41 protein-coding genes (2 of these 41 cut by a window edge) are annotated in these 57,671 nt (G+C 73.0%); 20 read left to right on the top strand and 21 right to left on the bottom strand.

All coding sequences use genetic code 11. The features are described from left to right. Both WMF22_RS38935 and WMF22_RS38930 read right to left on the bottom strand, forming a co-directional pair. Positions 1-677 carry the 5' end (the start) of a permease gene (locus tag WMF22_RS38935; RefSeq protein ID WP_438033036.1) on the bottom strand. The gene continues 1,171 nt to the left of window position 1, outside the view, so the window shows 677 of its 1,848 coding nt (coding positions 1-677); it begins with the start codon at positions 675-677; its stop codon lies beyond the left edge, outside the window. Between the two features lie 175 nt (positions 678-852). Next, positions 853-1,305 (bottom strand): Fur family transcriptional regulator, encoded by a 453-nt coding sequence (locus tag WMF22_RS38930; RefSeq protein WP_437295011.1) that lies wholly within the window; start codon positions 1,303-1,305, stop codon positions 853-855. A 767-nt stretch (positions 1,306-2,072) separates the two neighbouring features. On the opposite strand from WMF22_RS38930, the gene WMF22_RS38925 reads away from it, so the two are divergent. Further along, on the top strand, positions 2,073-2,981 hold the full coding sequence (locus WMF22_RS38925) for a zinc metalloprotease (protein WP_437295010.1): 909 nt from the start codon (positions 2,073-2,075) through the stop codon (positions 2,979-2,981). A 71-nt stretch (positions 2,982-3,052) separates the two neighbouring features. Here WMF22_RS38925 and WMF22_RS38920 read toward each other — a convergent pair whose 3' ends face one another. The 6 genes from WMF22_RS38920 to WMF22_RS38895 form a co-directional block, all read right to left on the bottom strand. Continuing rightward, positions 3,053-3,853: a hypothetical protein gene (locus tag WMF22_RS38920; protein WP_438033035.1), complete on the bottom strand. Its 801-nt coding sequence runs from the start codon at positions 3,851-3,853 to the stop codon at positions 3,053-3,055. A gap of 376 nt (positions 3,854-4,229) precedes the next feature. Further along, positions 4,230-5,051 (bottom strand): CPBP family glutamic-type intramembrane protease, encoded by an 822-nt coding sequence (locus tag WMF22_RS38915; RefSeq protein ID WP_437295008.1) that lies wholly within the window; start codon positions 5,049-5,051, stop codon positions 4,230-4,232. Further along, complete coding sequence (locus WMF22_RS38910; protein ID WP_438033034.1) at positions 5,033-6,184, bottom strand: peptidase MA family metallohydrolase; 1,152 nt, start codon at positions 6,182-6,184, stop codon at positions 5,033-5,035. Before WMF22_RS38910 ends, WMF22_RS38915 begins: the two co-directional genes overlap by 19 nt. Beyond that, entirely contained in the window at positions 6,181-7,113 is a 933-nt protein-coding gene (locus tag WMF22_RS38905; protein WP_438033033.1) for a hypothetical protein, read from the bottom strand. The genes WMF22_RS38910 and WMF22_RS38905 overlap by 4 nt, the downstream gene beginning before the upstream one ends. 58 nt (positions 7,114-7,171) lie before the next feature. Then, positions 7,172-8,164 carry an NAD-dependent epimerase/dehydratase family protein gene (locus tag WMF22_RS38900; protein WP_438033032.1) on the bottom strand — a complete coding sequence of 331 codons (993 nt, stop codon included), beginning with the start codon at positions 8,162-8,164 and terminating at the stop codon, positions 7,172-7,174. A gap of 76 nt (positions 8,165-8,240) precedes the next feature. Then, a complete protein-coding gene (locus WMF22_RS38895; protein WP_437295004.1) occupies positions 8,241-9,377 on the bottom strand; it encodes a hypothetical protein in 1,137 nt (378 codons plus the stop codon). Positions 9,378-9,604: 227 nt separating this feature from the next. Here WMF22_RS38895 and WMF22_RS38890 point away from each other — a divergent pair, with 227 nt between their 5' ends. After that, positions 9,605-11,848: a cyclic nucleotide-binding domain-containing protein gene (locus WMF22_RS38890; protein ID WP_437295003.1), complete on the top strand. Its 2,244-nt coding sequence runs from the start codon at positions 9,605-9,607 to the stop codon at positions 11,846-11,848. A 79-nt stretch (positions 11,849-11,927) separates the two neighbouring features. Here the strand turns inward: WMF22_RS38890 and WMF22_RS38885 are convergent, their stop codons facing one another. Beyond that, a complete protein-coding gene (locus tag WMF22_RS38885) occupies positions 11,928-13,619 on the bottom strand; it encodes a serine/threonine protein kinase (protein WP_437295002.1) in 1,692 nt (563 codons plus the stop codon). Positions 13,620-13,704: 85 nt separating this feature from the next. Beyond that, positions 13,705-14,673 carry a serine/threonine-protein kinase gene (locus WMF22_RS38880; protein ID WP_438033031.1) on the bottom strand — a complete coding sequence of 323 codons (969 nt, stop codon included), beginning with the start codon at positions 14,671-14,673 and terminating at the stop codon, positions 13,705-13,707. A 452-nt stretch (positions 14,674-15,125) separates the two neighbouring features. Between WMF22_RS38880 and WMF22_RS38875 the strand changes: the two genes are divergently transcribed. From WMF22_RS38875 to WMF22_RS38865, 3 genes are all read left to right on the top strand, one after another. Continuing rightward, the gene (locus WMF22_RS38875) at positions 15,126-15,830 is read left to right on the top strand and encodes a helix-turn-helix domain-containing protein (RefSeq protein ID WP_438033030.1); all 705 of its coding nucleotides are present in this window, start codon (positions 15,126-15,128) and stop codon (positions 15,828-15,830) included. A 145-nt stretch (positions 15,831-15,975) separates the two neighbouring features. Continuing rightward, positions 15,976-16,494 (top strand): hypothetical protein, encoded by a 519-nt coding sequence (locus WMF22_RS38870; protein WP_438033029.1) that lies wholly within the window; start codon positions 15,976-15,978, stop codon positions 16,492-16,494. An 83-nt stretch (positions 16,495-16,577) separates the two neighbouring features. Then, positions 16,578-18,167: an IS1182 family transposase gene (locus tag WMF22_RS38865; RefSeq protein ID WP_438031578.1), complete on the top strand. Its 1,590-nt coding sequence runs from the start codon at positions 16,578-16,580 to the stop codon at positions 18,165-18,167. 694 nt (positions 18,168-18,861) lie between these two features. On the opposite strand, the gene WMF22_RS38860 is transcribed toward WMF22_RS38865, so the two are convergent. Further along, on the bottom strand, positions 18,862-20,703 hold the full coding sequence (locus tag WMF22_RS38860; RefSeq protein WP_438033028.1) for a PE-PGRS family protein: 1,842 nt from the start codon (positions 20,701-20,703) through the stop codon (positions 18,862-18,864). Positions 20,704-20,946: 243 nt separating this feature from the next. On the opposite strand from WMF22_RS38860, the gene WMF22_RS38855 reads away from it, so the two are divergent. Next, positions 20,947-22,083, top strand: coding sequence for a vWA domain-containing protein (locus tag WMF22_RS38855; RefSeq protein ID WP_438033027.1), 1,137 nt, complete (start codon positions 20,947-20,949; stop codon positions 22,081-22,083). A gap of 173 nt (positions 22,084-22,256) precedes the next feature. After that, the gene (locus WMF22_RS38850) at positions 22,257-24,503 is read left to right on the top strand and encodes a hypothetical protein (protein WP_438033026.1); all 2,247 of its coding nucleotides are present in this window, start codon (positions 22,257-22,259) and stop codon (positions 24,501-24,503) included. A gap of 135 nt (positions 24,504-24,638) precedes the next feature. On the opposite strand, the gene WMF22_RS38845 is transcribed toward WMF22_RS38850, so the two are convergent. After that, the gene (locus WMF22_RS38845) at positions 24,639-25,475 is read right to left on the bottom strand and encodes a ferredoxin--NADP reductase (protein ID WP_437294995.1); all 837 of its coding nucleotides are present in this window, start codon (positions 25,473-25,475) and stop codon (positions 24,639-24,641) included. Positions 25,476-25,928: 453 nt separating this feature from the next. On the opposite strand from WMF22_RS38845, the gene WMF22_RS38840 reads away from it, so the two are divergent. The 8 genes from WMF22_RS38840 (at position 25,929) to WMF22_RS38805 (ending at position 35,126) form a co-directional block, all read left to right on the top strand. Further along, the gene (locus WMF22_RS38840) at positions 25,929-29,972 is read left to right on the top strand and encodes a hypothetical protein (protein ID WP_438033025.1); all 4,044 of its coding nucleotides are present in this window, start codon (positions 25,929-25,931) and stop codon (positions 29,970-29,972) included. A gap of 93 nt (positions 29,973-30,065) precedes the next feature. After that, on the top strand, positions 30,066-30,806 hold the full coding sequence (locus tag WMF22_RS38835; RefSeq protein WP_157907166.1) for a Crp/Fnr family transcriptional regulator: 741 nt from the start codon (positions 30,066-30,068) through the stop codon (positions 30,804-30,806). A gap of 120 nt (positions 30,807-30,926) precedes the next feature. Continuing rightward, the gene (locus WMF22_RS38830; RefSeq protein WP_437294993.1) at positions 30,927-31,238 is read left to right on the top strand and encodes a hypothetical protein; all 312 of its coding nucleotides are present in this window, start codon (positions 30,927-30,929) and stop codon (positions 31,236-31,238) included. A gap of 180 nt (positions 31,239-31,418) precedes the next feature. Next, entirely contained in the window at positions 31,419-31,799 is a 381-nt protein-coding gene (locus WMF22_RS38825) for a dihydroneopterin aldolase (protein WP_437294992.1), read from the top strand. Positions 31,800-31,842: 43 nt separating this feature from the next. After that, positions 31,843-32,562 carry a molybdopterin-dependent oxidoreductase gene (locus tag WMF22_RS38820; RefSeq protein ID WP_437294991.1) on the top strand — a complete coding sequence of 240 codons (720 nt, stop codon included), beginning with the start codon at positions 31,843-31,845 and terminating at the stop codon, positions 32,560-32,562. 35 nt (positions 32,563-32,597) lie between these two features. Further along, the gene (locus WMF22_RS38815; protein ID WP_437294990.1) at positions 32,598-32,996 is read left to right on the top strand and encodes a YidH family protein; all 399 of its coding nucleotides are present in this window, start codon (positions 32,598-32,600) and stop codon (positions 32,994-32,996) included. Positions 32,997-33,322: 326 nt separating this feature from the next. Continuing rightward, entirely contained in the window at positions 33,323-34,423 is a 1,101-nt protein-coding gene (locus WMF22_RS38810) for a hypothetical protein (RefSeq protein WP_437294989.1), read from the top strand. 160 nt (positions 34,424-34,583) lie between these two features. Continuing rightward, positions 34,584-35,126: a hypothetical protein gene (locus tag WMF22_RS38805; RefSeq protein ID WP_437294988.1), complete on the top strand. Its 543-nt coding sequence runs from the start codon at positions 34,584-34,586 to the stop codon at positions 35,124-35,126. A 33-nt stretch (positions 35,127-35,159) separates the two neighbouring features. On the opposite strand, the gene WMF22_RS38800 is transcribed toward WMF22_RS38805, so the two are convergent. The 6 genes from WMF22_RS38800 to WMF22_RS38775 all read right to left on the bottom strand — a co-directional run bounded on the left by WMF22_RS38800 (position 35,160) and on the right by WMF22_RS38775 (position 43,405). After that, on the bottom strand, positions 35,160-36,248 hold the full coding sequence (locus tag WMF22_RS38800; protein ID WP_438033024.1) for an AAA family ATPase: 1,089 nt from the start codon (positions 36,246-36,248) through the stop codon (positions 35,160-35,162). Between the two features lie 36 nt (positions 36,249-36,284). After that, complete coding sequence (locus tag WMF22_RS38795) at positions 36,285-40,307, bottom strand: AAA family ATPase (RefSeq protein WP_438033023.1); 4,023 nt, start codon at positions 40,305-40,307, stop codon at positions 36,285-36,287. A gap of 186 nt (positions 40,308-40,493) precedes the next feature. Continuing rightward, entirely contained in the window at positions 40,494-41,519 is a 1,026-nt protein-coding gene (locus tag WMF22_RS38790) for an MvdD family ATP-grasp ribosomal peptide maturase (RefSeq protein WP_437294985.1), read from the bottom strand. Further along, positions 41,516-42,514, bottom strand: a complete 999-nt coding sequence (locus WMF22_RS38785; protein WP_438033022.1) for an MvdC family ATP-grasp ribosomal peptide maturase — start codon at positions 42,512-42,514, stop codon at positions 41,516-41,518. The genes WMF22_RS38790 and WMF22_RS38785 overlap by 4 nt, the downstream gene beginning before the upstream one ends. Positions 42,515-42,559: 45 nt before the next feature. Continuing rightward, positions 42,560-42,796 carry a microviridin/marinostatin family tricyclic proteinase inhibitor gene (locus WMF22_RS38780; protein ID WP_437294984.1) on the bottom strand — a complete coding sequence of 79 codons (237 nt, stop codon included), beginning with the start codon at positions 42,794-42,796 and terminating at the stop codon, positions 42,560-42,562. Between the two features lie 393 nt (positions 42,797-43,189). Continuing rightward, positions 43,190-43,405, bottom strand: coding sequence for a microviridin/marinostatin family tricyclic proteinase inhibitor (locus WMF22_RS38775; RefSeq protein ID WP_437294983.1), 216 nt, complete (start codon positions 43,403-43,405; stop codon positions 43,190-43,192). A gap of 171 nt (positions 43,406-43,576) precedes the next feature. Between WMF22_RS38775 and WMF22_RS38770 the strand changes: the two genes are divergently transcribed. From WMF22_RS38770 to WMF22_RS38750, 5 genes are all read left to right on the top strand, one after another. After that, entirely contained in the window at positions 43,577-44,746 is a 1,170-nt protein-coding gene (locus tag WMF22_RS38770) for an HlyD family secretion protein (protein WP_437294982.1), read from the top strand. Next, positions 44,743-47,733, top strand: coding sequence for an ATP-binding cassette domain-containing protein (locus WMF22_RS38765; RefSeq protein WP_438033021.1), 2,991 nt, complete (start codon positions 44,743-44,745; stop codon positions 47,731-47,733). The genes WMF22_RS38770 and WMF22_RS38765 overlap by 4 nt, the downstream gene beginning before the upstream one ends. Further along, the gene (locus WMF22_RS38760) at positions 47,730-49,988 is read left to right on the top strand and encodes an ATP-binding cassette domain-containing protein (protein ID WP_438033020.1); all 2,259 of its coding nucleotides are present in this window, start codon (positions 47,730-47,732) and stop codon (positions 49,986-49,988) included. The genes WMF22_RS38765 and WMF22_RS38760 overlap by 4 nt, the downstream gene beginning before the upstream one ends. Before the next feature lie 348 nt (positions 49,989-50,336). Then, complete coding sequence (gene treZ / locus WMF22_RS38755; protein ID WP_438033019.1) at positions 50,337-52,283, top strand: malto-oligosyltrehalose trehalohydrolase; 1,947 nt, start codon at positions 50,337-50,339, stop codon at positions 52,281-52,283. Then, positions 52,273-54,345 carry an amylo-alpha-1,6-glucosidase gene (locus WMF22_RS38750; RefSeq protein ID WP_437294978.1) on the top strand — a complete coding sequence of 691 codons (2,073 nt, stop codon included), beginning with the start codon at positions 52,273-52,275 and terminating at the stop codon, positions 54,343-54,345. The genes treZ and WMF22_RS38750 overlap by 11 nt, the downstream gene beginning before the upstream one ends. A 12-nt stretch (positions 54,346-54,357) precedes the next feature. Here WMF22_RS38750 and WMF22_RS38745 read toward each other — a convergent pair whose 3' ends face one another. The 3 genes from WMF22_RS38745 to WMF22_RS38735 all read right to left on the bottom strand — a co-directional run. Then, complete coding sequence (locus WMF22_RS38745; RefSeq protein WP_438033018.1) at positions 54,358-55,575, bottom strand: cytochrome P450 family protein; 1,218 nt, start codon at positions 55,573-55,575, stop codon at positions 54,358-54,360. A 167-nt stretch (positions 55,576-55,742) separates the two neighbouring features. Further along, positions 55,743-57,002, bottom strand: coding sequence for a metallophosphoesterase family protein (locus WMF22_RS38740; protein WP_437294976.1), 1,260 nt, complete (start codon positions 57,000-57,002; stop codon positions 55,743-55,745). Positions 57,003-57,149: 147 nt separating this feature from the next. Further along, positions 57,150-57,671, bottom strand: the end of a protein-coding gene (locus WMF22_RS38735) for a hypothetical protein (protein ID WP_438033017.1). Its footprint extends 18,090 nt past the window's final position; only the last 522 of its 18,612 coding nucleotides appear in the window; its start codon lies beyond the right edge, outside the window; the stop codon is at positions 57,150-57,152.

The following is a 57,671-nucleotide window of genomic DNA, read 5'->3' as shown; positions in this document are numbered from 1 at the left end:
AGCGCGAGCGCGACGCAGAGCCCCGAGGCAAAGGCGATCGCGCTCGCCGTCCGCGCGCGCGCGCCCCGAGGCGGCGCCTCGTGCGTGTGGACCACGAGCCGCAGGAGGACGCCGAGGCCGAACGCGATGAACACCTCGAAGGACTCGTGGGGGAGGCGCTCCACGGCGCCCTGGCCGAGGAGGGCGCCGAGGACGGTGAGCAGCCCGAGGAGCCCGAGGCGCGCGGCGAGCTGCCGCCAGCCCCAGGCGGGCAGGAAGCGCGCCGCGAGCGACAGCCCCTCGGGCAGCCGGTGCACGAGGACGGCGCTCGCGAAGAGCACCCCGTCGGCGCTGCTGTCGGCCGCGGCCACGGCCAGCGCGAGCCCGGCGCCGTCGAGCAGCCCGTGCACGGCGAGCGCCGAGAACGCGATCTCGCGCCCCAGCACCTCGCCGGTGTCACGCCGCCGGTGCTCTGTGAGCCCGAGCGCCGCGTACCCGAGCGCCGCCCAGAGGAGCGCCTGCGCCCCGATCTCCTCGACGACGTGCGGCAGGTGGCGCGTGAGGACGAGCGCGGGCACGAGGCCGAGCGTCAGCCCGTCGAGCGCCGACGTCGGCAGCGCCTGGCGCCGGCCGAGCGCCACGAGGAGCGGCCCCGCGGCGAGGCCGGCGATCGACAGGACAACGACGAGCGCGAGCATGGGCGCGGTGGGCTATGCCCGAGCCCCGTAGCCCAATCAACATCAAATTGGTGTTGCAACCAGGATACGGACAAGCCGCCTGTGGTCGCTGAGCGCCGCGAAGCGCCGCGTCATCCACGCGGCCCGGGGCCGCCGGTGGCCGGGGGCGGCCGATGATCGGGGGCTGCTCCGCCGCTCAGGCCTGCACGCACCGATCGCAGCGGCCCTTGATCTGGATCTGGAGTCCCTTGCGCCGCAGCGCGCGCGGCGCGCCGCGCGCCGCCTTGATTTCGATGCTCTCGTCAGGGAGGCAGAGCACATCGCCGCATGTGTCGCACATGAAGTGCGGGTGCTCGTCCGCCGCGTGGGCTCCGGTGGACTCCCGCAGCTCGAACCGCCAGAGGTGGTCGCCCATGTCGGTGCGGCGCACGAGCCCGGCGTTGGTCAAGTCGATCAGGTTCCGGTAGATGGTGGCGCGATCCCACCCTTTCGGGGCGAGCTCAGCGGCGAGCTCCGCGTGGCTGACGGGCGTCCGCGAGCGGCCGAGGCTATGCAGCACCGCGATGCGCGGCGAGGTGGCCCGCAGGCCGGCCGCCCGGATCTGCTCTCGGAGCTCCTCCGCGGACTGACCTGCTTTCGTACGCGCCATGCCAGACATCTACCGTCGCCAGGAGAGTGCCGCAATCACGATGCATCGCGCCCGTCGGCCGCGCAGCGCCCGGGTCGGCCGCGTGCCAGTGTGAGCGAGATCGCAGGATCGCCGCCGAGCCCGCCGCGCCACCGCCCGCGAGAACGCAGCGTCTGCCCCCGTGCGGACCGCGTGTGCGCGAGCCCGGCGCGGCCCCGACGACAGGGCCGGCGGCGGCGAGCGCCGACCCGGCTCCGAGAGGAGGTGGCAGGCGGAGAGCTTGGATAACGTCGTGCGCCTGGCTTCGAGCGTCGCTCGAGCTGCACTGATCAGGCGGATGGGCGCGCGGCGCGGCGCTCCTCGGGGAAGCGCCGCGAAATCGGGGTGAGCTCCGCGGGCCCCGATCCCGAAGGCGCGGAGGACATGGAACAGGCGGAACAGCCAGGTCCCCGTCGTCGTCTGATCTCGAGTCGAGGGGCGCTCTCTCGGTCCGCGCCGCGCTCGACGTGTGCTCCCTCCTAAAGCGATCGATCCACGTTGGAGCAATCGGCGTGTCCGTTCCACACGGGCCGCTGCGCCCCGTCATCGCTCTGCGTGTCCGGGGGCCTGTCGGCGTTCGGCGAGAGAGCGCAAGACTCGTAAGACGACCAGAACGGCCAGAACGACCAAGACATGGAATCTTCCTTTGTCGTCGCGAGTGGAATCGGCCCTTTTGGAATTGAACCGATTGTGATCGCGGATATATATTCATGCTTCCTTTGCGGGGAAATGAACCAAGGAGAGTGTCCATGCGAGCTCGGACGTGCGCGGAAGTATTTGCCTTAGTCTTGATCGCTGCCTTGGGCGTCGCGTGCGGCGCCGACCCCTCGACCCCCGTGGAGGATGCGCCGGCCGTCGCTGACGTCGAGCCCGAGCAGGTCGAGGCGGAGCCGGCGCCCCTGCGGCGCGGCTGCGCGACCGTCGAGCTGAGCGACGTCGAGAAGGAAGCCGTCGAGCAGTTCGTCCGCAGCCGGATGGCGCTCGGGTTCTCGGTGGGCGCGGCGGTCGAGATCCCCGTGCACGTCCACGTCATCAACAAGGGCATCGGCGTGTCGAACGGCGACGTGACGGACGGGATGATCGCGGAGCAGATCGATGTGCTCAACGAGGCGTACGCGAACACCCGCTTCAGCTTCACGCTGGCCTCCGTCGATCGGACGAGGAACGCGACCTGGTACACCATGGCGTCGGGCTCCTCGGCCGAGCGGCAGGCCAAGGCCGCGCTCCGTATTGGTGGGCCAGACCACCTCAATATCTACACGGCCAATCCGGGCGGCGGTCTGCTGGGCTGGGCGACGTTCCCCTCGAGCTACGCGGCCCGTCCGACCGACGACGGCGTCGTCCTGCTCCATTCCACGTTACCCGGCGGCAAAGCGGCGCCATACAACGAGGGAGATACGGGTACGCATGAGGTCGGCCACTGGCTCGGCCTCTTCCACACGTTCGAAGGCGGCTGCAACAAGAGCGGTGATGGCGTCGCGGACACGGCGTCCGAGCGCAGCGCCGCGTATGGCTGCCCGCTGAACAGGGACAGCTGCCGGGGCGGTGGGCTCGACCCGGTCCAGAACTTCATGGATTACACCGACGACTCCTGCATGGATGGGTTCACTGCAGGGCAGGCCGATCGCATGTCGGCTCACTGGAATACGTATCGTTGATCGGTGGGTGATGGGACGGCGGGCGGCGGGCGACTCCGCCGCTCGCCGGCTGGACAGGCGTCCGGCAGAGATCACATCGACTTGATTTGGGCCCGGCGCTCGAAGCTCCGGCTCTCGGCGAGGACGCGCGGCGCGGGATCGGCAGGCGCCGGCCCCGCGCTCGAGTCCCTGTCTCCCTGCGCCAGGCGCTGCTGGCGGCGGGTGCCGGCCTGGACGCCGAAGTACACGCCGAGGAACGTCACGACGCCCCAGCCGAGCAGGCCGATGGCGATGAGGCCGGTCTGGCGCGACGCATCGCCCCCGAGCTGGCTGATCTCCTCCATCGGCGCCGACAGCTTGCTCACCTCCTTCATCGGCTCGCGCAGCGTCGCGACCTGCTCCATCGGCTGCTTCAGCCCGGCGACGTCGCGCATCGGCGCGTCCAGGGCGGCGACGTCGCGCATCGGCGCGTTCAGGGCGGCGACGTCCGTGAGCGGGCCGCGGATGCCCACGAGGCTCTCGTTCATCGCGGCGATGGTGGCCTCCATCTCGCTCAGCCGGTCCATCGACTCCTTGAGGCGCGCGGTCTCCCGCATGCTCTGCTGCATTGCGTCCATCGACCCCTTGAGCTCGGCCAGCCGCTCCATCGCCGCCTGCATCTCGGCGAGCTTCTCCATCGGCTGACGCAGCTCGGCGAGCTGATCGATGCTCTCCTGCGAGCTCCGCAGCGTCTGATTCGAATCCTCGATCGTCGCGCGCGTCCGCCGCATCTCCTCCGTCGTTGCCTGGATGGAGCGCGTGTTCGTGTCGATCATCGTCGCCATGCCGCAGCCCGTCGACACGAGCGCGAGCAGCATCATCGGCGCAATCCGAAGGATCCTTTCGCAGTGCATACCTGATCGTTGGTTCCTCGAAGGCGGCGCGTCAATGTGTGCTTGACGCGGTGCGCTGAAATATGACATAGCCGTGTCCGAGGGGTGAGGCGCTGTGGGACATCGCGCGCGTTCGCCCGCGATCCGCTTGCGCGGCACGTGCTCTCACGGCGCTGTGAAATGTCGGTGTCGGTCCGGTGGATGTGACGCGCCGAGCGCTGGAAACCGGACGCCGGCGGTGGAAGGGGAGAGGCCGAGTGCGCAGCTGCGATGGACGCGGCGCCGCCAGCGCCGATGTCCGGAGCTACAACGCGGGTGCGGCGCGCTTCATGCCGGCGCGGCGGCGAGAGCTCCGTGGCGGCCGCGCGGGGCAGGGACGCTTTACCGTGCTGGACGGTCAGGCTGCAGGGCGCCGGCGCCGGAGGGTGAGCGCGGCGAGGATGGCGAGCACGGCCGCGCCGAGCCAGGCAGGCGGGCCGGAGGCCTGCGTCCCCGCGGCGAGGGCGCCGTCGATCCACGTGGCGTCGAGCAGGGCGCCGCGCAGGCCTGCGCCCGCGAGCGCGGTGAAGCTCGCGTGGACGGCGACCGCCGCGAACACGCCGCGGCCGCGCAGGAAGAGCGCCGCGGCGAGCGCGCCGAGCGCGGTCGCGAGGGCGAAGCTCGACGGGGACGCGCCCGGCGCGAGCCCGAGCGCGGCGCCGTGCGCGAGGGCGGAGAAGACGAGCGCGGGGCGGGGCGAGAGGCCGGCGCGCGCCGCGGCGGCGAACGGGATGCCGGTGAGCAGGAGCTCGTCGCGGACAGCGAGGGCGATCGCGCGCGCCAGGGCGAAGCCGAAGCTCGCCGAGGGCGCCCCGGCCTCGACGGTCACCCACCCCAGCGCCGCGGAGACGCCGAGCGTGATCAGCACGGCGAGCGCGCCCAGCGCAGCGCCGAGCCCGACGCGACGGGCGAGGCGCGCGCGGCGGCCTGGGCCCTCCGGCTCCAGAGGGTCGGTCCACTGCACGCCGGCCCGCGCCGCGACGACGTCGGCGACGACAGCGCCGGCGAGCGCCGCCGCGAGCGGGCTCGACGACAGGATCACGGACACGATCTGCAGGGCCGCGGCGAGGCCGATGAGCCAGGCCGCGCCGAGCGCGAGCTCCGTCAGGCGGCGCCGCGGTCCGGGGGGATCGGGCCGAGGAGGGGCCTCCTCCGTGGCGTTCAGTGGAGCGTGTGCCACTGGCCGTTGTGCTCCACCTTCGGGACGTCCGCGTCGCCGTCGACCTCGTTGCGGTGACGCGCGCCCAGGGTGGCGACGAGCTGGACCGTGGACGGGCGCGCGGGCCGGTGGCGTACCTCCGACGCCGCGCGGAGCCGGCGGCGCGGCGCGGGAGGCGGCGGCGATCTCCGGCGGCGGAGCCGCTGCACGGCCAGCCGGCCGGAGACCAGCAGCGCGATCGCCAGCAGCGAGCCGGCCAGCACCGGGACGAAGCCGTAGCGGCGCGCGACGCTGGCGCGCCACGCGAGCTCGATCTCGCGGCCCGTCGAGACATAGGCGGCCCCGAGCGCGGCCTCGAGCGGCACGCCGCCGCGCACCTGAGCCAGCGCGCGCACGAAGCTCTGCCGCCGCTCGTCCTCGACGAGGAAACGGACGACGTCGGCCGCCTGCGCGTGGGGCAGCGAGCCGGCCGTGTCCTCGGCGCCCGTCAGGCTCGCCTCGAGCTCGTCGAGCGGGAGGAGGCGCCCCCGGAGCGCGGCGACCGAGAGCACCTGCGCGCGACGAGCGCTGCGGTCCCCGGCCACGTGGGCGGCGAACCCCTCGTGGAACCAGCGCGGGAGCGCGGCGCCGCCCGTCACCTCGTCCAGGGCGAGGTGCGCGAGCGCGTGACGGAAGGCGCCCTCGAGATCGGGCGCCTCGGCGCCGAGCCGCGGAGAGGCGCTCAGGACCGCGAGCCGCAGCGCGCCGAACGAGATCGCCGTCACGGGGCCAGCGAGGCCCCCGGGGACGAGATCGTCGAGCTCGGCGGGCACATCCGCGATCCGGACCTTCACGGGGGCGGCCAGCACGTCGCGGCCGAGCAGGGCGCCGAGCTCGGCGCGCAGGTCGCCAGCGCGGGCGATCAGCGGGCGGACACGGTCGCGGGTGGACGGGTGATAGGCGAGCTCGATCCAGCCGAGATCCTCGGTGTGGTACGCCGGCGGCGGCGGCGGCACGGGGAGATCGGCGCTGCCGTCGCGCGTCGCGGCGGGCGCGTCGTAGACGCGGGGCGCGGCGCCGGCGAGCCGCGCGGGCGCGGCGACGATCGCGACGCAGAGGAGCGCGGCGAGCCTCAGCCCGAGCCCCGCCGGGTTGCGCCGGGAGGAGCGCGTCATGGCGCGATCCGGCCCCGGAGGTGCACGGTGTCGCCGTCATCGCCGCCCGTCTGGGCCAGCACCAGCACGACGATCCCTGTCGCGACGACGCCGGCGAGCGGCCCCCAGAACCAGGGGGAGCTCCACGTCGAGCGCCGCTCCGACGGCCCCGACGAGCTGGCGTCGCCGCCCGCGAACCTCGGCGCCGCCTGGACGACGTCGGCGCGAGGTCCGCGAGGTCCCGAGGAGCCCTGGGGCGATGAGGCGGGCGCGGGCGGCGTCGCGGCGCGACCCGCCGCGCCTCCGCTCCGCTCGTCTCCAGCGAGCAGCGCGCGCACGGCCGCGCCCGCGCCCGGCCAGCCGAAGGTCGCCCCGGCGGGGGCGGCCGCGCCGTCGGCGGTCCGCTGGACCGTCGCGCCGAGCTCGAGCGGCGCGTAACTCGCGCCCGCGACCCGGAGCACGCGCGCCACGGGGTGGCCGTGCGCCGTGCTCACCGCGACGACGAGCGCCGCGCCTGCGCCCGCGCCGAGCGACGCGAGCAGCCCGCGCGCGACCGGCTCGGACTCGGCGCGCCCGGCGGAGCGGCGCACCTCCGCGAGCTCCTTCACGGCGGCCGGCGCGTCCGGGCGCGGCGGATCGCCGGCGAGCACCTGCGCCGTCGCCTCGTCGATGGGCGGGCGGAGCGCGGGGTCGCCGTAGATCGCGCGGGCGAGCGAGCGAGCCGCCTCGGCGCTCGCGTCGTCCACCGCCACCACGACGGCGCCGCGCAGGGCCGACCGCGCGGCGGGCGCGTCCGGCGCGCCGCGCGCAGCCGGCGCCGCCGCGCTGCCCGCGTCCGGAGCCGCCGCGGCGGCGCCGTCTCGAGGCGGCTCCTGTGCCTGCGCGGGCGCCGCCGTCAGGCCGAGCGCCATCGCGACGAGGCCCGGGGCAACCGGCGGACAGCGGGACATACGTTTACGGTACGGAGGCCGCGGGCGAGCGTCAAACGGCGCGCGGCGCGGCGTCACGTCACAGCCAGCCATGCTCGCGGTACCAGGCGACCGCGCGGCGCGTCCCCTCCGCCCAGCTCACCTCGGGCGCCCAGCCGAGCTCCCGGCGGGCGTCGCTCGAGTCGCAGACCCAGTGCGACGCGGAGAGCTCGTTCAGCTTGTCGCGCGTGAGCATCACGGCCTTGCCGGTGAGGCGGCCGAGCCCCTCGCTCGCGAGCGCGGCGCCGCGCACGAGCGAGAACGGAACGCCGAGACGGACGAGCGCCCGCGCGCCGAGCGCCGCCTCCACGTCCGCCAGCATGTCGCGCCACACATACACGCTTCCGTCGTCGATGAAGTAGGCGCGGCCGCTCGGCACGTCGCTCTCGATCGCACGGATGCACGCGGCGGCCGCGTCGGAGGCGTAGATGACGCTGAGCGTGTTCCTGCCGTCGCCGAGCATCGGGAGGAAGCGGCGCGCGACGCTCTGGAAGAACGCGAACGACTCCTGGTCGCGCGGGCCGTAGATCATCGGGGGGCGCAGGACGACCACGGGCAACGCGCCCTTCTCGGCGAGGACCAGCCGCTCGGCCTCGAGCTTCGAGCGCCCGTAGCGCGTCACCGGGGCCGGGCGCGCATCGGCGGCGATGGGGCGCCCGTCCAGGCTGGGGCCGATGGCGGCGAGGCTCGAGACGAACACGAACCGCCGAATCGCCCCCGCCGCCTTCGCCGCGTCGAGCAGGTTCCGCGTGCCGTCGACGTTGATCCGGAAGAACTCCGCCTCGTCGCGCGCCTTGACCAGCCCGGCCGAGTGCACGATCGCGTCGACGCCCGGCGGCCCGACGACCGCGCGGCGGACGCTCTCGGCGTCCTCGACGGCGCCGTACGCGAGCTCGACCCCGCGCAGCGACGACAGGAACCTCGTGTCCGACGAGCGCCGCACCAGGGCGACGACGCTGTGCCCCTGTTGCACGAGCTGCTCGGCGACGTGCGAGCCGAGGAACCCGCTCGCGCCCGTGACCAGCACCCTCATCGATCCGCTCCTCCTCTCCGGTCCCGGCGCCCGCGTCGAGCCGCCCGCGCCGATCGCCCGGCGGCGCGCGTGTCCATCACAGCGCCCGCTCGTAGACGCGGTACTTCTTGTGGATCCGGCCGCCCATCAGCCGGATGCCCGCGTTGATGGCGGCGTTGTCCTCCAGCGTCCACCCCAGCTCGCCGCCCTCCATGCCGAGCAGGTGCGCCGCGCGGTTCATCTCGACGTAGAGGAAGGCGCTGAGCCCGGCGTAGCGCCGCACGTGGCGCCACTTCTTGCGGATGCCGAGCACGACGAGGCGCCCGCGCTTCGGGCCGCGCACGCGCAGCCGCCACAGCAGCTTGAAGATGCCGCCAGGGAGGAGCTTGCCGTGGAAGTCCTTGATCAGCTGGTTGAGGTCGGGCAGCCCGAGCGACACGGCGGCCGGCTCGCCGTCGATGAACGTGATCTTGGTGAGCTCGGGCATCAGGATGAGCCGCACGTCCTTCGCCCACTTGACGAGCTCCTTCTCGGTCATCGGGACGAAGCCCCAGTTGTCGCTCCAGGCGTCGTTGTAGACGTCCATGAGGATCCGGATGTCGCGGAGCAGGTTCTTCGGATCGCCGCAGCGCGTGTGCACCTCCGGCATCGCCAGGACCTCGGCGTGGGCCTTCTGCGCCCGGGCGGGGACGTTGCCGACCTCGTAGCCCCACGCGTAGAGGTCCTTCACCTTCTCGAGCCCCGCCTGCTCGATGAGCCGGCCCTGGTGCGGCCGGTGGTAGGGCATCATCATCACCGGCGGGAGCTCGAAGCCCTCGATGAGGCAGCCGATCTCCTCGTTGGTCGAGAGCGAGTAGGGGCCCCGCATGCGCTTCATCCCGCGCGCGCGCAGCCAGCCCGCGGCCTCGGCGAGCAGCGCCCCGGCCGCCTCGGCGTCGTCGATCGTATCGATGAACCCGAACGAGCCGGTCTCGTCGCGGTGGACCCGGAGGTGCTCGTGGTCGACCTGCGCGGTGATCCGGCCCGCTGGCCGGCCGTCCTTGTACGCCACCCACGCCGTCCCCTCGGCGTGCTCGAAGAACGGGTTCTTCTTCTTGTCGAGCCGATCGGAGATGTCCAAGTCGAGCGGGCGGATATAGTTGGGCTCTCCCTCGTAGACGGTGTCGACCACGTTCAGGAAGTCCTTCAGGACCTTCTTGTCGCCCTTCCGGAGCTCGCGGATCTCGATAGCCATAGGGCTTGAGCCCGTACCTTCCGAGACGCGGCGCTGCAAGGGGCTCGCACCGACGTGGTCTCGGCCCGATCGCGGAGCGCCGCGCGCCGCGCCGAGCCCCCGGCGGCGCGCGCCGCGCTGACCGCCGGACGCCACGCGCCGCGCTGATCGCACGACGCCGCGCGCGCGAAGCCGGTAAGCTCTCGCGGAGGGCCTGTCTGGCCCCCGGCAACTCAGGTGGACGCAGCATGATGACCCCGAAGGAGTTCCAGAGGCAGTTCAAGCGGCTGCTGATGAGCCGTGTGGAGGGCATGGACTGGGAAGACAAGCTCGCCCGGGTCCGGCAGTACCTGCGCCAGCTCGAGGCACGCCAGAGCCCGGAGGAGGAGTCGGCCGAGCTCTCGCCGTCGCTGGAGCTCATCCCGTTCGAGCCCGGCAAGCGGCCTGTCGACGAGGCGCTCTATCCGGGGCACGGGTGCAGCGAGCGCGTCGGCTGCATCAACACCTCCGGCGACCCGTCGGAGCTCGGCGACGAGGTGTGGCTGCTCTATCGGCTGCGCGATATCTACGCGTTCGTCGCCCCCTTCGAGCGCCCGTTCGAGGTGACCCTGTCGGCGTGGTTCCTCCCCGCGAGCCCCGACGGCGGCGAGCCGTGCCCGGTGCCCGGCCTCATGGACGTGCCGCTCAGCCCGCAGATCGTCTCGACCTCGTCCTACCCCGTCCCGAAGCTCGAGCCCGCCCCGTGGAACTCGTTCCACCAGACGGTCTACGTGGCCACCATCGTGCCGGCGCGGCAGCTCGTGCCGCACCCCCCCGGCGAGGAGACCGGCGGCGGCTATTTCTGGGGCGACCTGCCCGAGTCGTTCCGGCGGCGCGTCACCGACGGCTTCGAGCCGTTCACGTTCGCGAGCCTGTTCCGGCAGCAGCTCCGCGTCGAGCTCAAGCTCAGCGAGGCGGGCAGGACGGTGGCCTCCGAGTCGACGGACATCGAGATCTTCGACACCGGCCGCTTCGGCTCGCTCTACGCGCGCCTGCTCGACCGGCTCGTCAAGGCGGACACGGAGATCCAGCAGCGGGCGCTCGGGATCGACGAGCTCCACGTCGGCTATCACCCGTGGTTCCCCGTGCTGACCATCGGCATGGACAAGGCGCTCCTGTACCTCCGGGCCATCCATCAGGACCTCGAGCAGCACCGGCGCAACCTCCCCGACCCCCGCTGGCTGCTCCGGGTGGGCCTCTACCTCGAGCTGCTCACGTGCCTCGGCATCTTCGAGGCCGTGAAGCACGACTACCCGGACATGCTCTCGCCGGGGGAGCGCGAGGCCTTCGAGGAGGGCGCTGCGTTCGCGCCGATCCGCGCGTCGATCGACGTCGCGGCGTGGGCGCAGGTCTGGGACATGCGGCACATCGCGCCGCGCGCGGCCGGCTTCTTCGCGGCCGGGCCCGTGAGCCTGACGAACCTGATGCGCAAGCAGAAGGCCACGCTCGCCTTCCTGCACGCCCACCACGCGGACCTGCAGAAGGCGATCGAGCTCGCCGGCCCCAACCTGTGGAACGCGCAGGAGACGTGGCACCGGGTGTTCCGCGACGCGGAGCGGGCCGTGCTCAAGAACAACGTGCTCGCGTTCCCGGAGCTCGCGCACATCGATCCGCGGTGGCGCGACTTCGCGCTCTGGCACCAGCGGGGGGACATGCGGTTGTTCGGGCTCAGCCTGATGCCCGAGGCGCTGACGGGGCTCTTCGGCGACCAGGACGGCATCTTCCCCGCGGCGTGCCGGCAGTACCGGAAGTCGATGAACGACGTCGCCCGGTGGGCCGCCGAGCGGAACCTCATGGATTACACGGGCGACGAGTGCATCCCGCGGAACGCGAGCCTGCTCGAGGCGTACATGGAGAAGAACCCGTCGCACCTCGCCGCGCTGCAGCGGCGCGACGGCCACGGGGCCGCGCCGTCGATCGAGCTCGAGGAGCCGAGCAAGGCGGCGCGGGAGGCGAGCGCCGAGGACCTCATGATGCTGCTCCGGCGGACGCCGGTCTTCAAGCCGCTGCTCGATCGCGAGCTCCGCAAGCTCGCCACGAAGGCGCGCCGGATCGAGTACGGGCCGCTCGACCGGATCGTGCTGCAGGGGCAGCGGGACTCGTCGATGTTCGTCGTCGCGTCCGGCGCCGTCGAGGTCCTGGTGCGGCACCCCGACGGGCAGGACTCGACGGTCGCCGCGCTCGAGAAGGGCGCCGTCTTCGGGGAGTTCGCGCTGCTCACGGGCGAGGAGCGCACCGCGACGGTGCGCGCCGTCGACGAGGTGGTGCTCTACCAGATCACGAAGGAGGCCCTGCAGCCGATCATCGAGGCGCGCCCGCAGCTCGTGATCGAGCTGAGCTTGCTCATGGCGTCGCGCCAGGCCCACCTGCGCGACGCGGCCGAGCGCTACCTCGAGGCCGAGGAGAAGGTGCGGAGCCTCGCCGGGCGCATCCGGCGGTTCGTCCTCGGCTGAGCGCGCGCGGCTCTTCGTGGCCGGCCTCGCGCTCAGCCCCTCGTGGCCGGCTTCGCGCTCGGCCTCGGCCCCCTCGCGCTCAGCCCTTCAGGAGCCACGCGACGGCGTCGGCCTCCGCGGTGAAGAACGAGTACTCGGGCAGCCCCATGGCGGCCGACAGGCGGGAGATCTGCATCTTCGAGAGCGCGCTGTTCACGAGGTTCGCCGCCTTGCGCATGCCGTGCTCGACGGCGTAGGCCATGGTCTGCTCGACGTACGGGCTCACCTCGGGCTTCTGCGGGGGGAAGTCCGCGATGTCGGCGAGCACGTACCAGGGCTTTCCGAGGTTGAGCAGCGTCGAGGCCTTCTGGCGGAACTCGTCGAGGTACGCCTTGCCCTCGTCGATGTCCCAGAACCCCCACACCTTCACGTGGAGGACCCCCGTCGACGTGTCGGGCCTGACGGTGAAGCGCCGCTGCGGGGCGCGCTCGCGCCTCGAGGTGACATCCGTCCTCCTCGGCGGTTCGCTCCCGGAGAGGCCCGTCCGGCCCGGCGGGTCGAGGGGTGGCGGCGTCCGGGGTCGGGTCTCCGCGAACTTCGAGGCGGCCGACGGCGCGGGCGGCGCGGAAGAGAACGAGGGAGGGACGGAGCGCGAGGGCGGATGGGGCGCCGACGGCGTGACGGAGCGCGAGGGCGGGCTGGGGTAGGAGGCCGGACCGGGGCGTGAGGGAGGCGTCTTCGACGACAGCTCCGGCACCGTGACGGTCGGCACCTCGGCGAAGCCCTTCGCCGTGCCGGGCTTCGAGGGTAGCGTCGGGTCGGTCGGGCTCGGGTTCGCGCTCGGCGCGGGCGCCGCCGGCTCCGGCAGGAGGATGACGCGCGAGGCCCGCGGGATGGCGACGTCGAGCGCGGCGGCGAGCGCGCCGACCGCGACGGAGGCGCGCTCGAAGCGGTCCTCGGCCTTGAGCGCCGTCGCCTTGAGGAACCAGCCGTCGAACTCCTTCGGCAGCGCCGCCGAGGACCGCCGCGCCGCGCGCTCGCTGGGCGCCTCCATCGCGCCGCGCAGGAGCTCCCCCGCGAGCATGTACGGGGACGCGGTCGCCTCGGCCTCCTGGGCCCAGTACGACTCGCCGACGAGGAGCGCGTACGCGACGTGCCCGAGCGCGTAGATGTCGGCGCGCGGGCCGACGTTGCGCTCGGCGCGGATCTGCTCCGGCGCCATGTACACGGGCGTGCCGAGCATCTGCCGCGTCAGCGTGGAGGCGTGGTGCTGCTCGATGACCTTGGCGATCCCGAAGTCGAGGATCTTCACGCACGGCGAGCCGTCGTCGCGGACGGTGACGAACAGGTTGTCCGGCTTGAGGTCGCGGTGGACGATGCTCGCCGCGTGCGTCTTGTCGAGCGCGAGCGCGGCCTGGAACAGGTAGAGCGCGACGTCCTCGGCGGGGAGGGCGCCGCGCTTCTTGACGAGGCTGCCGAGCTCCTCGCCGCGGAGCAGCTCCATGACCAGGAACGGGGTGCCGGTCTCCTCGTCGACCCCGGCGTCCGAGGTCCTGACGATGTGGTCGCTCTCGATGACGCCGGTGATGCGGGCCTCGAGGGCGAAGCGGGCGCGCAGCTCCTCGCTGTCGAGCAGGCTCGGCAGCATCACCTTGAGCGCGCGGCGCGCCGCGGTGACGTCGTCCATCACCTCGTAGACGGCGCCCATGCCGCCCGCCTTGATGACGCGCAGCACCTGGTAACGGTTGCGAAACCGCGTATTCGGCTGCAACAGGCCGGGCGAGGAGCTCATCCTGCGGCCCTCGGTTCAGGCATGGTTTGCACCACGCTACCAGCGCCGCTTCCCGCGTCGCAAGGCGGTCGGGTGAGGAACGTGCTCAGCGCAGGATCGCGCCTCCGCCGGCAGGCTCGCCCCCGGATCGATCGGCGCGGTCGAGGTGCGGCTCCAGCGCGCTCCAGAGCGAGCGGACGTCCTGGAAGCGCTCCTCGGGGGCCACGGCGAGCGCCCGCGCGACCCACGCGTCGACCTCGGGGAGCAGGTCGGGACGGAAGGCGTGCAAGCTCGGCCGCGGGCCGCGGGCGGCGGCGAGCAGGATGTCGACCCGGCTCGCGCCGGCGAACGGCAGGCGCCCCGCGAGCGCGCGGAAGAGCACCGCGCCGAGCGAATAGACGTCGATCCGGTGGTCGATCTCCTGGGGCCGGCCCTTCCATACCTCGGGCGCGATGTAGCTGGGCGAGCCGGGGATCGCGCCCTCGCGGGTGAGGGGGTCGGCCTGCATGACCTTGACAAGGCCGAAATCGAGCAAGCGCACGCGCCCCCGCGCCGCCGTGCCGGCGCGGGCCGGCGCGCTCCCGCGGTGAGGGGAGGTGGAGGAAGGAACGCCCGTGTCGTGGTCGAGGACGAAGATGTTCGCGGGCTTCAGATCGCGGTGGACGATGCCGCGCGCGTGCGCGGCGTCGAGGGTGTCGACGATCGGGCGGAACAGCTCGCGGATCTCGTCGAGCGGGAGCCGCTGGTTCCGCGCCTCCAGCTGGCGCAGCGCGGTCTCGAGATCGCTGCCCTTCAGGAACTCCATGACGATGTAGAGGGTGCCGTCGGGCGCCTCGCTGAACGCGAAGACGTGCGTCGCGCTGGTGCCGGCCAGCTCGCCCATGGCGCGGGCCTCGCGCCGCAGGCGGGCCTTCAGGGCGGGATCGCTGGCGAACTCGGGCCGCAGGTACTTGACGGCGACGTGCGCGCCGGTTTCCTGGTCCAGGGCGCGGTAGACCACGCCGTGGCCTCCCTGACCCACCACGTCGATCAGCGTGTACCGGCCGTCGATCACGTCGTCGATGTCGTGGTCCATCGGCAAGCCCTCGGTGCTTGAGCGCGCTGCGTCAGCGTGCCGCACAGCGAGCCCAGGTTGTAGCCGCTTCGGCGCGCTGGCGGTAGGGACGGTTGGGCGCGGACCTGACTCGTCGGCCGGGGGCGGACCGGAGGCGGAGAGGGGCGGGGAAGCGCGAGCGTCCTGGGACGCGGTCCGCGGGAAGGCGCCTGCGGGGGGAAGAGGCCTGTGGCGAGCGAGCCTGCGGGGGAGCGAGCGTGGCGAAGCGCGCTGGGAGGAAGCGCGACCCTGCGCGGAAGGCGAACGCGCCGAGGGGAAAGCGAATGTGACAGGGACGTCACGGATCGGGTTCAGGCGATATCCTAAAAGCGACGGAAATTGCCTGATGATCGATCCCACTCATCATGACGCAGCCACGAATTTGGTTGGTTTGCCGACCCTGAGATCCCGTGTAGAGTGGCGCCCATCCTCCCATGAGATCCGTCCGACAGAACAGCGACCATCCCCGGGTGAACGGCGCGCTGCCGGTCGCGCTCGACGTGCAGCCGGCCAGGCCCGGCGCGCAGGAGCTGGAGGAGGAGTGGACCTATGAGGTCGCTCACCACGACTCGCCGCCGGATCTCACGCATGTTGTCGGGGAGAACCTTCGGCGGTTGAGGACGCGGCGCGGCCTCTCGCTGGAGCGGCTCTCGAAGATCTCCGGCGTGAGCCGCGCGATGCTCGGCCAGGTCGAGCTCGGCCGCAGCGCGCCCACGATCAACGTCGTCTGGAAGATCGCCCGCGCGCTCGGCGTGCCGTTCTCGGCGCTCGTCAGCGCCCGCTCGGCGAGCGGCCCCATGCTGCTGCGCGGGGATCGCGCGAAGCGGCTGACATCGCACGACGGCAAGTTCACCTCGCGCGCGCTCTTCCCGTTCGATGCGCCGCGAACGGTCGAGTTCTACGAGCTCTGCCTGGCCCCGCTCGGCGTCGAGAATGCCGATCCCCACCCGCCCGGGACGACCGAGAACATCGTGGTCTGTCAGGGGACCGTTGAAATCAGCGTCGACGGACAGCGGTTTCTGCTCGCGACGGGCGACGCGCTCGTGTTTCAGGCGGATGTCCCGCACGTCTACCGCAACCCGGCGAACGTCGACTCGCTGATGTACCTGGTGATGACGTATTCGCTGCCGGCGCCCTGAGGCGGGCGCGCTCCTCGTCGAGGAACGGGGGAGGGGGGAGGGGAAGGGGCGGAGGAGGGGCGCCGCCGCGCGAGGACGCCGGTGAGCGCCGATGCTCCACTGCTCCGAGGAGGGATTGCGGCCGCGCTACTTGGTCGTGGCGGGGGTGCACATCATCATGGGCATCCCGCCGCACATCATCATCATGGGCATCCCGGACGACATCATCTTCGTCATGGCCTCGCAGCGCTCCTTCAGCACGTCCATCGACATGCCCTCGGGCGGCATCATCTTGCAGATCATTCCGTCCTTGGTCATCTCACACGACATCTTGCACATCATCGGCATGCCCATACCCGTCATACCTGGCATCATGCCCATCATGGGCATCATCGGCATGCCCATGCCCATCATGCCGGGCATCATCGGCATGCTCATGCCCATCATGCCCGGCATCATGCCCATCATGGGCATCATCGGCATGCCCATGCCCATCATGCCGGGCATCATTGGCATGCCCATCATGCCGGGCATTATGGATGCGCCAGCGGCCATCTCCGGCGTCGCCATCATGGGGGACATCGTCTGCGGCATCATGGGCATCTGCATTGCAGTGGTCATGGGGGCTCCTGTCGTCAGCGCTCGTTGCTTCCGGGGAGCCGTTCTAGAGGACCGATCAGGTTGATTTTGCGGTAATTCTATGCGCTTCGATGGAAGGCTCGACCGTCTCGCCGGGCCATGATCTCGTCCGCGGCCGGAGGTGCACGGATGGAACGATGGTCGCCGCCGGTGGAGCTGTCGCGGCAGGAGCAGTCGCTGATGAAGCGGCTGACACGCGTGAGAGCACTGTTCGGCTTTCTCAGGTTGCACCGGCACGAGCTGTTCGATGAGACGTTCCAGGAGCAGCTGGAGGGCATGTACCGGACGACGGGGGCAGGCGAGCCGCCGCATCCGCCGGCGCTGATGTGCATGGTCACGCTGCTCCAAGGCTACGTAGGCGCATCGGATGCCGAGGCGGTGGAGCTGTCCGTGGTCGACCTGCGCTGGCAGATGGTGCTCGGCTGCCTGGGTGCGGCTACGCCCCCGTTCTCGCAGGGCGCGCTGCAAGCATTCCGAGAGCGGATGCTCGCGCACGAGATGGACCGAGTGCTGCTGGAGCGGACCGTGGCGCTCGTTCGGTCCGGCGCTATGACGGAGGGCGAGAGGCGTGCGGTGTCCAAAGCGCTGCGCGTGGCCATTGATAGCCGCCCTTTAGCGGGGGCCGGGCGGGTTGAGGACACGATCAACCTGCTCGGCCATGCTGCACGCAGCATCGTACGCGTCGTGTCGAAGATCATGGATCGACCGCCCGAGGAGATATGCCGCAAGGCTCGCATCCCCCTGCTCCTGGCGCCCAGCATCAAGGCCGGGCTCGACCTCGACTGGAGCGACCCGAAACAGAAGGTGCTGGCCATCCAGATGCTGGAGCGGCAGGTGTCCTCGCTACAGCAGTGGGTGGACCGTCACCTCGACGACGTCGTCGAGCAACCCCTTCGTCCCTACCTCGATGCCATCACACAGGTTCGGGGCCAGGACCTGGAAACAGCCGAAGACGGGACCGTTCGCATCCGGCAAGGCGTCGCGCCTGACCGCCGCGTCTCCATTGAGGATGCCGAGATGCGCCACGGCAGAAAGAGCCGCTCGAAACGGTTTGACGGCTACAAGGAACATATCGCACGAGACCTTGACCTTCCCGTCATTGTCGCCTGCGCGGTCACGCCCGCGAATCGGCCCGAAGAAGAGGGAGCCGTGCCGATCGCCAAAGACATCCAGCATCAGCGGCTGCGCATCGCCGAACTCCACATTGATCGCGCCTACGTGAATAGTCCCGTCGTTGGCGACGTGATCCACGCGAAGGGTAAGGTGTTCTCGAAGCCTTGGGGCCAGCGGGCTCGCAGTCCCGACTTGTTCAGCAAGCGCGACTTCAACATCGACCTGCGCACCAAGACGATCACGTGCCCGGCGGGACAGGTCGAAGCGTTCGAGCCCGGCGACACGGTCGAGTTCGATCCTGAGGAGTGTGGCGCATGCCCCCTCCGAACCAGATGCACCCAAGCCGCCTCGGGACGAGGGCGGACCGTGTCCATCGCCGAAGACGAAGCGCTGCAGAGCAAGTTCCGGGAGCTACAGCAGACCGCACCAGGACGCGCCGTGCTCAGGCAGCGCACCGCTGTGGAGCATGCGCTCGCCCACATCGCGGCGCGGAAAGGACACAGCGCGCGCTACATGGGCGCCAGGAGAAACCTGTTCGACCTCCGGCGCGCCGCAGCGATCCAGAATCTCGAGGCTGCCCAGCGGCTGGTCCAGGAGGCTGCGTAAACTATTGGAATCAGACAATTTTCAATATGTTCGCTGCTCTAGCCGGTCGGCGTGCCGTCGCAACGCGTTAACATGGGCGCCTGTCGCTTTGCTCCAGTCTAGCGGAGGCGCCTCCACGGCGTTGGAGGCGCCGGCGCCCTGGGCGGACGAGCATCCACGATAGCGACGGCCGCTCCGCCGGGGGCGCGCGCTGGAGTGGCGTCCGGGCGAGGCCGTGTGTGCAGCGGTCACGAGGATCGAGGTGGCGACAAGCGGGGTCGTGCGAGCGTCAGAACAAAGGGCCCGGCGCTGCTCCGGTACCGATGACGCTGTCTCGTGCGCCGACTCGCCTTTGATTTGAATGCAATCCAGCGGACGGGCGGAGTCACGACGGCGCATAAGCGCCACGGTGACAGGACTAGAGCGACAAATGGGTTGAAGCCGCACGCAAACAGCGAGAAGTTGAGACGCCAGAAGACGCCAGAAGACGCCAGAAGACGCCAGAAGACGCCAGAAGACGCCAGAAGACGCCAGAAGACGCCAGAAGACGCCAAGATTTATTGTTTTCTTGGCGTCTCTTGGCGTTTCTTGGCGTCTTCTGGCGTCCTAACGTCTCATTTCTCAAATTTCCAAGCTGTTCGGTGTTCTAGCAGGCTGCGCCATCGACTTCGGAGCACACGCGTGGGAGATAGCTCCTCGAACTCAGCAGCGTTGATCAGTTGATCTGCAGGTTCGGGGCCGCCTTGCCGTCCTGTCCCGCGCCCGCGGCGCCGCCGCTCGGGGTCGTGCCGCCGGCGCCGCCGTACCCGGGGGCGCCGGTCGAGCAGCTGTTGTCTCCGAAACTGAAGGTGGCGCTCCCGGATCGCGCCAGGCAGGCGCTCGGGCCACCCCCGCCGCCCGCGCCCGGGCCGCCGTCGCCGCCATTGCCACCCCTGCCGCCAACGCCGCCGTTTCCAGCGTCATCGGGACCGGGGCCGCCAGGGCCGCCGTTCCCCCCGAGCTGCGGCGCTCCACCGTTGCCGCCGTTGCCGCCGTTGCCGCCCTTTCCGGTCGTGATCTCGTTGCGGGAGACGACCACCCGTCCGGCCACCGCGAAGACGCCAAAGCTCCCGCCTCCACCGTGGCCAGCAGTGCCGTTGCGGCCGCCGAGCCCGCCGCATCCGCCGCTGCCGCCGCCACCGCCGCGATCATCAGGGCCTACCTCGCACGAGCCGCCGCCGCCGCCGCCCGCGCCTCCACCGCCGCCGCCGTTGATTCCCGGTCGCCCGTTGGTGCCGTTCGCGGGCTGATAGACGCCCGAGGCGATGCTGCCGAGATTCGCGCCCCCCGTCCCCGGCATCCCCTGCGACCCCGCCATGCCTGGCGTGCCATTTTGTCCTGGCGACCGGGTTCTGAAGCAGCGCAACGGGGCGCCCCCCGCGCCGCCCGCCGCGCCCTGGCTGCCCAGATGGCCCGCCGCTCCGGTGTTCGGGCCATGTCCGCCATATCCACCTCTCCCACCAGGCTCGTCACAGGTGGGCGCCGGGCCGGCATTGCCGAGGCCGCTGCAGTCGTTGCAGCCCTGCTCTCCCGCCTTCCCCGCCGTCGCCGTCCCCACCATGTGCGCCGCCCCGCTCGTCCCCGCGGCGCCGGCCCGGCCCTCCTCCACGTTGATCTGGTTGAACCGCACGAAGAGATCCGCCGTCCCCCCGCCGAGGCGCACTCCATAGGTGCTCGCGCCGGCCGACGACGGGCTCAGCGCTTCTATCGAGAGACCCTCGATGTGCGTCGGCTGCGTGATCGACGGCGCGTGGAACACCGTGCCTGTCGCGCGCACGGTGGTCGTCACCGAGGGCGTCCTCCGGAACTTGAAGTCAGCGTTGGCGTGATCGAACCCACCGTAGATGCTGATGCCGGACACGACAGTGACCGCCTCCTGGTACAGCTCGCCCGACAGGCAGATCGCCGGCACCGCGCCCGCCTCCGCCACCTGGAGGGCCCTGGCGATCGTCTCCACCGGCGCGTTGCGCGTCCCGCTGCTGGCGTCGTCCCCCGTGCTCGCCGAGACGTAGATGCATCGCTCGACGAGCCCGTCGCCGCCGTCGCAGTTGTCGTCGATGAACTCGGCGTCGATCGGATCCTCGCCCGCCTCTCCCGCAGCGGTCGGCGTACACGCGTATTCACAGCCGCACTCGTCCCCCGTGAGGGGATTGCCGTCCACGTCGTGTGTGCCTGGCAAGCATCCCAGCGCGCATCGATCCGCGCCCCCAGCGCCGCCGCCGCCCGCCTCTTCGCTGCCCCCCTCTCCACCCGAGCCGCCCTCACCCCCGCCCGAGCCGCCCTCACCCCCCCCGCCCGAGCTGCCCTCACTTCCGCCCGAGCCGCTCGCGGCGGCGGCGCTGCTCGATGACGCTGTCGTGGTGCTGCTGCTCGCGGAGGGCTCGCCGCCCGCGCCCGAGCCGCCTCCCGTGCCCGCGACTGGCCCGATGGGGCCGTCGCTCGAGCTGCTCGCCGCGCAGCCGATCACCGAGAGAAATGCGAGCAGAGATGCCGTCTCGAGGAAGAATTGTGCGCGCATGCTTAATTCTGCACCTTCGCGCGCTTCTCGAAAAGACTTTGTCTTGCTCGTTTCCAATCACCATGGGGCTGTGCGCCACATTGCGGCTGGCATCAACAACGCGTCCGCCCACGTCATGATGTGCTGCGCCGGCGCGAGCCAGCTCACGATTCCGTGATTCGCCCCTCGCGCCTGTCACCGTCTCCGGTACTCTGTGTCTGCGCACCCGCTTCCGCGCCGTCCTCGCTGTCCTCTGTTGATCTCATGCGCCTCGAATCGCTCCACCTCACCTCGCTCGCTTCCATGGTTGGGCTCGCCGTCGCCATGGGGCTCCATGGCGCGTGTGCAGCGGACTCAGGAGCTGGCCTTGTCTCGTCCTCGTCCTCTTCCTCCTCGGACGGAGCTGGCTCGGGCGGGACCTTTGATCCGGATGGAGGGCTGTCGACCGACGCGCCTGTCGAAGCCCTCGATCCGGACGCAGCGTGTGGCCTTGTCACCGAGGAGGCGATCGCGGTCCCGCTCAATCTCTACATCATGATGGACAAGTCGTCCTCGATGGCGGGCGACAAGTGGACCAGCGCGAAGGCCGGCCTGACGGCGTTCGTCAACAGCGCGAGGTTCGCCGGCGCGCGCGTGGCGCTGCGCTTCTTTCCGCGGGTCGCGGACGACGTGCCGGCCTGTGACCACGAGGCGTACAGGGAGCCGCTGGTCCCGTTCGGTCCGCTCCCCGACAACGCGGGCGCCATCGTCGCGGCCATCGAGGTCGAGTCGCCGAACGGAGCGAGCACGCCCGTCTATCCGGCGCTGGGCGGCGCGCTGCTCCAGGGCATCGACGTGGCGAAGAACCACCCCGGCGAGGCCTCGGCGGTGCTGCTCGTCACCGATGGGCAGCCCCAGGGGCCGGCGGCCCAGTGCGCCGGGGTGGACCCGGAAGATCCGGACGCCATCGCGGATCTCGCGGCGGCGGGCGCGCGCTACGGCACCCCCGTGCGCACCTTCGTGATCGGGCTCCCGGGCGTGAACCAGCGCTTCGCCAACCAGGTCGCGGCCGCGGGAGGCACCGACGCGGCCGTCCTCGTCGGGGCGACCAACATCGCCGTCGAGTTCCAGAACGCGCTCGCGAAGGTCACGGGGCAGGCGCTCCCGTGCGAGTTCGAGGTCCCTTCCCAGGTGGCCGGCGGACAGGTCGCGTTCGACGACGTCAACGTCCTCTTCGGGCTCGACGGCGCACCGCAGCAGCTCCTGCCGCAGCGCCCCGGCTGCGACGGTCCAGGCTGGCGCTACGACGACCCGGCCTCTCCCGCGGCCCTCGTGCTGTGCCCCGACACCTGCGAGGCCGCCAGGGGCGCTTCCATCGCGAAGATCCAGATCCTCCTCGGCTGCGAGACCGTGATCCTCTGAATGGGTGAGGCGGCTCACCGCGCTGGTGGCGTGGGGGGCGCGATCCTGGGGCCGGCGCGAAGGCGTCGGACCGGCGCGCGCGGGCGGCGCCCAGCGTGGTGAGCGCGCCGCCTTGCAACTCTGCACTGCGCTTTGTGGACTCCGGGCCCCCAGAGCCGTAAGAGGACGGAACCATGACGAAGGAGTCCTCCCTCGCCGCCGCAGGCTCGCCGCGGCACGCCGCCCCCGCCGCGCTCCATCCCGCCCTGGTGCTGAGCGCCTACCTCGAGCCGCTCGTGCGCGGCCGGCGGGTCGCGGTGGTGGGTGACGCCACCATCGGCCTCGCCGACCGGCTGCTCCAGCGCGGAGCCCGCCTCGTCCATGCCTACGATCCGGACGCCGCGCGCGTCGCCGAGAAGCTCGCGCGGACGGCGCCCACCCGGCAGCCGCACCCGAACGTCGCCGTGTTCGAAGGCGATCTCGGCGTGCGCGACGGCGCCTTCGACACCCTCGTCATCCCCGATCTCTCCCTCTTCGGCGATCCCGCCGAGGTCGTCCGGCGCGCCCGACGCCTCACCGCCGCGAGCGGCGTCGCCGTCATCGCGTCGCCGAACCCGGAGGCCGCGCGGGGCCTGCTCCCCGCGGGCGCGCGCCGGGGCGCGGCGCCCGGCTACTACGCGCTCTACGACCTCGTGGCGCTCCAGTTCAAGCAGGTGCGGATGGTCGGCCAGGCGCCGTTCGTCGGCTACACGGTCGCGGAGTTCGCGCCGAAGGGCGAGCCCGAGGTCAGCGTGGACACGTCGATCCTCGACGCGTCCGAGGAGCCCGAGTGGTTCATCGCCGTGGCCGGCGAGCGCCTGCCCAGGCTCGACGCGTTCGCCGTGATCGAGCTGCCGTTCGCCGACTTCCCGGGCGCGAGCGCCGGCGCGTCGCCCGAGGCGCTCACCGAGGCCGAGGGCCGCGCGCAGCGGCTCGGGGGCGAGCTCGCGGAGCTGCGCACCCGGCACCAGCGCGATCGCGAGGACGCCGGGGTCCGCGCCGAGAGCGCGGTCGCCACGGCCGCGCGCCTCGCGGAGGCGGAGGCGGAGCTCGGGGCCACGGCGGCGCGCCTCCGCGACGTCGAGGCCAGGGCGGGCGACGCCCACGTCCGGGCCGAGCGCCTGTCCCACCAGATCCGCGACATGGAGGAGGAGCTCCGCAGCCAGCGCGATCGCGCGACCCGGCTCGCCAAGCAGCTCGACGACGAGAAGCGGGTGCGGACCAAGGTCGAGCTCGAGCTCGGCATGATCCGCAACAAGCCGGAGATCGCCGGCGCCCGCGACCGCCTCGACGCCGCGACGTCCGACCTCGAGGCCGCGCGCGCCCGGATCGCCGAGCTCGAGGCGCGGCCCGCCGTGGCGGCGCCCGACCCGGCGCTCGCGGCGCGCGTGGAGGAGCTCGAGGCCGCCGCCGCGGGGGCGCGGCGGGAGCTCTCGAAGCTCATGTCGGAGCGGGACACGGCGCGCAGGCGCGCGCAGGAGAGCGAGCGCGCGCTGGAGGAGGCGCGGCGCGCGGCGGGGAGGGTCGAGGAGCTGGAGGCCGCCCGCGCCGAGCTCGCGCGCGACCGCGACCGGCAGAAGGAGCGGGCGGACCGGAACGAGCGCGAGAGCCGCGCGCTGGAGGACCAGCGGAGCGCCCTCGACGCGCGCAGGCTGCTGCTCGAGGCGCGGATCGTGGAGCTCGAGCAGACCGTCGTCGCGCTGGAGCAGCGGGCGTCGGAGCTCGAGAAGCGCGACGCAGGCGAGGCGGCGGCCGCGGAGATCGCGGGCCTCGAGGAGGCGCTGCGCGACCGGGGCCACGTCATCGCGTCGCTCATGGCGCAGCTGCGCGAGAGCGAGCGGGTGGGCAAGGAGCTCGTCGACGAGCTCGGGACGGTCTTCGCGTCGGCGCCGGCCGACGACGGCGGGCCGGGCCAGGCGGCGGACGGCGGGCAGGGCGGAGCGCTCACGGGGCAGGGCGGGCCGGGCGGCGCGGTCGAGGCGCTGCGGCAGCAGCTCGACGCGCTGGCGCGGAGCGCCGCCTCGAGCGAGGCCGACCTGCGCGCCGCGGGATGGAAGATCGCGCAGCTCGAGCGCGAGCTGACCGAGGCGCGCGCCACGGCCGGCTCTCCGCCGGCGCTCCACGAGGAGCTCGAGCAGGCGCTCGTCGCCGCGCAGGCGGAGATCGCGGCGCTGCGCCGGGCGGCGGAGCGGGACGACGTGGCGGCGGCGCGCGAGGACGTGGCCGTCGTGCGCGAGGACGTGGCGGTGGCGCGCGAGGACGTGGCCGTCGTGCGCGAGGACGTGGCGGTGGCGCGCGAGGACGTGGCCGTCGTGCGCGACGATGTCGGCGTGCCGCCCGAGGTGATCGAACAGACGGTGCTCCTCCAGCAGGTCGCCAGCGCTGTCGAAGCGAGCGTGTGAGCCGCGGTCTGGACCGGGGCGGGCGGCGGCCCCGGTCCACATCCGACTGCGCGGCCTGCGCGCCGCATCGACCCGCGCGTCAGCCGTGACGCCGACGCGGGGTCCCGGGCGCAGCCCGGCGCGCGGCGCGCGACGTCACGCCGGGCCGGACAGGGTCGTGCTCTCGGCCGGCGACGCGCTGGCGAGCGGGGAGCGCTTCTCGCCCGCGAAGGCCTTCTCCACGAGGTAGTCGCCCGGCTCGCCGCTGTTGCCCTCCTCGAAGCCGCGCGACTCCAGGAGCGCGGCGGTGTCGGCGAGCATCTCCGAGCTGCCGCAGAGCATCAGCCGGTCGTGCGCGGGGTCGAGCGCGGGCAGCGCCAGATCGGCGAAGATGCGGCCGGACTCGAGGAGCGCGGTGATCCGGCCCTCGGTCTTGAACGCCTCGCGGGTGACGGACGGGTAGTAGCGGAGCTTGGGCCGCACGATCTCGCCGAGCAGCTCGTCCGCCGCGAGCTCGTGCTCGAGGTAGCGCCCATAGGCGAGGTCCTGCACCCGGCGGCACGTGTGCGTGATGACCACGCGCTCGAAGCGCTCGTACGTCTCGGGATCCTTCACGACGCTGAGGAACGGCGCGAGGCCGGTCCCGGTCGCCAGGAGCCACAGGGTCCGGCCCGGCCGCAGATTGCCGATCGTGAGCGTGCCCGTCGCGCGCTTGCCGACGAGGATCGTCTCGCCGACGGCGATGTGCTGCAGGCGCGAGGTCAGCGGGCCGTTCGGCACCTTGATCGAGAAGAACTCGAGCGTCTCCTCGTGGTTCGCGCTCGCGAGGGAGTACGCGCGGACGAGCGGCTTGCCCGCGACAACGAGCCCCATCATGCAGAACTGCCCGTTCGCGAAGCGGAAGCTCGGCGAGCGGGTGGTCTTGAGCGTGAAGAGCTTGTCCGTCCAGTGGTGGACCTCAAGCACCGTCTCTTCTGTGTAACCGGGTACCATGTCGTTCATCCTTGTCGGTGCGAAAGCATCGCGGCGAGGTGGTTCGAAAGAGCGCGCTCCCCGATCAGGAAAGCGGGGCGGCGCCGCGGTGCGCGAGCGCGCCGAGCTCTACCGCAAGGTCGTCTTCCATGAGTTCGCCGCTTCACATAGCAATGATGCAAATGATAATCAAGATCGCCATCGACCCGTGGGGCCGTCCTCGGTGGCTCCGCGGAGCGTCGCCACGTTGTTGCGCACGACCTCGTGGCGCGTCGTTCTCTAGGGGCGGCGGCGCTCCTTGACGATGCCCCTGGAGCCGCTGGCCGCACGCCGCGGAGACCGCGTGCCGCGGGTCGGGCGGCGACGGCGGGCCGGGCGGGGCGCTCATGGGCCGGGCGGGGCGCTCACGGGCCGAGCGCTGCGCCGCGCGGCGTCTCTGTGCGCACGCGGTCGCTCGCGCTAAGGACCGGGCCGATGCGCGCTCCTCGCCCCCTCTCCACGCTCGCCCGGCTCGCCGGCGCCGCCGCCCTGGCCCTCGCGCTCGGCGCCTGCGGCGCGGTCACCGCGCCCGGCGCGAAAGACCCCATCGCCTCGCTCCGCGACGCCGGCGCGCATTCGGCCGACGGCGAGGTCGTCGGCCGCTGGCTCCTCGGAGAGCTCCTGGTCCCGGGCGGCACGCCCGCCGGCGCCAGGGAGGCGCGCAAGCGCCTGGAGGGGATCGGCGCGAAATCGATGCTCGCGTCGCTCGGGCGCGCGATCGACGACCAGGGGCACGGCCGCAACGCGCGCGCGGCGGCGGCCTACCTCGATGCGCTGGACGCCGCCCGGGTGAGCGCGCACCCCGACGCCCCGCTCGTGGGCTGGTTCGCCGCGAACCGCCTGCTCGGCCTGCGCTCCAGCGTCGCGGGCCTCTGGAAGAAGTCCCGCGAGGTCGTCCTGCGCGCCATCGACCACCCGGGCAAGCTGGGCTGGCGCGCGCGCGGAGAGCTCGTCGAGTGGTGGAGCCTCGACGGGCTGCCCGACGAGGCCGCCGCGGCGCGCCCGGACGGCGCCGCCGGCACCGCCGACGACGCCGCCGACGTCAGCCGCGCGGCGCCCGCCGTGCCGCTCATCGACCGCGCGGCGCGCCGCTACGGGTGCATCGAGAACGCCCGCTTCGCCGGCCCGTTCGGCCGCCTGGCGACGAGCGATCACCGCGTCCACTACGAGGCGGAGCGCGCCGGCCCCTGGCCGCCCGTGTTCCCGCGCGATCCCCACCGCAGAGGCCCGCCGCGCGTGCTCGGCGCCGAGCGCCGCGGCTGCCAGCTCTCGGCCGTCGCGCCGGAGGGACCCGGCGAGGGCGGGGCCAGCGGAGGCATCTTCTACGTCGAGACCTTCATCGACCTGCCCGCCGAGCGCGAGATGCTCATCGCCGTCCAGGGGGCCTACGCCATCCTCGTCGACGACGTCGAGGTGCTGACGCGCGACACGAAGCAGTGGGGGATCTGGCCCCGCTTCGGCGTGCGCCTGCGCCTCGGCCCCGGCCGGCACCGCATCCTCGCGCGTGTCGGGGGCCGCGACACCTCCATCCGCCTGCTCGCGCCCGACGGCACGCCCCTCGGCGTGGCCACGTTCGCCGATCCGACGCCGCCCTATTCGCTCGTCGCACCCGAGGTCCTGCCGGATCCCAACCCCATCGAGCCGTTCCTCACGGCGCTCGGCGTGCCGCCGCAGCCCGCGCCGAAGGTGGCGCGCGCGCTCGGCCTGCGCGGCGCGCCCCCCGCCGAGCGCGACGTGGGCGATCCGATCGCCCGCTACCTCGCGGCGACCATCGCGCACCTCGAGGGCCAGGACGACGTGAGCGCCGTGCTGATCGAGCCGCTCGTGGCCGATCCTGCGCGCGCCACCGGCCCCGCGCTCGCGGCCCAGGCGGTCTTCCTCGAGAAGGACCCGATCTTCCCGGCGTCCGACGGGCGAGACCTCGTGAAGGACGTGCGCGCGCGCGCCGCGGAGAAGGACCCGGAGCTCTGGTACCCCCGCCTCTGGCTCGCGCTCGAGGAGGCCGATAAGGTCGGCCTGTCCGAGATGACCCGCACGATCGAGGCCCTCGCCGGCCGCTTCCGGGAGGTGCCCGACCTCCTGAAGACGCTCGCCGCGATGTACTCGCGGCTCGGCTGGCGCGTCGAGCACGTGCGCACCGTGAAGGAGGCCGCCGCGCGCTTCCCGGACGACATCGAGGTGCTGGGCGCGCTCCTCCGGATCCACGACGGCGACGGGCACATCGCGCAGGCCGACGCCCTCGCCGCGCGCATCCGGGAGCTCGATCCCGACGCGGAGATCGAGCTGGAGAGGGCGATCGATCGCCGCGATTACCCGGCGGCGATCAAGGAGCTCCAGCGCCTCGGCTCCGCCCGCAAGGATCGCAAGGACATCGCCGCGCGCATCGCCGACCTCCTGACCCGCGCCGGCAAGCGCGCCGAGTCGTTCGAGCAGCTCGAGCGCGCGCTCGCGAAGTCGCCGGACGACGCCGACGCGCGCCTCGCGCTCGCGGACGCGCGCTTCGCGCGTGGCGAGCGCGACGCGCTCCAGAGGGCGCTCATCGAGGCGATCCGCACCGGCGCCGACACCTCGGGCCTGCGCGACGCGATCGAGCTGCTCGACGGTACGACGGAGCTCAGCCCGTACCGGCTGGACTCGAAGAAGGTGATCGCCGAGCACGAGGCCTCGGGCGAGGTCATGCCGGGCACGGCGGCGCGCGTGCTCGACTATGCGGCCATGTGGGTCCACGAGGACGGCTCGGCGCGGATGCTCCAGCACGAGATCATCCGGATCCAGTCGCGGGAGGCCATCCAGGAGCACGCCGAGCAGCGCATGCCCGAGGGGCTCGTGCTCAAGCTCCGCACGGTCAAGCGCGACGGGTCGATCCACGAGCCGGAGTTCATCGAGGACAAGCCGACCGTGACGATGCCGCACCTCGAGGTGGGCGACTACATCGAGGTGGAGAACCTGTTCGTGCTGCGCGGCGACGGGCAGGGGGGCCTCACGTTCCAGGGCCCGCGCTGGTTCTTCCGCGAGGAGAAGGTCCCCTACTGGCGGAGCGAGTTCATCGTCGTGTCGCCGAAGAGCCGGCCGCTCGACGTGGAGGCCTCCGGCCCCGTCCCGGCGCCGGAGATCGTCGAGTCCGGCGCGCTCGTCACGCGCCGCTACCGGGTCGACAAGAGCCCCGCGCTCCCGGAGGAGCCGGCGAGCGCGCCGATCTCGGAGTTCCTTCCGAACATCCGCATCGGCTGGGGCATCCGCCTGGACAGCACCATCGCGCGCATGGTCGACGCGGCCGCCGACGAGACGCCGCGCGATCCGCGGCTCGTGCGCATCGCGCGGGCGATCGCACGTTCGCCGCGTACGCCGGCGGCGGGCGGCGGCGAGCAGGGGAAGGCCGCCGGCGCCGCGCAGGGCGCGCGCGGCGAGGACGGGGGAGCGGCGCCGTCGAAGGACGAGCAGGCGCGCCGGATCTACCGGTGGGTGCTCGCCAACGTGGAGCCGGGGCGCGAGGACGACGGCCGCCGCGTCGTCATCGGCAAGAGCGGCAACCGGACCGAGGCGTTCCTCTACCTGTGCCGCCTGGTCGGCATCGACGCCGGCTACGGCGTCGTGAGCGACCGGCTCACCGCGCCGCCGCGCGGGCCCATGAGCGAGGCCGAGACGTTCAACGCGCTCGCCGTCCGCCTCGACACAGGGGACAAGCCCGGCGCGGGCGGGGTGCGCTGGATGTTCGTGCGCGACAAGTTCGCGCCGTACGGCTACCTGCCGAGCTCCCTCCGCGGGCAGCCGGCGATCGTGCTGAAGCCGGGGACGCCGCGCGAGGTGACGCCCTCGTCCGGCGCGCACGACGGCGTGGTCACGGAGGGCGTCGCCGAGGTGGCGAGGGACGGCTCGGCCTCGCTGGCGATCGAGCAGCGCTACGAGGGCAAGCTCGCGATCGCGCTGCGCTCGGCGCTGGAGTCGCTCCCGGACGCCCAGCTCAGGGACGCCGTCGAGTCGCGCCTCCTGCCGCAGATGGTGCCGGGGGCGCGGCTCCAGGCGATCGAGATCAAGGAGCTGAGCGAGATCGACCGGCCGCTCACGCTGAAGATGAAGATCGCCGCCGCGAGCTTCGCGCGCGCGCAGGGAGGGGAGCTGGTCATCACGCCGCCCTTCGGCGTGCGCGTGGCCAGCCTCGCCAGCCTGCCGGTCCGCGAGACCCCGCTCTACCTGTCGGAGCAGATCGCGACGCGCTCGGAGGTGCGGCTCCGCGTCAAGCTCCCCGCGGGCGCGCGCGTGGTCACGAAGCTCGCTCCGTCGACGGCGGACGACGCGGGGCGCGCCGTGCGGGTGAACGATCGCATGGAGGGCGGCGCGCTGGTCCTCGATCGCTTCCTCGAGCTGCCCGCGGGCCGCGTGCAGCCCGATGCCTATACGAAGTTCCAGCAGTTCGCCCGCGCGGCGGACGGCGCGCTCGACCGGGACATCGTCGTGCAGCTCGACCGCGACGGACGCTGAGCGAGGCGCTCCGCTCGCCCCGCGCCGGGCCTCGGTCGCAGGGATTCCTGTGTGTCAACCCACGCGGGATGGATTACTCTTTTGTTCCCTACGGTGAGCGATCTGGATTCCCAGTACGCGCAGGATGCTGGCCGCCAGCCCACGGATCCCGTGAAGGCCCGTGTGGCGCGCGCCTTCCGGCTCTCCTCGCTGTTCGCGCAGGTGGATCGCGAGGTGCGGGAGGCGGTCACGGACGCCGCGGTGCTCGAGGTGGTGGCGTCCGACGCGGCGATCTTCGAGCAGGGGGCCCCCGCGGACACGCTGGTGGTGCTCGGCCGGGGGCGCGCGCGCGTCGAGCGCGTCAACGAGGCGGGGGCGGCGTTCCCGCTCAGCTACCGCGGCACGGGCGACGTGCTCGGCGAGTCGTGCCTCGGCGGGCTGGAGACGCGGACGGAGCGGGCGATCGCGATGGATGAGGCCGAGGTGGTCCGGGTGCCGCTCGCGCTCGTCCGCGAGCTCTGCGCCCAGCACCCGGGGCTCGGGGGCGCGGTGTTCGCGCTGCTCGTCGCGCGGCAGCGGGAGACCGAGGACCGGATCGAGTCGATGCTCTTCAAGAACGTGGGAGGGCGCCTCGCCGAGTTCCTCCTGCACGCGGCGGAGCGGTGGGGCGTGCCGACGCCGCGTGGGACGCTGATCTCGGCGCCGATCACGCACGCGGAGATCGCCCAGGTGATCGGGTCGACGCGCGAGACGGTGACGCTGACGCTCGGGGCGTTCCGGAAGGAGGGGGTGCTCGACGCGGCGGGGCGGCGCCTCATCGTCAAGGACCGCGAGGCGCTCGCCCGCAAACGCTAGGGCCGGTGACGGCCGGGGAGCCGGCCCGCTCCGCGCCGGCGCGCGCGCCGTTCCCAGTTGACGTGGCGCACGAAGCGTCGATACGCCTTCGCGGGTCGACCCCGCAGGAAAGGACCGCTCATGCCGAAGCTCAGCTCCGGGACAGCCATCGCCGTCGCATTTCTTTTCGGTTGCTCCGCGTCGTACGTCGCGCCGCGCTTCCTGGTGCCGCCGGTGCAGGCGGGGACCGATCCGCCCCGGTGGGAGATTCGGTGCGTGGACGTGGAGACCGCGCGCGTCAGCGACAGTCAGGTGATCGAGGTGACCACCACGTCCGGATGGAACCCGGTCCTCAAGCGGTTCGGGCAGGAAGGCTGGGAGCCGGTGCAGTTCCTGCGCAGCGAGATGACCGCGAAGATCGACGCCGTGTGCTTCAAGCGGCCTCTCCTCTGACATTGCGCGCGTGGCGCGCGGCCGCCGCGCGCCTGGAGGGCGGTCGCGCCGGGAAGGCCGCCCGCGCCGGGGCACGCCGAGACGGCCGCCGCGCGCCGGGAAGACCGCGGCGAGCGGGCGAGCCCGCCGCCTGGCATTCTTGCGGCGGAAGCCGGCCGGAAGGCGTGCTAGGGGGCGCCGATGGAGTCCGCGATCAAGACGTACCGGATCCGCCTTGACGGCATCCGCTTTCGCGCCAAGCACGGCGTGTCTCGCGCCGAGCGCGACCTGCCCCAGGATTTCGTCGTGAGCCTGGAGGTGGAGCTCCCTGTCTCGCTGTTGCCTCGAGCGGACACGCGCGCGCGCGTCTTCGATTACGACAGGCTCGCGAGCCTCGTCGTCGAATCGGGCACGAGCGCGTCGTACAAGCTGCTCGAGACGCTCGCCGAGCGCATCATCGAGCGCGTGCTCGACGACACGCCGGCCCTCCTCGTGACCGTTCAGGTCAAGAAGTTCGGCCCGCCGACGTCGGTGTCGGTGGATGCCGCATCCGTGGAGCTCTCGGGCCGCAAGGTCGGATGAGCTCGCTCTTGCAGGCGTCTGGAGCTCTCGCCATGGTCACGTCATGGGGGACGACGCGGGGCGGCGGGCGAGGTCGTTGATCGAGCGCAAGCAGGCGTTCGCGGCGCGGCAGGCGGCGCGCGGCAAGGGCATCTTCGACGGGCTCGCGCCGATGGGCAGCGGGCCGCCGAACCGGCACGGGATGCCGAGGCTGCCGGTCGGGCAGCGCGAGGTGAAGAGCTGGCCGGTGCTCGATCTCGGCGATACGCCGGACATCCCGGCCGAGCGCTGGCAGCTCGAGGTCGACGGGCTCTGCGAGGCGCCGCGGACCTACTCCTGGGAAGAGTTCATGGCCCTGCCGCAGACGCTCGACGTGTCCGACTTCCACTGCGTGACCACCTGGAGCCGCCTGGACAACCACTGGATCGGCGTCCGGTTCGCCGCCCTCGCGGAGCGCGCGCGCCCGCTCGCGGACGCGCGCTTCGTGCTGATCGAGGCGAGCGACATCGCGCCCGGCACGCAGACCCCCTACACGACGAACCTGCCGCTCGAGGAGGCCATGCTGCCCGACGTGCTGCTCGTCCACACCTGGGAGGGCAAGCCGCTGCCGCGCGAGCACGGGGGCCCGGTGCGGATGATCACGCCGCAGCTCTACTCCTGGAAGGGCGCGAAGTGGATCCGGCGGATCACGTTCACCGCGGCGGATCAGCCGGGGTTCTGGGAGGTCCGCGGCTACTCGAACACGGCGTACCCGTGGTTCGACGATCGGTACGGCCGCCGCTAGGGCGGGGCGCCTCGCGACGAGGAGGGCGAGCCACCATGCCCGGCGAGGAGAGCGAGGAGAGCGCGAAGCGCACGGAGGCCTACGCGAGGGAGCACCTGGCCAACGAGCGGACGCACCTCGCCTACGTGCGCACGGCGATCGCGCTGCTCAGCTTCGGCATCACGCTCAACCGGGTCAGCCTCTACTTCCTGGAGGCGGGGCCGCCGGCCGCGCCGGGAGGGCCGCGGTCGTTGCTGCGCGAGGTCGTGGGCCTCGGCGCGGGGATGGTCGTGCTCGGGATGGCGCTCATCGCGTGGGCGGCGGTGCGTTACCTGCGCGTCGCCCGCGCCATCGATCGTGGGGAGTACCGCCCCGACCGGACGGCGATCCTGATCTTCACAGCGGCGCTCTTCCTGGCCGGCGCGGCGAGCATCGCCTGGCTGTTCGCCTCGTGAGCCGGAGGCGACGCGTCCCGGTGCGACGCGGCGCGACCCGGTGAGCAGGGGCGCGCGGCCGCGGACGTCCCCTCCTCGCGGCCCGGCGGAGAACACGGTGTCCCTCAGCGGCTTTCCGTGGACGAGCACCGTTTTTCCTCCCTTCGACAGCGCGCCTGCCCTGCTGGGAGGCCGCCTCGCGAGCGGCGCATTCTGGCGAAAACTTGCGTGACGGCGGCGGGCCCGACGCGGCATAGTGCGCGCCTCGGATGACAGGCAAACGACACCCCGGCGGATTGGGGCCGCCAGGGTGCCGGCGCCTCAGCCTCGTGCCGGAGGACTGGAGCATGGGTAGGCCCATCGCGCCTTGGTTTGTTGGTTTCATTCTTCTCATCGGCCCAGCGACGTTCTTTGCATGTGGTGACGTGCCCTATATGGGCGGAGACTGCGCGGTCACGGATGACTGCGAGTCGGACCACCAGTACGTGCCGGGCACGGTTTGCGTCGACGAGCGCTGCGTGTGCGGCGAGCCGGGCAAGGTCATCTGTTGCGCGCGCGGCGAGGAGGGCTCGCGTGGCGAGCCGGACTCGGAATGTTTCAAGGAGTGCCTCACCTGCGACGAGTGCGCGGAGGGCACCGAGGAGGGCACCGAGAAGTGCTCCGGGGTGCCCGCGCCGCCCCTCGGTTGCGAGAGCGACGTGGAGTGCCCTGGCCCGCCCGACCCGCGGTGCGGCGCGGGGCGGTGCGTGGACGGCGCGTGCGCGGTGGAGATCCACGAAGGTCCGCTCGAGTCGCAGATCCGGGGCGACTGCAAGATCGAGGAGTGTACAGCCGACGGCCGCGTGGTCCGGGTGGCGGCCCAGGATATCTACGATGATGGCAACCAGTGCACCCTCGATTTCTGCGAGGTCGATGAGCCGCAGCACCTCCTGTTGAGCGAGGTCACCTGCCCCGCCTCGGGCGAGGGGCGGTGCCATGAGGGCGCCTGCGTGCAGTGTGTCGCCACGGACGCCTCGCTGCGCTGTCCCGGCGGGCGCGCGTGTGATGGCGTCTGGTGCGTGCCGGAGCACTGCGTGAACGATGCGCAGGACGCCGGTCTCGGGGAGACCGGCTTCAACTGCGGTGGCCCGTGCCGGCCCTGCCAGGCGGGGGACCGCTGCCGCGCGGCCACGGACTGCATGAGCGGCGTGTGCACGAACGAGACCTGCATGATCCCGACCTGCAGCGACGGGGTGAAGAACGGCCGCGAGTCCGGCGTCGACTGTGGCAAGCAGTATTGCCCGCGCTGCGAGCCGGGCCGGGGCTGCAAGACCGGCGCGGACTGCAAGAGCGGCGTGTGCTGGGCCGGCGTCTGCCAGGCCCCCACCTGCACGGACGGGGTGAAGAACGGCGACGAGGCCGGCGTCGACTGCGGCGGCGAGGGGTGCGCCGGGCCGTGTCCGGAGTGAGGGTGTCGCCGGCGGCCACCTCGGAGACGGCGATGCCGGGGCTCCCCGGATCACTCCCTGAACCGTGAGCGTTCACCCGCGGGAATCCCGGTTGACGTCCAATTTCACCGTCAGTAGGACGGCTCACGTCGCGCGTCCGCTGGGGGAAAGGGGAGGTACCATGGGCACAAGAGGCTGGCAGAAGATCCCATGGGCGGTCGTGGTCGTCCTCCCGCTCCTCGCCGCACCGGCGCGCGCAGGAGCTCCCGAGATCAGCGCCGGGGCGAGCATCGGGTGGATTGAGATCGGCGACGATTATCGCCCCTCGGTGGGTCCACAAGCGGCGATATCGTGGCGCTTCGAGCGAGACTTCGTGTTCACGGTCCACGACCTGTGCACCATCCACCAGGGGCCCCAGCACGGCGGGCTCGGTGTCTACAATCAGACGTCACTCGATGTCGGCGTCGCGTGGGACGAAGGCAATTTCAGTCTGGGGCCATCGGTCGCGCTCTACGACATGCCGTCGTGCGGCGCCGCCTTGTGCGGGCGCGTCGCCGGGGTGGCGATAGGCGGGCATGCGCAGGTCAACTCGTACTTCGTAGGGCCGCTGGGCTGGTCGACGAGCGCCCATCTGCAGTGGCTCGGCGGGGATAGTCCTGTGCTTCCGGGCCACGTGGCCTTCGTCGTCGTCGCTGGTCCCGTGTTTCGATGGATCATCGAATGAACACGAGGAGACCCCTGTCGTTGATGGCGGACGTCATTCGTCCTCCGTCGCGCCGCTCGCCAGCACCGTCTCTCCACCCTTCTTGCGAAGCTCGATGAGCCGGCAGGGCGTCGCCTTCCGGATCCGCTCCGCCAGCGGGCGGGAGTGCGTCGTGATCCATAGCTGGCTCCGGGATGCCGCGTGCACAAGGAGATCCCCGAGCGGCCCGAGCAGATCCGGATGCAGGCTCGTCTCCGGTTCGTTCAACGCCATCAGCAGCGGAGGCCTCGGGCTCAGGAGCGCAGCCAGGAGGCAGAGATAGCGCGCCGTGCCGTCCGAGAACTCGCGGGCGTCGAGCGGCCGCGACATCCCGGGCAACCCGAGCTCGACGCGGAACCGCCCCTGCGTCGAGGAGACCTCGAGCGACGCGCCAGGGAACGCGCTGGAGACGGCATCCTTCAAGGCGACCCTGTCGCCGATATCGAGGATCGTCGCGAGCGCCGCGGCCAGATCGTGGCCATCGGTGCTGAGCACAGGCGTCCGCACCCCGACCTGCTCGACCCGCAACGGCGCGCCGGAGTCGGTGCGGAAGTGGTGATAGAACCGGAAGTTCATCAGCTGTTGCCGCACCACCGAGAGCAACGGAAAGCGGTGCGGCTCCACCACCTGCGCCAGCACCGACTCCGAGCCCCAGAGCGAGAAGGGAAAGGTCACGCGGTGGCCGTCCGCGTCGCGCGCGAAGGCCGAGCCCGCGGCCCGCTCCAGCATCGGCAGGCGGCGGCGCTTGTCGAGCAGCCAGAGGTTCTCTTCCTTGATGTCCGGGTCCAGCTCGAACGGCCCTCCAGGCGGCGGCGTCAGCCCGCACTGGAGCTCGTAGACGAGCTGATCCAGCCGCACCCGCAGCGTCATCCGCACCGGGCCTTTGCTGCGCTGGCCCGCCCAGAGCACCGAGGGCATCCCCCCCTCCTCGGCCAGCGTGCGCGCAAATGTCCCGCTCGCCGCGGAGCCGAGCAGCACCATGGTGCGATAGAGGTTGGTCTTGCCGACGCCGTTCGGTCCGACGATGACGTTGACCTGGGCGAGGGGGAGGGTCAGCTCGCGGATCGAGCGGTATCCCGCGACGTGGAGCTCCTGGACCGTCATCCCGCCCAGGATAGCCCATCGCGGTGACCGGCCTTGCTACCGCAGGCGGTGCTCGCGGAGCACGTCGGCCGGCACCGCCTCGCGCGCGAGCTCGCAGAGCCGCGCGTGGTGCGTGAAGAACAGCACCTGCGTCGTCCCCGCGAGCTCGCCGAGCACCGCGAGGGCAGCCCGGGCGCGGTCGTCGTCGAAGTGGATCAGGATGTCGTCCAGGATGAGCGGCATCGGCTCGCCCGTCCGCGCGTGGTGCTCGAGGCTCGCGAGGCGCAGCGCGAGGTAGAGCTGGTCGCGCGTGCCGTCGCTCAGGCCCGTCACGTCCACCTCGCGCTGCACCGGCGCCCTCGCGGGCTCCGCCGCTGGGTCCGCGGGCGCCTTCGCGGGCTCCGCCGCTGGGTCCGCGGGCGCCTTCGCGGGCTCTGGCGCCGGGTCCGCCGGAGCCTTCGCGGGCTCCGCCGCTGGGTCCGCGGGCGCCTTCGCGGGCTCCGCCGCGCCGTCCGGCGTGGGCGCCCTCGCGGCCGCTGCCCCGCCGGCCGCCGCGCCGGACGCCGCCGCGCGGACGCAGCGGAGGATCGCCTGCTCGCTCTCGTCGTAGCCCACCCGGAGGCCGGCGAAGGCGCCCAGCGTCAGGCGGTGGAAGAGCGCGCTCGCGCGCGCCAGGATCGGGCCCTGGTTGCGCTCGCGGTAGCGCTCGATCTCGCGCTCGAGCAGCACCGCGGCGAGGCGCGCCCGCACGTAGCGGCGCACCTCGCCGCGCAGGTGCGAGAGGCAGATCTGCGCCTCTGCGGCGGCCTCCGCGGCGCCCACCGTCGCCCGGAGGTGCTCGCGCTCCTGCTCCAGGCTCCCGAGCGCCCTGTCGATCCGGCGCCGCTCGTCCTCGAGCGCCGCGAGGCGCTCCTCCGCCCGGTCGAGCTCGAGCGCGAGCGCGTCCCGCTCCACTCCCGCGGTCTCCTGCTCGAGCGCCGCGATGCCCGCGCCCTCGCCCGCCTCGAGGAGCTTGCCCTCGTTCTCGACGAGCTCGCGGTCGAGCCGGCGCGCCTCGCGCGAGCGCTCCTCCGCCAGGGAGAGCGCGGCGACGTCGTCGGCGTCGTCACCGCCGCGCGGGACGCCCGCCGCCTCGAAGAGCTTGGCGAGGCGCGCCTCGGCGGCCGCGCGGCGCGCCTCCTGCTGATCCAGCTCGCGGCGCTTGTCGGCCAGGCTCCGCGCGATCTCGCCGCGCTCGCGCAGGTCGGCGCGCGCCTTGTGGTGGCGCTTGATCAGCTGATCGGCGGCCTGATCCGCCGGCAGCGGGGCGAGATCCGGCGCGTGCCGGGACGCGAGCTCCGCGACGTCGGCCGCGAACGCCCGGGCGTCGCGCTCCATGCCGCGCACCCGGCGGCGCTCGTGGGCGGCGCTGTCCGCCTTGCGGAACAGCGCGCCGAGCTCGTCGAGGATCGCCGTGGCCTCGTCCGCGGAGGCGTCGCCGGGCAGGCCGAGCGGCCGCACGCCCTCGGCCCACTCGGCCCGCCACGCCTCGAGCGCGCGCGCGTGCTGCGCCTGCTCGCGCTCGAGGTCCTCGATCTCGCGCTCGAGCTCCTTGCGCTCCCGCAGGAGCTCCTTGCGCTCCCGGGCCGCGCCCTCGATGGCCGCGAGCTCCTGCTCCGCGGCCTCGACGAGCGCCGGGAGGCGCGCCGGCGCGTCCTCCGGCGCTCCGGCAGCGTCGCCGCGCGGGCTCACGCTCGCCGCGTCGCCGCGCGGGCCCGCGCCGGCCGCGTCGCCGCGCGAGGCGCCCGGCGCGGCGCGGGCGCCCTGGAGCGCCGCGTGGAGCTCGGCGGCGTGCGCCTGCATCCGGGCCCGCAGCGCCTCGGCCTCGGCCTCCGCGGCGCGCAGCCGGTCGACCGTGGCGGTCAAGGCCGCGTAGCGGCCGAGCCAGCCGCGCATCTCCTCGGGGGAGCGCGGGGCGACGCCCGCGGGCCGCCACAGCTCGAGCCACGCGGCCTCAGCCTCCTCGGCCCTGCGCGCCAGCGCGGCGCGCTCCGCGGCGAGCTGCGCCTGGTCCGCCTGGGCCCGCGCCTCGTCCGCGAGCAGCCGCGCCAGGCGGGCGACCCGGTCGGCCTCGCGGCGCAGCCGATCGGCGAGGACGTCGGCGGCGCGGACCAGGTCGGCGTAGTCGTCGGGCTTCCCCCGGGCGGCCGGCGGCTCGTCGCGCGCGGCGAGCGACGGCCTGCGCCGCGCCCCGGGCGAGGCGGGCGCGTCCGCGCCGAGGTCGAAGAGCGAGGCGGTGTGGATCGACGCGGCCGCCGCGCGGGCGCCCGCCTTCGCCTGGAGGGCGCGCACCAGCGCCTTGAAGGCGGCGTCCCGGCGCTCGCGCGCCTCCGCGAGGTCGGCCTCCGTGGGGACGGCGCCGGCGCGCTGGAGCGCGTCGATCTCGCGGGCGCTCTCGCGGAGGCGCGCCTCGATCTCGGCGGCGCGCTCGCCGAGCCGCTCGCGCTCCCGGGCGAGCGCGCCCCACTGCGCGGCCGCCTTGTCGACCGTCTCGGGGAGCGGGACGGGCAGGGCGCTCGCCTCGGCCGCGGAGAGCGGCAGGCCTTCGGGCGCGCCGCCCGCGTCGAGGCGCGCCGGCCGCGCTGCATCGTCGACGTCGAGGCGCGTCCGCTTCGCGGCCACGCCGAGCCCGAGCCGATCGCGCTGCGCGTCGGCCTCGCGGGCGAGCTGCGCCGCCGCGGCGGCGGCCTCGCGGAGGCGGTGCTCGAGGTCGCCCTGCTTCTGCGCGCGAGAGAGCGCGCCGCGGAGCGGGGCGGGGTCCTCGCCCGGCGGCAGCTCGGCCAGCCTGCGCGCGCAGGCGTCGCGCCGCGCGCGGTGCGCCGAGAGCAGCCGCTCCACCTCGCGCGGCTTGGCCTCGGCGGCGCCGCGCTCGCGGGCGAGCTTCTTGATGCGCGCCTCGGTCGCGACGTCGACGCGCATCGCCTCCAGCCGCGCGGGGTCGTCGCCGCCGGCGAGCGAGGCGTCCCGCCCGAGCCTGCGGAGGATCGCGCGCGCGTCCTCCTCGACGCCGTGGAGCTCCGCCCGGACGCGCGGCAGATCGACGGCGGCCTTGCGGTGGCTGCCGAGCCGGGTCACGAGGCCGTCGATCGCGCCCGCGTCGAGGTCGGCGAGCGACGCGGGGACCTCCAGCGCGGCGTGGCGGGCCTCGAGCTCCGCGATGTCGGCGCGGAGCCGCGAGGCCTGGGCGCTCGCGTCGGCGGCGCGGTCCTGGGCGTCCTCGCGGTCGCGCTGCGCGCCCTCGGGCAGCAGGACGACGTGGCCGAGGGCGGCGCGCCGGCCGAGGATCGCGCGCCGCGCCTCGAGCAGCGGGAGCACCCGGAGCGCGCGCCGGAGCCGCTTGTCGGTCGACCGGAGCGCGCGCAGCTCCGCGTCGACGCGCTCCTGCTCGGCCCGCTGCTCGTCGATCTCCTGCCGCTTGCGCGTCCAGTCCGCGGGCGGGTGAGCGGCGCTCCTGGCTCCGTTGCGGGCCGCCTCGAAGGCCTTGATCGCCTCGTTGAGGGGGCGGGTCCTCGCCTGGGGTGTGAAGATCTCGTCCGCCTCCTGGCGCAGCGTGGCGAGCAGCTGCTGCAGCCCCGGCCCGCCGAGCCCCGCGCCGAACAGGCTCTGACCGACGTCGCCCTTGCCCTGGAGCAGGGCCTCGGCGCCCTGGCGGAGCGTCTCGTGGGTGAGCCCGAACGAGGTCCGGAAGAGCTCCTCCGTCACGCCGCCGAGCACCGGCGCGAGCGCGGCGTCGTCGAGGGGGTTGTCGTCCGGGTCGCGGAGCGTCTTCACGCGCCCCTTGCGGCGGACGAGCGCGAGCGCGGCGTCGCCCCTGCCCGCGAGCCGGCCGCCGACGCGGAGATCGGTGTTGTGGTGCAGGTGGGCGTCGGGCGTGATGTGCGGGATGCCGTAGAGCAGGCCGCGGATCGCCCGGAGCGCGGTGCTCTTCCCGGCCTCGTTGGGGCCGTAGACGACGTGGAGGCCCGGCGACGGCGAGGAGAAGTCGAGCCGGAGATCCGTGAAGGGGCCGAACGCGAGGAGGTGGAGCTCTAGGATCTTCACGAGATCGCTTGCCGGGCGCAGGGGGCGGTGCCCTCCCCTGAACGGATAGCAAGTGCGGAACCTCCGGGCGTTGTCAAGCCGCACCGCGCGGCGCCGGGGCGCGTTGCGCGGTGCCCGTCCGTCCGATGACGGAGCGGCAGGTCGTGTCGTCCTGGAAACGGCAGGCGGGCGGAGCCGAGCGTCCGCTCAGCGGGGCTGCGTCGCCGGCGTGTGGAGGAAGGCGCTCCACGAGCCGCGCCGGGGCGCCTTGCCGAGCAGCACCTCGGCGAGCGCCTCGCTGATGGGGAGCCCGGGGTTGCGCTCCAGCCAGAAGAACTCGCCGGACGGGTTGACCTCGAGGAAGACGTGCCGGCCGTCCGGCGTGCGGAGGATGTCGATCGCGCCGTAGTTGAGGCCGAGCTGATCCATCAGCCGGAGCACGCCCGTCTCGACGTCGGGCGGGAGCGTGTCCTTGCGCCAGGCGTCGATGAGCTCGATCCCCTGCCGGCGCCAGTCGACCTCGGCGCCGGGCGCCGCCTGCGAGTCGACCGAGGCCGTGAAGACGCGCTCGCCAACGACCGTGACCCGCAGCTCGCGCGCCTTCGGGATGTTCTCCTGGAACGTCATCGGGCAGAGCGAGAGCCCCCGCATGTCCGCGAGGTCCTCGGCCCCGAGGGCGTTCGTGAAGACCACGTGCTCCTCGCCGTCGCGGTAGACGGCGAACGACGAGAGCATCTTGGCGATCACCCCGCCCGGGCAGGTCGCGGCGAAGGCCCGCGCCGCGTCCGCGTCGTTGGTCGTGAGCGTGCGCGGCGTGTCGAGGCCGACCTCGCGCGCGATGTCGAGCTGCACCTGCTTGTTCGACGCGAAGCGCACCGCCGGCAGCGGGTCGACCTGCGGGACGCGGAACGCCGCGAGCATGCCCTCCGCGGTCTGCTTCGCCTCGTTGACCGACGCGCTCCGGAGCTGCGGATCCATCGACGCGGGCAGCCTGGCGCCGTAGGCGACCCGGCGATACCAGACGGCGGTCACCTCGCCGAGGTCGAGCGCGCCGTCCCGGGTTGTCAGCGTGGAGCGGCCCGCCCCGGCCCCCGACGAGAGCGAGAGCCGCGCCCCCGCAGGGAACGCGTCGGTGTCGAAGCGGAAGGCCCGGCCGCCCAGCCTGGCGATCGCAGCGGCGACGCGGTCGATGCACTCGTTGTCTTCGCTGTGCGTGATGATGAGGACTGTCACCGGTTCTCCGTCGGAGCGAGCAGCGCCTCCGCCAGCGCGTCGGCGATCGGCAGGCCGAGATCCCGCTCCAGCATGCCCCACTCGCCGGCGGGGTTCACTTCGAGAAAGACGTGCTCTCCGTCCGGCGTCCGGATGAGGTCGACGGCCCCGAAGACCAGCCCGAGGGCGCGGAGGAGCGCGCCGAGCCGCGCTTCGACGTCGCGCGGGAGGGCGTCCGGCTCCCACCCGATGCCGGCGTCGATGACGTCCGGGTGGCGCCAGTCGACCGCGATCGACTCGTAGCGGGTCGCGTCGAGCGCGCCCGGGAAGCACCGGCCGTCGACGCAGGCGACGCGGAGCTCGCGCGCCTTGGGGATGCGCTCCTGGAAGATCATGGGGCTCTGGCGCAGCCCCGCGAGGCCGTCGAGGTCGGCCTCCGCGACGGCGTGCGTGAAGACGAAGGGCGCGCCGCCGGCGAGGCTGGTCGAGAACGGCGTGAGCATCTTGGCGACCACGTTCCCCCCGAGGCGCGCGAAGAGGCCGCGGACCTCGGCCGGGTCGTTCGTCACCACCGTCTCGGGGACGCGAAGGCCGACCGACGCGGCCGCCGCGAGCTGGCGCAGCTTGTCCTGGGCGCGCTCCTCGGCCGCGGGCTCGTTGATCCAGCGCCGCGCGGGGAGCCCGCGCAGCCAGCCGGTCAGCGCCGCCATCGACTCGCGCACACACGCGCCGCGGTACGCCTCGGGGATGCCCTCGCCGAGGTTCGGCGCCCAGAGGCGCCGGAGCCAGACCGCGGAGATCTCGTCTCCGCCGATCTCGGCCCCGGCCTCCTCCAGGCGGCGGCGCACGCCGCCCGGCCCGAGCGCCGTCGAGAGCGTGATGTCGCGAGGGAACCGGTCGACGTCCAGGCGGACGGGGCGAGCGCCGCGCCTTCGCAGCGCCTCCGCCACGCGCCCGATCCCGAAGTCGTCCTGGGAGTGCGAGACCAGGAGGACGCCCGCGCTCGCCGTCGTCACGTCAGGGTACCTCTCTCGCACGGGCGCGGGCGGTCCATGCGGCGCTCAGATCTCGTCGCTGTCCGAGGGGGCCTTCATCGTGGTGAAGATGGGGTCTTTCCCGCCGCCCCCGCCGTCCTCCTGGTCCGACGGGTACTTCAGCGTCTGGAAGGGCGGCCTGCCGGCCTTGACGCCGGTACGGACGCGCTTCTGATCCTCCAGGAAGCGAGCGAAGAACGGCACCGCCTCGGCGTCGTCCTTCTGCTCCTGCTGCTCGGGCTCACGGTTGTCGATATCGGCCATGGGATACCTCCGGATGGTTGCGTTGCCGCGGCGACGGAGCCGCCGAGGGCAAGAGGGCTAACATAGCGAGCAGCCATGCGGGGGCGCAAGCCCGAGGCGTGATCTTTGACGCTTTTCAGCACGATTGCTGCGACTCGACGTCGCAATTCCGCGATCCCGTGATGCTGCGATTCCGCTGTTGCGGCGATCTTTCAATCTCGGGCGCTCAAAGGTGTTGAATCGTGTTGAGCTTGGTTACGCGTGGTCGCGTGGTCGCGTGGTCGCGTGGTCGCGTGGTCGCGTGGTCGCGTGGTCGCGTGGTCGCGTGTTGTTACGGGGTTACGGGATGTTGCGGGCGATTTCGGTGGGTTCCGCTCGGCCGCGGGCGGTTACCCGCCGCGCGGCGTTCGCGGTTCACTTCAGGGCCAGATCTTCGTCGCCGTCGGAGGGGTACTTCATGGTGACGTTCTCATCCCTGTCCGACGGGTACTTGAGGGTCTGGTAGATGCCGCCGGCTTTGACGCCGGTCCGGATGCGCTTCTGATCTTCCAGGTAGCGAGCGAAGAAGGGCACCGTTTCCGCCTGCTCCGTTTGCTCGTTCTGCTCGCCATCACGATCGATATCAGCCATGGGGGACCTCCAATCCAAATGGAATGACTGCCTTGCGGCGGAGCCGCGGAGGAGAGCATTCATTCGATCGGCCCGCGCTGCACGTGAAGTTTTGCCAGGCTCATCGCCTTCCCCGTCGATGGGTGCGACTTCCTGCGCATCCTTCGCTCGTGTACCTTGGCGCGACCCCTCATGCCCGCCGGGTTCTCACGCTCGATCCACGCGATCGCGACCGACGGCCATCGCGGCTCGATCGTCGGCGCCGCGCTCGGCGCGCTCCTGCTCGGAGGCTGGCTCGCGTGGTTCTTCCTCGCGCGCGTCGGGCAGTACGAGGCGAGCGTGAGCGCGCGCCTCGAGGTGGGGCAGGCGGCCCACCGCGTCGAGGCGCCCCTCGGCGGGAGGGTCGCCGCGGTCCGCCTCGACCTCCTCGGGGCCGAGGTCGCCGCGGGCGACGTCCTCGTCGAGCTCGACGTGGAGCCGCTCCGCCGCGACATGGACGACAAGCAGGCCCGGATCTCGGCCATCGCGGGGCAGATGGGGCCGCTCCGGGCCGAGATCGCGGCCCGCTCGCGGGCGCTGCGCGACGGGGCGGAGGCGGCGCGCGCGCGCATCGACGAGGCGAAGGCGCGGCTCAAGGAGGCGGAGGCGGGCGCGCGCTTCCAGGAGCTCGAGGCGGCGCGGGCCGTGCGCCTGCGGCAGGACGGGCTCGTTTCCGAGGCCGAGGCGGCGCGCCTCGCGGCCGAGGCGCTGTCGCGGCGCTCGGCGACCGAGGCGCTCGACCGCGCCGCCGCGCGGGCCGACGTCGAGCGACGCACCGGGCAGAGCGAGCAGCAGGCCGAGCTCGCGCGGCTCGACCGCGAGGCGGCCTCGCTCGAGGGGGAGCGGCTCGTGCTGGAGGCGACGATCGCGGGGCTGCTCGCCGAGATCGAGCGGCGCAAGATCCGCTCGCCCATCGCCGGGCGCGTCGGTGAGATCACGGTGCTGCGCGCCGGCTCCTTCGTGCGCGAAGGGGACGTCGTGGCCGCCGTCGTGCCGCCCGGCGAGCTCAGGGTGATCGCGGAGTTCCCGCCCTCCTCCGTCGGGCGGATCCGCGCGGGGCAGGCGGGGCGCCTGCGCCTCGACGCGTTCCCCTGGACCGAATACGGCACGCTGGCCACCACCGTCGAGCGCGTCGCCAGCGAGGCGCAGGAGGGCCGCATCCGCGTGGAGCTCGGCGTGCGCCCCGATCCCGCGTCGCCGATCCCGATGCAGCACGGGCTGCCCGGCAACGTCGTCATCGAGATGGAGCGCGTCTCGCCGGCGTCGCTCGTGCTGCGGGCGGCAGGGCAGATCGTGAGGGTCCGCGGCGGAGCGGACGGGTGAGCCAGGGGACGGCGGGCGCCGATCGACGATCTTCGCCACGATCCGCGCCGGAGCGAGCCGCGAGCGCCGATCCCCGCCGCCGGCCGCCGAGCCCGCGGCGGAGGCTCCTCGCGCCGGAGGTCGTGCAGACGTCGGCGATGGATTGCGGGCCCGCCACGCTCAAGTGCGTGCTCGAGGGCTTCGGCGTCGGCGTGAGCTACGGGCGCCTGCGCGAGGCCTGCCAGACCGACGTCGACGGCACCTCCATCGACACCCTCGAGGACCTCGCGGAGCAGCTCGGGCTCGTGGCCCAGCAGATCCTCGTGCCGCCGGAGCACGTGCTCCTCGACGAGGCGCAGGCGCTGCCCGCCCTGGCAATCGTGCGGCAGTCGACCGGGCCGCTCCACATCGTCGTGATCTGGCGCCGGCACGGCGGCCTCGCGCAGATCATGGACCCGGGCACGGGGCGGCGCTGGGTCACGCGACGGCAGCTCGAAGCCGAGCTCTACCAGCACGAGCTGCCCCTGTCCGCGGCGGACTTCCGCGCGTGGGCCGCGAGCGACGGGTTCACGCGGCCGCTCGGGCGCCGGCTCGCCTGGCTCGGCGCTGGGGCGCGGCCGATCGAGGCGGCGCTGTCGGACCGGGACTGGCGAGCGATCGCCGCGCTCGACGCCGGCGCGCGCCTGGTCACGTCGCTCGTGCGCTCCGGCGGCCTCGAGCGCGGACGCGAGGCCGCGCGCGTGCTGGGCGCGCTGCTCGACCGAGACGGCGAGGCCGCCCGGGAGGAGATGATCCCGCCCGGCTTCTGGACGGCGCGTCCGGGGCCGGCCGATCCGTCCGGGGAGGCGATGGTCCTCACGCGGGGCGCCGTGCTCGTGCGGATCCGCGGGCGGCGGCCGCTCGGCTTCGCCCGCGCGCCGGCAGGCCGCGACGGCGCGCCGGGCGCCTCCGCCCCCGAGCCTCCGGCGCACGCCGAGGCGGTCGCTCGTGGTGAGGTGGCTGCTCGCGGTGAGGTGACCGCTGGCGGCGAGGCGGCTGCTCGCGGCGAGGCGCGCCTCCCCCCCGACCTCGCGGCCGCCCTCGCGGAGCGCGAGGTCCCGCCTGCGCGCGCGCTCCTCCGGATGATCCGCGAGGACGGCCTGCTGACGCCCGCCGTGCTCGCCGGCGCGCTCCTGCTCAGCGTCGCGACGGTGGTGCTGGAGAGCCTCCTCTTCCGGGGCCTGCTCCAGATCTCGAGCGATCTCGCGCTGTTCGAGCAGCGCCTCGCCGCCCTCATCGCCCTCGCGGCGTTCCTCGCGGTGGAGCTCGCCCTCGATCTCTCGCTGACCACGGGGATGATCCGGCTCGGGCGCCACCTCGAGGTCCGGCTGCGGATGGCGTTCCTCGCGAAGATCCCGCGCATCGGCGATCGCTACTTCCAGAGCCGCCCGGCCTCGGACATGGCGCAGCGCGGCCACAGCTTGCACGTGCTGCGCGGCCTGCCCGCGTTCGGCGGCCAGATCGCGCGCTCGGCGCTCGACCTCGCGGTGACCACGGCCGCGATCGTCTGGATCGATCCCGGGAGCGCGCGCCTCGCCGTGCCGGGCGCCGCGCTCGCGCTGGCGCTGCCGTTCGCGGGGAACCGCGTCCTCGTCGAGCGAGACCTGCGCGTCCGCACCCACGCCGGCGCGCTCACGAGCTTCTACCTCGACGCGCTCCTCGGCCTCGTGCCGATCCGGGCGCACGCGGCGGAGCGGGCCGTGCGGCGCGAGCACGCGGGCCTGCTCGGGGAGTGGGCGCTCGCCGGCCGCGCGCTCCTCCGCGCCGCCCTCGCCGTCGACGGGGCGCAGGCGCTGATCGGCTTCGCGCTCGCCGCGTGGATCCTCGGCGATTTCCTCGCCCGCGGGGGCGCCCTCTCGCGGGCGCTCCTGCTCTTTTACTGGGCGCTCGCGCTGCCCGCCATCGGGCAGGCGCTCGCGAGCACGCTGCTCCAGTACCCAGGGCACCGCAACACGGCGCTGCGCTTGCTCGAGCCGCTCGGCGCGCCGGAAGAGCTGCGCGCCGGCGCCCCCTCGCGCGCCCCCGTCGCAGCGGCGCCGCTCGCGCAAGGGAGCGCCGGCGGCGCGGGCTGCGCGATCACCTTCGAGCGCGTCCGCATCCAGGCGGCCGGCCACGTGATCCTCGACGGGGTGGATCTGAAGATCGCGGCGGGCAGCCACGTGGCGATCGTGGGCTCCTCGGGCGCGGGGAAGTCGAGCCTCGTCGGGGTCCTGCTTGGCTGGCACCGGGCGAGCGAGGGCAGGGTGCTCGTCGACGGCCGCCCCCTCGACGGCGAGCGGGTGCGCGCGCTGCGCGAGGAGACAGCGTGGGTCGACCCGGCGGTCCAGATCTGGAACCGATCGTTCCTCGACAACCTCCGCTACGGCGCGCCCGACGACGCGGCCGACTTCGGCGCCGTCGTCGAGGAGGCCGAGCTGCGCGAGGTGCTGGAGCGGCTGCCGGAGGGGCAGAAGACCCTGCTCGGCGAGGGCGGGGGGCTCGTCTCTGGCGGCGAGGGTCAGCGGCTGCGCCTGGGCCGGGCGATGCTGCGGAGCGAGGCGCGGCTCGCGATCCTCGACGAGCCGTTCCGCGGCCTTGACCGGGAGCGCCGCCGGGCGTTGCTCGCCCGGGCGCGGCGGCGCTTCCGGCGCGCGACGCTCCTGTGCGTCACCCACGACGTCGGCGAGACGCGATCGTTCGAGCGGGTGCTCGTCGTGGACGGCGGGCGCGTTGTCGAGGACGGGGCGCCGTCCGAGCTCGCGGCGCGCCCCGGCTCGCGCTACCGCGCGCTGCTCGAGGCCGAGGCAGCGGTGCAGCGAGGGCTCTGGTCGAGCGGCGGGTGGCGCCGGCTGAAGGTCGCGCGCGGGCGCATCGCCGAGGCGGCGGGGGAGGGCGGCGGAGCGACGGGGGAGGGTGGCGGAGCGCCAGCGGAGGGTGGCGGAGCGCCAGCGGAGGGTGGCGGAGCGCCAGCGGAGGGCCAGCGGAGGTGACCGCCGAGGCGCAACCCGGGTGGGAAGCCCGGCCGGACGGGGCGGAGGCGCAACCTGGGTGGGGGGCCAGGCCGCAACCTGGGTGGGGAGCGCGGCCAGACCACGCGGTCGATCCGCTCGGCGCCCTCGAGTGGCCGGCGGAGCGCCTCGGCGACGCGCTCGAGGCGCTCGCGACGCAGGGCGGCCTCGGCCCGCGCGCGGTCGCGGCGCCCATCCCGGCCGCCGGGCACCTCCGCAGCGCGGACGCGCTCGGGGCGTGGATCGATCAGGCCGCGGCGTACCTCGGCGTCGAGGCGGAGCCGATCGCGGCGCGCTACGACGAGATCGGCGAGGCGCTCCTCCGCGTCGCGCCCGCGCTCGTGTGGCTGCGCGACGGCGGCGCGCCCCGCTTCCTCGCCGTCGTGGGGCGCAGGGGGCGCGACCTCGCCGCGCTCCGCGCCGACCGCTCCGCGGCGCGCGTCCCGGTCGAGGCGATCGCCGGCCGCATCTGCCGCCCGATCGAGGCGCAGGTGCTCCCGGAGATCGAGCGCGTCCTCGCGCGCGCGGCCGTGCGGCCGCGGCGGCGCGGGCGCGCGCGGCGGGCCCTGCTCGACGAGCGCCTCGGGCCCGTGATCATCGACGGCATCTGGAGCCTGCGCCTGCCGCCGGGCGCGCCGCTCGCGCGGCAGGCGCAGGCCGCGCGGATCCCGCGCCGCCTCCTCGGCCTGCTCGCGGCCCACGCGGCGGCCTACACGCTCTGGATCCTTGTGTGGATGACCGTGGGGCGCAGCATCCTCGACGACCACCTCGACGAGGGGTGGCTCGTCGCCGGCGCGCTGCTGCTCGCGACGGTCGTGCCGCTGCGCCAGCTCATGGCGTGGCTGTCCGGCCTCGTCGCGATCGACTCGAGCGCGCTGGTCAAGCAGCGCCTGCTCTCGGGCGCGCTCGCGCTCGACGCCGAGGAGGTGCGCAGCGAGGGCGCGGGGCGCTTCCTCGGCCGCGTGATCGAGTCCGAGGCGATCGAGGGGCTCGCGATGGGCGGCGGCGTCGCGGCGGTCGCGTCGGCGTTCGAGCTCGCGGCGGCGGCGGCCGTGCTCGCCCAGGGCGCGGCGGGCGCGATCCACGCGCTGCTGCTCGTCGCCTGGGCGGCGCTGGTCCTCGCGCTCTGCGTGCGGTTCTACCGGCGGCGCGCGCGCTGGACCGCCGCGCGGCTCGCGATGACGCACGACCTCATCGAGCGCCTCGTCGGCCACCGGACCCGCCTCGCCCAGGAGCGCCACGGCCGCTGGCACCACGGCGAGGACGAGGCGCTCGCCCAGTACCTGCTGCGGTCGCGCGACATCGACCGGAGCCAGATCGAGATCGGCGCGCTGATGCCGCGCGGCTGGCTCATCGCGGGCATCGCCGGCCTCCTGCCGCCGTTCCTCGCGGGCACCGGCTCCGCCGGGGCGTACGCGGTGGCGCTGGGGGGCGTCCTGCTCGCGAGCCGCGCGCTCCAGGGCCTCTCGGGCGGCCTGTCGAGCCTCGCCAGCGCGGCGATCGCGTGGGAGCAGGTCTCCACGCTGTTCCAGGCGGCCGCCCGCGGCGGGCCGCCGCCGCCGCCGCTGCCCCCCGACGCGGGGCGATCGCCGGCCCGCGCGCGGGGGGGCGACGCCGAGGCCCGCGCCGTGGTCCTGGAGGGGCACGAGCTCTCGTTCCGGCACAAGGGACGGGCGCGCCCCGCGGTCGTCGACGTGTCGGTGCGGATCGCGGCGGGCGACCGCCTCCTGCTCGAGGGGCCCTCGGGCGGCGGGAAGTCGACGCTGAGCGCGCTGCTCTCGGGGCTTCGCGCGCCCGACGCGGGGCTGCTGCTGCTCAACGGGCTCGACCGCCACATGCTGGGCGCCGCCGCGTGGAGGCGCCGCGTGGCCGCGGCGCCGCAGTTCCACGAGAACCACGTCCTCGCCGGGACGTTCGCGTACAACCTGCTGATGGGCAGGCGCTGGCCGCCGAGGCCCGACGACCTCGCGGAGGCCGAGGAGATCTGCCACGAGCTCGGCCTCGGCGAGCTGCTCGGCCGGATGCCGGGGGGGCTGGAGCAGGTGGTGGGCGAGACGGGCTGGCAGCTCTCGCACGGCGAGCGGAGCCGGCTCTACATGGCGCGCGCGCTGCTGCAGGGCGCCGAGGTCGTCGTGCTCGACGAGAGCTTCGCCGCGCTCGACCCGGAGACGCTGGAGCGAGCGTTGCGCTGCGTGCTCCGGCGCGCGCGCACCCTCGTCGTCATCGCCCACCCGTAGCCGCGGAGAGCGCGCTTCATCGCCTTCCATCGCAAGGCCGTCAAGCCCACTTCATCGCCTCTCCCCATCTCGATGGGTCGACTCCTGTCTCGCTCAATCTCTTTCGTGTCCTCGAACACGCGCCTTGCGCACGGAGGAAGCCCAGCGGCGCGCGCGCTTCAGAGCGAGCTCACGTCGCGCAATTTCGCCACACAGACAGCGCTGGCCTCGATGTCGGTTTGCTCCTGATCGCTCTCAGGCAGCTCCGTAAGGCACGTTGCGCTCGACAGCTGAGCAGTGATGTCGGTAGCGTCGTCATGTGCATATAGGCGCTGGACGTCATCTGTGTTGCGCCTAGAATTCATTTCAATGCTGGAGCTCAAGACGGAGAGGCGGTTGCCCATCGGCGCAGAGGTGCTCGTCGGGAAAGGAGTCCACTTCCGTGTCTGGGCGCCAGCCAGGCGCAAGGTCGAGGTCGTCCTGGAGGCCGGGCCGGGGAGCGGCGGGGCCGCCCCGCTGCGGCCCGAGGAGGGCGGTTATTTCGCGGGGCTCGTCGCGTCCGCCGCGAGCGGCACCCGCTACCGGTTCCGGCTCGACGACGGCGAGGCGCTCACTCCCGATCCCGCCTCGCGGTCGCAGCCGGAGGGGCCGCACGGGCCCTCCGAGGTGATCGATCCCGGCGCGTTCTCATGGAGCGACGCGGCATTCCGGGGCGCCCCGCTGAAGGGGCAAGTCGTCTACGAGATGCACATCGGGACCTTCACCCGGGAGGGCACATGGGAGTCCGCCGCCCGCGAGCTGCCGGAGCTCGCGCGGATCGGCATCTCCGTGATCGAGCTGCTGCCCATCGCCGAGGTCCCCGGCCGCTTCAACTGGGGGTACGACGGCGTGAACCTCTTCGCGCCGACGCGCCTCTACGGCAGCCCGGACGATCTCCGCCGCTTCGTGGACGCGGCGCACCGCGCCGGGATCGCGGTGATCCTCGATGTCGTCTACAACCACCTCGGCCCGGACGGCAACTACCTCGGCCAGTTCTCCGGGGACTACTTCACCGATCGTCACAGGACGGACTGGGGAGCGGCGATCAACTTCGACGGCCCGCGATCCGAGGCGGTGAGGGAGTACTTCATCACCAACGCCGGCTACTGGATCGACGAGTTCCACCTCGACGGGCTCCGGCTCGACGCGACGCAGAACATCTACGATGGCTCGAAGGACCACATCCTCGCCGCCGTCGCGCGCCGCGTGCGGGAGGCGGCGAAGGGCAAGGAGACGTTCCTCGTGGCCGAGAACGAGTCGCAGGAAGAGTGGCTGATCCGCGCCGCCGAGCGGGGCGGCTACGGGCTCGACGCGATCTGGAACGACGATTTTCACCACAGCGCCAAGGTGGCGCTCACCGGCCGGAGCGAGGCCTATTACAGCGATCACGAGGGCTCGCCCCAGGAGCTCCTCTCCGCCCTGAAGCACGGGTTCCTCTTCCAGGGGCAGCGCTATCAATGGCAGAAGCAGCGGCGAGGGACGCCGGCGCTCGGCGTCGAGCCGGCCCGCTTCGTCCTCTTCCTGGAGAACCACGATCAGGTCGCCAACACAGCGCGAGGCGAGCGGCTCTGTCACATCGTGAGCCCGGGCAGGCTCCGGGCGATGTCGGCGGCCCTGCTCCTCGCCCCGGGGACACCCATGCTCTTTCAAGGGCAGGAGTTCGGGTCCTCCGCGCCGTTCCTCTTCTTCGCCGACCATAGCCCCGAGCTCGCCCCGCTCGTGCGCAAGGGCAGGGCGGAGTTCCTCGAGCAGTTCCCGTCCTGCTCGGCGCCGGAGGTCCGCGCGCAGCTCGACGATCCGAGCGACCCGCGGACGTTCGAGCGCTGCAAGCTCGATTTCTCCGAGCGCGAGCGGAACGCCGCCCTCTACGCCCTCCACGAGGACCTCATCGCGCTCCGCCGGCGCGACCCGGTGATCCGGGCCCAGCGCCCGCGCGGCGTCGACGGGGCCGTCCTCTCGGCCCACGCCTTCCTCCTGCGCTACTTCGGCGACGACGGCGACGACCGGCTGCTCCTCGTCAACCTCGGGCGGGACATCCATCGAGGGTCGTTGCCGGAGCCGCTCTTCGCCCCGCCGCCCGGGCGCCGCTGGGAGACGTCGTGGTCCAGCGAGTCCCCCCGCTACGGGGGCCAAGGCAGCCCACCTGTCATCACCGAGGAGGGCGTCCACATCCCGGGCGAGGCGGCGATCCTCCTCCACCCCGTGGTCGGGACGCCGGTGCCCGAGAAGACGAGCGCGAGTCCGCGCCCAGAGGAGCCCAGGAAGCATGTACGCTGACGAGATCTGCCGGAGGATGGTCTGGTCCCGGGGCGCCGCCCCCACCTCGCAGGACGACGCCGAGCGCGGCTCGGACCCGCTCACGCGGGAATGGCTCGTCACGAACGGACTCGGCGGTTACGCGTCGGGCACCGTCTCCGGCGCGGTGACCCGCCGCTTCCATGGACTGCTGATCTCCGCGCTGCCGGCCCCCCTCGGCCGCACCATGATGCTCAGCGATCTCTCCACCCGGATCTTCACCGCGGAGGACGGGGTGTACCAGGTGGGCGGTCAGGAGCCCTGGCTCGACGACGGCGCCGCGCAGGTCATCGATCTCGCCGAGTTCCGCCTCGAGGCCGGGCTCCCCGTCTGGCGCTACGAGGGCGCGGGGGTGGCGATCGAGCGGCGCCTCCTCCTGCCCCACGCGCAGAACACGGTCCATGTCACGTACACGCTCGTCGAGGGGACGGGCCCTGTGCGGATCGAGCTCCAGCCGTGGGTGAATTTCCGGCCGCACGAGGGCGCGCTCGATCGGCCGGTGGCGGGCCCCTATGCGCTCACCGTGGTCGAGGATCGCTACGAGCTCGCGTCGCCGGGTGACCTGCCGCCGCTCCGGCTGAAGGTCCAGGGCGCTCGGGCCGAGTTCAGGATCGAGAGCGCCCGCCTGCGCAACGTCCGCTACCGGATCGAGCAGAGCCGCGGATACGACGCCGTCGGCGAGTTCTACAGCCCTGGCCTCTTCAGCCTCGAGCTCCCGGTCTCCGGCAGCGCGACCTTGATCGCGTCCACGGAGGCCTGGGAGACGCTCAACGCCCTCTCCACGGACGAGGTGCAGCGCGCGGAGCGCAAGCGCCGGACGCGGCTCCTGCTCGCCGCGGCGCCCGAGGTCCGCACCGGGCCGGCGGCGGAGCTCGTCCTCGGCGCCGATCAGTTCCTCATCAGCCCCGCGGGCCGCGTCGAGGACGCCGCCCGCGCCCGGGCCGCGGGCGACGAGGTGCGCACCGTCATCGCGGGCTATCACTGGTTCACCGACTGGGGCCGCGACACCATGATCAGCCTCGAGGGGCTGACGCTCGTCACCGGGCGCCACACCGAGGCGGGCTACATCCTCCGCACGTTCGCCCATTACGTGAAGGACGGGCTCATCCCCAACATGTTCCCGGAGGGCAAGAACGACGGGCTCTACCACACAGCCGACGCCACCCTCTGGTTCTTCCACGCGCTCGATCGCTACCTGGCGACCACCGGGGATCGCGAGACGCTCCGGCTCATCCTCCCCACGCTGATCGATATCGTCGAGCACCACACCCGCGGGACGCGCTTCGGCATCCGCGCCGACCCGCAGGACGGCCTGATCCGCCAGGGGGAAGAGGGATTTCAGCTGACCTGGATGGACGCGAAGGTCGGCGACTACGTGGTCACGCCACGCCGGGGGAAGCCCGTGGAGATCAACGCGCTCTGGTACAACGCCTTGCGCCTCATCGAGCGCTGGGCGCGCGAGTCCGACGGCGACGGCGCGGCGAGGCGCTACGGCGCGGCCGCCGAGCAGGTCAAGGCCTCCTTCAACCGGCGCTTCTGGTCCGAGGAGCACGGCTATCTCTACGACGTGATCGACGGCGAGCAGGGCGCCGACGACGCCTTCCGTCCGAACCAGCTCCTCGCGATCTCGCTGCCTCACCCCGTCCTCGATCCCGCGCGCTGGAAGGGGATCGTCGATCAGGTGAAGGAGCGGCTCTGGACGCCCGTGGGCCTCAGGTCGCTCGCGCCGGGGCACCCGGACTACAAACCGAAGTACTTCGGCGACCTCCGCGCGCGGGACATGGCCTATCACCAGGGCACCGTGTGGGGGTGGCTCATGGGCCCGTTCATCGACGCCTGGCTGAAGGTGTATCCCACCGATCTCGCCGGGGCGCGGCGCCTGCTCGAGGGCTTCGCGCCGCACCTCGACGAGGCCTGCGCCGGCTCGATCAGCGAGATCTTCGACGCCGAGCCGCCGTTCACGCCCCGCGGGTGCGTCGCCCAGGCGTGGAGCGTGGCGGAGGTGCTGCGCGCCTACGCCAGGACGGCCCCCTCGGGGGGCTGAGCGCTCGCCCGCTCAGAACGCCACAGGCACCGCCGCCGGGCCGCGGATCGTGGGCCATTCGCTCCATACGATGTCGCGGGGCGGGACGGCGAGCTCGATGCGCGGCAGCCTCCGGAGGAGCGTCGAGAAGGCGATCGCCGCCTCGATCCGCGCGAGCATCGCGCCGAGGCAGAAGTGGATGCCGCCCCCGAAGCCGATGTGCCGGTTCGGCGAGCGGCCGATATCGAAGCGATCCGGATCCGGAAAGTGCTTTGGATCCCGGTTCGCGGCCATGAGCCCCGCCGCGACCCCTTCTCCCGCCGGCACGCGGGCGCCGAACAGCTCGATGTCCTCGAGCGACCAGCGGATCATCGAGAGCTCCGCCGGCCCCTCGCAGCGCAGCACCTCCTCCACCGCGGAGCCGACGAGCCCGGGGTCCTCGTCGAGCCGGCGCCGCTCCGCGGGGTGCGAGAGCAGGAGGAACATGCCGCTCGCGATGAGGTGCACGGTGGTCTCGTGGCCCGCGACGAGCAGCAGGAACACCATGCTCGAGAGCTCCGCCGGGCTCAGCTTGTGCTCCTGCTCCTCGGCGAGCAGGAGGCCGCTGATCAGGTCGTCGCGCGGGGCCTTCCGGCGCGCGTCGGCGAGCGCCCGGAAGTACGCCGCGAACTCCTCCACCACGGGCTGGGCGCGCTCCACGAACTCGCGATCTTTCGCTGGCGCGAGGAGGATCTTGGTCCACCGGCGGAACCGGCCGCGATCCTCGACGGGGAGGCCGAGCAGCTCGGCGATCACCGCGGTGGGGAGCGGAAACGCGAAGTCTGCCACGAGCTCCATCCGGCGCCGGCCTTTCACCGCGTCGATGAGCCCGTCCGCGATCTCCTGGATGCGCGGGCGCAGCCCTTCCATCATCCGCGGCGAGAACGCCCGCTGGACGATGGCCCTGAGCCGCGTGTGATCCGGCGGATCGGCGTCGAGCATGTGCTGATCCATGAAGGTCGTGCGGTCGCTGAGCGGGAAATAACGCCGGCGCACCTCGTCGGGGAGCTTGCGGAAGTCGCGGAACAGGCGCGGATCCTTGAGGAGGTCCACGCAGTCGTCGTAACGCACGGCCACCCAGATGGGCACGTCGAGGCGGGGGTGAATGAGGCGATGCATGCGCCCCGCGGCCCGCATGCGCGCGTAGATCGCGTGCGGCTCGGCGCGGCTGCTCGGATGGAACAGCTCCGGAAAAGCGTCCTGGTCGACCATGATTCCCCCGTTTCATGGCGTCCGGACGTTCGAGGTGATCTCGCGTCACGCCGGATCGCGAGGTGTGCATGGTGGAGAACCGCGCGCCGTCAAGCCGCGGCCGGAGGGCTGCGCGCCGTCGACCGTCGAGCCGCGGCGTCGGAGCTCGAGCGGGCCGCGCCCGACCTTCAGGGCGCGTCGCTCGCGCCGAGCAGCCGCGAGATCAGCGTGTGCTCCACGTCGTCGAGCGCCTCGCGCAGGAACGCCGGGTCGTCGAGGCGGATCGCGTCGTCCCCCTCGCGCGCCTCGACGGGCAGCTTGCTCCTGAGGCTCGCGAACTCGCGCAGCAGCGAGGACAGGCCCGCCTCGTCGTCGCGCAGCGCGCGCAGCGACCGCGTGAGCTGGCCGATCGCGTCGTCCCGCTCCTCGAGCGCGCCCACCTGGAGCGGCGAGATCGTCCGGGAGAGCACGCGCTCGATCCAGAGCGCGCCGCCGAGATCGTTGGCGATCGCGCGGATCTGCCCCGTCCAGCGCTCGAAATCGGCGCGGAGCGCGGCGTGCGCCTTCGTCGCGCCGCACAGGAAGACCCGCGCGGCCAGCGTGCGCCCGTCCGCCTCGGCGAGGCGCCGCTCGAGCTCCTCCCGCGTCAGATCCACGATGTCGTCCGCGCTCGCGGCCGGGGAGAGATCGACCTCGCAGGCGCTCCAGCGCACGACGTCGAGGGGGCGGTGCTCGACCGAGGTGATGCGGCCGTCGTCCACCGCGACGAGGAGGGCGCCCTTCTCGCCGGTCTCGCGGGCGTGGCGGCCCTGGAGGTTGCCGGGGAACGCGATGTACGGATCGCGCGAGAGCACCTCCCGGGTGTGCACGTGGCCGAGCGCCCAGTAATCGTATCGCTTCCCGACGAGGGTGTTCAGGCTGCAAGGAGCGTAGTTGTCGTGGCCCTCGCGGCCGCCCAGGCAGGTGTGGAGCATGCCGATGTTGAAGAGGCCCGCCCGCGCGTCCGGATAACCTGCGGCGAGATCGTCGGTGACGGCCTTGGTCGCGAAGCTCTGTCCGTGGACGGCGACCCCGAGCCGATCGAAGACGATGGATTCCGGGCGGCGGGGATCGAGCCGCCGGGCGTTCTCGGGGAGCTCCAGGTGACGCGTGATGTTGCTCTCGGCGTCGTGATTGCCATAGAGGAGCACGACGTCCACCCGGGCGGCGCGCAGGCGGGAGAGCTGCGCGGCGAAGAACAGGCCCGTGCTGTAGTCCTTCCAGTCGCCGTCATAGATGTCACCCGCGAGGAGCAGGAGATCGACCTCCTCGGCGAGGCAGAGGTCCACGAGGTTCTCGAGCGCGCGGCGGGTCGCCCCGCGGATCTGCTCGACGGGGGCGCCCGGGTAACGGTCGAGCCCGCGGAGGGGGCTGTCGATGTGGAGGTCGGCGGCGTGGACGAACTTCATGGGCAGACGCGGCCCGAGCTTAGCCGCTCGGCGCCGGGAGCGCTGCTCATCCGATGAGGATCGCGCTCGCCTGAAGCGGCCGAGCCGCGCCCTGGCGAGGAGGCAGGCGGAGCGCGCCCGCGGAGGGCGGCTGACGCGGGCGCTGGCCTAACGGACGCACGTGCAGGCGGAGTGCTCGGAATCAGGCGTGTCCTTGCCCTGCTCGCCCGCCCTGTCGACGACCCGGGCGTCCATGCCGAGCTGTTGCAGGAGCTCGGTCACGAGCGCGATGGCCTCCTGCTTGTCCGCCTGCGTGCGCGGAGACGACCACGCGCCGCTCTTCGCCACGAGCGTCTTCACCAGGGCGTCGATCGGCGCGGGGATGGTCCCCGCGTCGAGAGCAGCCGGCGCGCCGGTCGCTTGCGTGTCCGGCGCCTCGCGGATCGTGCCGTCTTCCCGCGAGCCCTCGCCGCTCATCGTGGGAGCGGTGGTCGCGGTCTGCGGGCCGTCGCTCCTGCCGCTCGCGGCGTCCTGGGGCCGGTACCCTGCGCCCACGTCCGCCGGGTTCGTGCCTTCAGCCGTGGGCCCCTCCGCGCCAGGGCTCACCGGGGACGGCGGACCCGAGAAGAGCTCTTCTCGGCCGAACTCTCTCCGGATCTGCTCGGCCGACAGGACCTTGCCGCCGATGCT

The organism is Sorangium sp. So ce204 (assembly GCF_051526795.1).
GTDB lineage: Bacteria > Myxococcota_A > Polyangia > Polyangiales > Polyangiaceae > Sorangium > Sorangium cellulosum_B.
The sequence above is the reverse complement of the archived record's forward strand: the minus strand, read 5'-3'. Positions and strand labels throughout refer to the sequence as shown.

Excerpts from the sequence above, each read along its gene's own strand:
- WMF22_RS38740 (WP_437294976.1), bottom strand. The coding sequence starts at position 57,002 with ATGAAGTTCGTCCACGCCGCCGACCTCCACATCGACAGCCCCCTCCGC.
- WMF22_RS38885 (WP_437295002.1), bottom strand. The coding sequence starts at position 13,619 with ATGAGCTCCTCGCCCGGCCTGTTGCAGCCGAATACGCGGTTTCGCAAC.
- WMF22_RS38800 (WP_438033024.1), bottom strand. The coding sequence starts at position 36,248 with ATGACGGTCCAGGAGCTCCACGTCGCGGGATACCGCTCGATCCGCGAG.
- WMF22_RS38815 (WP_437294990.1), top strand. The coding sequence starts at position 32,598 with ATGCCCGGCGAGGAGAGCGAGGAGAGCGCGAAGCGCACGGAGGCCTAC.
- WMF22_RS38905 (WP_438033033.1), bottom strand. The coding sequence starts at position 7,113 with ATGTCCCGCTGTCCGCCGGTTGCCCCGGGCCTCGTCGCGATGGCGCTC.
- WMF22_RS38850 (WP_438033026.1), top strand. The coding sequence starts at position 22,257 with ATGACGAAGGAGTCCTCCCTCGCCGCCGCAGGCTCGCCGCGGCACGCC.
- WMF22_RS38805 (WP_437294988.1), top strand. The coding sequence starts at position 34,584 with ATGGGCACAAGAGGCTGGCAGAAGATCCCATGGGCGGTCGTGGTCGTC.
- WMF22_RS38845 (WP_437294995.1), bottom strand. The coding sequence starts at position 25,475 with ATGGTACCCGGTTACACAGAAGAGACGGTGCTTGAGGTCCACCACTGG.
- WMF22_RS38840 (WP_438033025.1), top strand. The coding sequence starts at position 25,929 with ATGCGCGCTCCTCGCCCCCTCTCCACGCTCGCCCGGCTCGCCGGCGCC.
- WMF22_RS38925 (WP_437295010.1), top strand. The coding sequence starts at position 2,073 with ATGCGAGCTCGGACGTGCGCGGAAGTATTTGCCTTAGTCTTGATCGCT.
- WMF22_RS38780 (WP_437294984.1), bottom strand. The coding sequence starts at position 42,796 with ATGGCCGATATCGACAACCGTGAGCCCGAGCAGCAGGAGCAGAAGGAC.
- WMF22_RS38770 (WP_437294982.1), top strand. The coding sequence starts at position 43,577 with ATGCCCGCCGGGTTCTCACGCTCGATCCACGCGATCGCGACCGACGGC.
- WMF22_RS38875 (WP_438033030.1), top strand. The coding sequence starts at position 15,126 with ATGAGATCCGTCCGACAGAACAGCGACCATCCCCGGGTGAACGGCGCG.
- WMF22_RS38910 (WP_438033034.1), bottom strand. The coding sequence starts at position 6,184 with ATGACGCGCTCCTCCCGGCGCAACCCGGCGGGGCTCGGGCTGAGGCTC.
- WMF22_RS38825 (WP_437294992.1), top strand. The coding sequence starts at position 31,419 with ATGGAGTCCGCGATCAAGACGTACCGGATCCGCCTTGACGGCATCCGC.
- WMF22_RS38820 (WP_437294991.1), top strand. The coding sequence starts at position 31,843 with ATGGGGGACGACGCGGGGCGGCGGGCGAGGTCGTTGATCGAGCGCAAG.
- WMF22_RS38865 (WP_438031578.1), top strand. The coding sequence starts at position 16,578 with ATGGAACGATGGTCGCCGCCGGTGGAGCTGTCGCGGCAGGAGCAGTCG.
- WMF22_RS38855 (WP_438033027.1), top strand. The coding sequence starts at position 20,947 with ATGCGCCTCGAATCGCTCCACCTCACCTCGCTCGCTTCCATGGTTGGG.
- WMF22_RS38895 (WP_437295004.1), bottom strand. The coding sequence starts at position 9,377 with ATGGCTATCGAGATCCGCGAGCTCCGGAAGGGCGACAAGAAGGTCCTG.
- WMF22_RS38860 (WP_438033028.1), bottom strand. The coding sequence starts at position 20,703 with ATGCGCGCACAATTCTTCCTCGAGACGGCATCTCTGCTCGCATTTCTC.
- WMF22_RS38920 (WP_438033035.1), bottom strand. The coding sequence starts at position 3,853 with ATGCACTGCGAAAGGATCCTTCGGATTGCGCCGATGATGCTGCTCGCG.
- treZ (WP_438033019.1), top strand. The coding sequence starts at position 50,337 with ATGCTGGAGCTCAAGACGGAGAGGCGGTTGCCCATCGGCGCAGAGGTG.
- WMF22_RS38810 (WP_437294989.1), top strand. The coding sequence starts at position 33,323 with ATGGGTAGGCCCATCGCGCCTTGGTTTGTTGGTTTCATTCTTCTCATC.
- WMF22_RS38890 (WP_437295003.1), top strand. The coding sequence starts at position 9,605 with ATGATGACCCCGAAGGAGTTCCAGAGGCAGTTCAAGCGGCTGCTGATG.
- WMF22_RS38745 (WP_438033018.1), bottom strand. The coding sequence starts at position 55,575 with ATGGTCGACCAGGACGCTTTTCCGGAGCTGTTCCATCCGAGCAGCCGC.
- WMF22_RS38830 (WP_437294993.1), top strand. The coding sequence starts at position 30,927 with ATGCCGAAGCTCAGCTCCGGGACAGCCATCGCCGTCGCATTTCTTTTC.
- WMF22_RS38750 (WP_437294978.1), top strand. The coding sequence starts at position 52,273 with ATGTACGCTGACGAGATCTGCCGGAGGATGGTCTGGTCCCGGGGCGCC.
- WMF22_RS38900 (WP_438033032.1), bottom strand. The coding sequence starts at position 8,164 with ATGAGGGTGCTGGTCACGGGCGCGAGCGGGTTCCTCGGCTCGCACGTC.
- WMF22_RS38930 (WP_437295011.1), bottom strand. The coding sequence starts at position 1,305 with ATGGCGCGTACGAAAGCAGGTCAGTCCGCGGAGGAGCTCCGAGAGCAG.
- WMF22_RS38775 (WP_437294983.1), bottom strand. The coding sequence starts at position 43,405 with ATGGCTGATATCGATCGTGATGGCGAGCAGAACGAGCAAACGGAGCAG.
- WMF22_RS38880 (WP_438033031.1), bottom strand. The coding sequence starts at position 14,673 with ATGGACCACGACATCGACGACGTGATCGACGGCCGGTACACGCTGATC.